General features: G+C 67.7%; 39 protein-coding genes, 3 tRNA genes and 1 riboswitch. Of the genes, 15 read left to right on the top strand and 27 right to left on the bottom strand.

Annotated features, from left to right (window positions below; translation table 11 throughout):
* Nucleotides 1–603: 603 nt before the first annotated feature.
* On the top strand, nt 604–1,614 hold the full coding sequence (locus D472_RS0114400; RefSeq protein WP_017605191.1) for a hypothetical protein: 1,011 nt from the start codon (nt 604–606) through the stop codon (nt 1,612–1,614).
* A 92-nt stretch (nt 1,615–1,706) separates the two neighbouring features.
* Here the strand turns inward: D472_RS0114400 and metE are convergent, their stop codons facing one another.
* A complete protein-coding gene (gene metE / locus D472_RS0114395; RefSeq protein WP_017605190.1) occupies nt 1,707–3,995 on the bottom strand; it encodes a 5-methyltetrahydropteroyltriglutamate--homocysteine S-methyltransferase in 2,289 nt (762 codons plus the stop codon).
* A gap of 141 nt (nt 3,996–4,136) precedes the next feature.
* Nucleotides 4,137–4,359, bottom strand: a riboswitch (cobalamin riboswitch).
* 222 nt (nt 4,360–4,581) lie between these two features.
* On the opposite strand from metE, the gene D472_RS0114390 reads away from it, so the two are divergent.
* Together D472_RS0114390 and D472_RS0114385 are read left to right on the top strand one after the other, a co-directional pair.
* Nucleotides 4,582–6,117 (top strand): polysaccharide deacetylase family protein, encoded by a 1,536-nt coding sequence (locus D472_RS0114390; RefSeq protein WP_033303843.1) that lies wholly within the window; start codon nt 4,582–4,584, stop codon nt 6,115–6,117.
* Between the two features lie 193 nt (nt 6,118–6,310).
* Nucleotides 6,311–7,750 carry a polysaccharide deacetylase family protein gene (locus D472_RS0114385; protein ID WP_017605188.1) on the top strand — a complete coding sequence of 480 codons (1,440 nt, stop codon included), beginning with the start codon at nt 6,311–6,313 and terminating at the stop codon, nt 7,748–7,750.
* 96 nt (nt 7,751–7,846) lie between these two features.
* Here D472_RS0114385 and D472_RS0114380 read toward each other — a convergent pair whose 3' ends face one another.
* The 4 genes from D472_RS0114380 to D472_RS0114365 form a co-directional block, all read right to left on the bottom strand.
* A complete protein-coding gene (locus D472_RS0114380) occupies nt 7,847–9,034 on the bottom strand; it encodes a quinone-dependent dihydroorotate dehydrogenase (RefSeq protein ID WP_017605187.1) in 1,188 nt (395 codons plus the stop codon).
* Nucleotides 9,031–9,954, bottom strand: coding sequence for a proteasome assembly chaperone family protein (locus tag D472_RS0114375; protein ID WP_026117693.1), 924 nt, complete (start codon nt 9,952–9,954; stop codon nt 9,031–9,033). Before D472_RS0114375 ends, D472_RS0114380 begins: the two co-directional genes overlap by 4 nt.
* Nucleotides 9,955–10,162: 208 nt before the next feature.
* Nucleotides 10,163–10,525 (bottom strand): type 1 glutamine amidotransferase family protein, encoded by a 363-nt coding sequence (locus D472_RS0114370; protein ID WP_017605185.1) that lies wholly within the window; start codon nt 10,523–10,525, stop codon nt 10,163–10,165.
* Nucleotides 10,526–10,613: 88 nt separating this feature from the next.
* Nucleotides 10,614–12,362: an ABC-ATPase domain-containing protein gene (locus D472_RS0114365; RefSeq protein WP_017605184.1), complete on the bottom strand. Its 1,749-nt coding sequence runs from the start codon at nt 12,360–12,362 to the stop codon at nt 10,614–10,616.
* A gap of 532 nt (nt 12,363–12,894) precedes the next feature.
* On the opposite strand from D472_RS0114365, the gene D472_RS26785 reads away from it, so the two are divergent.
* The gene (locus D472_RS26785; protein ID WP_017605182.1) at nt 12,895–13,776 is read left to right on the top strand and encodes a glycosyltransferase; all 882 of its coding nucleotides are present in this window, start codon (nt 12,895–12,897) and stop codon (nt 13,774–13,776) included.
* A 345-nt stretch (nt 13,777–14,121) separates the two neighbouring features.
* On the opposite strand, the gene D472_RS0114355 is transcribed toward D472_RS26785, so the two are convergent.
* From D472_RS0114355 to D472_RS0114345, 3 genes are all read right to left on the bottom strand, one after another.
* The gene (locus D472_RS0114355; protein WP_017605181.1) at nt 14,122–14,544 is read right to left on the bottom strand and encodes a hypothetical protein; all 423 of its coding nucleotides are present in this window, start codon (nt 14,542–14,544) and stop codon (nt 14,122–14,124) included.
* 11 nt (nt 14,545–14,555) lie between these two features.
* Nucleotides 14,556–15,332, bottom strand: coding sequence for a PhzF family phenazine biosynthesis protein (locus D472_RS0114350; RefSeq protein ID WP_017605180.1), 777 nt, complete (start codon nt 15,330–15,332; stop codon nt 14,556–14,558).
* A gap of 182 nt (nt 15,333–15,514) precedes the next feature.
* Nucleotides 15,515–15,955 carry an Lrp/AsnC family transcriptional regulator gene (locus D472_RS0114345; protein ID WP_017605179.1) on the bottom strand — a complete coding sequence of 147 codons (441 nt, stop codon included), beginning with the start codon at nt 15,953–15,955 and terminating at the stop codon, nt 15,515–15,517.
* A 133-nt stretch (nt 15,956–16,088) separates the two neighbouring features.
* Between D472_RS0114345 and D472_RS26780 the strand changes: the two genes are divergently transcribed.
* A complete protein-coding gene (locus D472_RS26780; RefSeq protein ID WP_017605178.1) occupies nt 16,089–17,105 on the top strand; it encodes a thiamine pyrophosphate-dependent enzyme in 1,017 nt (338 codons plus the stop codon).
* 463 nt (nt 17,106–17,568) lie between these two features.
* On the opposite strand, the gene D472_RS0114335 is transcribed toward D472_RS26780, so the two are convergent.
* The 3 genes from D472_RS0114335 to D472_RS0114325 form a co-directional block, all read right to left on the bottom strand.
* Entirely contained in the window at nt 17,569–18,450 is an 882-nt protein-coding gene (locus D472_RS0114335; RefSeq protein ID WP_017605177.1) for a hypothetical protein, read from the bottom strand.
* 632 nt (nt 18,451–19,082) lie between these two features.
* The gene (kynU, locus tag D472_RS0114330; RefSeq protein WP_017605176.1) at nt 19,083–20,321 is read right to left on the bottom strand and encodes a kynureninase; all 1,239 of its coding nucleotides are present in this window, start codon (nt 20,319–20,321) and stop codon (nt 19,083–19,085) included.
* A 65-nt stretch (nt 20,322–20,386) separates the two neighbouring features.
* Nucleotides 20,387–21,301 (bottom strand): tryptophan 2,3-dioxygenase, encoded by a 915-nt coding sequence (locus tag D472_RS0114325; protein ID WP_017605175.1) that lies wholly within the window; start codon nt 21,299–21,301, stop codon nt 20,387–20,389.
* A gap of 215 nt (nt 21,302–21,516) precedes the next feature.
* Here D472_RS0114325 and D472_RS0114320 point away from each other — a divergent pair, with 215 nt between their 5' ends.
* Together D472_RS0114320 and D472_RS0114315 are read left to right on the top strand one after the other, a co-directional pair.
* Nucleotides 21,517–21,984, top strand: coding sequence for an Lrp/AsnC family transcriptional regulator (locus D472_RS0114320; RefSeq protein WP_017605174.1), 468 nt, complete (start codon nt 21,517–21,519; stop codon nt 21,982–21,984).
* Nucleotides 21,981–22,247, top strand: coding sequence for a DUF4031 domain-containing protein (locus tag D472_RS0114315; RefSeq protein ID WP_017605173.1), 267 nt, complete (start codon nt 21,981–21,983; stop codon nt 22,245–22,247). The genes D472_RS0114320 and D472_RS0114315 overlap by 4 nt, the downstream gene beginning before the upstream one ends.
* Here the strand turns inward: D472_RS0114315 and D472_RS0114310 are convergent.
* Nucleotides 22,198–22,917 (bottom strand): HD domain-containing protein, encoded by a 720-nt coding sequence (locus tag D472_RS0114310; RefSeq protein WP_017605172.1) that lies wholly within the window; start codon nt 22,915–22,917, stop codon nt 22,198–22,200. The genes D472_RS0114315 and D472_RS0114310 overlap by 50 nt on opposite strands.
* Before the next feature lie 436 nt (nt 22,918–23,353).
* On the opposite strand from D472_RS0114310, the gene D472_RS0114305 reads away from it, so the two are divergent.
* Nucleotides 23,354–24,610: an MFS transporter gene (locus D472_RS0114305; RefSeq protein WP_017605171.1), complete on the top strand. Its 1,257-nt coding sequence runs from the start codon at nt 23,354–23,356 to the stop codon at nt 24,608–24,610.
* 8 nt (nt 24,611–24,618) lie between these two features.
* Here D472_RS0114305 and D472_RS0114300 read toward each other — a convergent pair whose 3' ends face one another.
* Nucleotides 24,619–25,389 carry a DeoR/GlpR family DNA-binding transcription regulator gene (locus tag D472_RS0114300; protein ID WP_017605170.1) on the bottom strand — a complete coding sequence of 257 codons (771 nt, stop codon included), beginning with the start codon at nt 25,387–25,389 and terminating at the stop codon, nt 24,619–24,621.
* Nucleotides 25,390–25,620: 231 nt separating this feature from the next.
* Here D472_RS0114300 and D472_RS0114295 point away from each other — a divergent pair, with 231 nt between their 5' ends.
* Nucleotides 25,621–26,388 (top strand): glycerophosphodiester phosphodiesterase, encoded by a 768-nt coding sequence (locus D472_RS0114295; RefSeq protein WP_017605169.1) that lies wholly within the window; start codon nt 25,621–25,623, stop codon nt 26,386–26,388.
* A 26-nt stretch (nt 26,389–26,414) separates the two neighbouring features.
* Here the strand turns inward: D472_RS0114295 and D472_RS0114290 are convergent, their stop codons facing one another.
* Both D472_RS0114290 and D472_RS0114285 read right to left on the bottom strand, forming a co-directional pair.
* Complete coding sequence (locus tag D472_RS0114290; protein WP_017605168.1) at nt 26,415–28,280, bottom strand: GDSL-type esterase/lipase family protein; 1,866 nt, start codon at nt 28,278–28,280, stop codon at nt 26,415–26,417.
* A gap of 402 nt (nt 28,281–28,682) precedes the next feature.
* Nucleotides 28,683–28,756: transfer RNA gene (locus tag D472_RS0114285), tRNA-Ile, on the bottom strand.
* Nucleotides 28,757–29,021: 265 nt separating this feature from the next.
* Between D472_RS0114285 and D472_RS0114280 the strand changes: the two genes are divergently transcribed.
* On the top strand, nt 29,022–30,014 hold the full coding sequence (locus D472_RS0114280) for a malate dehydrogenase (protein ID WP_017605167.1): 993 nt from the start codon (nt 29,022–29,024) through the stop codon (nt 30,012–30,014).
* Nucleotides 30,015–30,159: 145 nt separating this feature from the next.
* Entirely contained in the window at nt 30,160–32,655 is a 2,496-nt protein-coding gene (locus D472_RS0114275) for a DEAD/DEAH box helicase (RefSeq protein WP_017605166.1), read from the top strand.
* Here the strand turns inward: D472_RS0114275 and D472_RS25565 are convergent.
* Complete coding sequence (locus D472_RS25565) at nt 32,633–33,142, bottom strand: cytidine/deoxycytidylate deaminase family protein (protein ID WP_017605165.1); 510 nt, start codon at nt 33,140–33,142, stop codon at nt 32,633–32,635. The two genes, D472_RS0114275 and D472_RS25565, sit on opposite strands and share 23 nt — an antisense overlap.
* Nucleotides 33,139–33,840 carry a RibD family protein gene (locus tag D472_RS0114265; protein ID WP_026117689.1) on the bottom strand — a complete coding sequence of 234 codons (702 nt, stop codon included), beginning with the start codon at nt 33,838–33,840 and terminating at the stop codon, nt 33,139–33,141. The genes D472_RS25565 and D472_RS0114265 overlap by 4 nt, the downstream gene beginning before the upstream one ends.
* Before the next feature lie 551 nt (nt 33,841–34,391).
* Here D472_RS0114265 and D472_RS0114260 point away from each other — a divergent pair.
* Nucleotides 34,392–35,279 (top strand): SAM-dependent methyltransferase, encoded by an 888-nt coding sequence (locus D472_RS0114260; protein WP_017605163.1) that lies wholly within the window; start codon nt 34,392–34,394, stop codon nt 35,277–35,279.
* Between the two features lie 122 nt (nt 35,280–35,401).
* Here D472_RS0114260 and D472_RS0114255 read toward each other — a convergent pair.
* A tRNA-Asn gene (locus D472_RS0114255) sits at nt 35,402–35,473 on the bottom strand.
* A 207-nt stretch (nt 35,474–35,680) separates the two neighbouring features.
* The gene (locus D472_RS0114250) at nt 35,681–36,649 is read right to left on the bottom strand and encodes an NAD(P)-dependent alcohol dehydrogenase (RefSeq protein WP_017605162.1); all 969 of its coding nucleotides are present in this window, start codon (nt 36,647–36,649) and stop codon (nt 35,681–35,683) included.
* Between the two features lie 106 nt (nt 36,650–36,755).
* On the opposite strand from D472_RS0114250, the gene D472_RS0114245 reads away from it, so the two are divergent.
* Nucleotides 36,756–37,430, top strand: a complete 675-nt coding sequence (locus D472_RS0114245; protein WP_017605161.1) for a TetR/AcrR family transcriptional regulator — start codon at nt 36,756–36,758, stop codon at nt 37,428–37,430.
* Nucleotides 37,431–37,610: 180 nt separating this feature from the next.
* Here D472_RS0114245 and D472_RS0114240 read toward each other — a convergent pair.
* Nucleotides 37,611–37,685: transfer RNA gene (locus D472_RS0114240), tRNA-Asn, on the bottom strand.
* Between the two features lie 159 nt (nt 37,686–37,844).
* Between D472_RS0114240 and D472_RS0114235 the strand changes: the two genes are divergently transcribed.
* Entirely contained in the window at nt 37,845–38,174 is a 330-nt protein-coding gene (locus D472_RS0114235; RefSeq protein ID WP_017605160.1) for a hypothetical protein, read from the top strand.
* Nucleotides 38,175–38,176: 2 nt separating this feature from the next.
* Nucleotides 38,177–38,716, top strand: a complete 540-nt coding sequence (locus tag D472_RS0114230) for a hypothetical protein (protein WP_017605159.1) — start codon at nt 38,177–38,179, stop codon at nt 38,714–38,716.
* 777 nt (nt 38,717–39,493) lie between these two features.
* On the opposite strand, the gene D472_RS0114220 is transcribed toward D472_RS0114230, so the two are convergent.
* The 7 genes from D472_RS0114220 to D472_RS0114190 all read right to left on the bottom strand — a co-directional run.
* Complete coding sequence (locus tag D472_RS0114220; RefSeq protein ID WP_017605157.1) at nt 39,494–42,403, bottom strand: FAD-binding and (Fe-S)-binding domain-containing protein; 2,910 nt, start codon at nt 42,401–42,403, stop codon at nt 39,494–39,496.
* 63 nt (nt 42,404–42,466) lie between these two features.
* A complete protein-coding gene (locus D472_RS0114215; RefSeq protein ID WP_017605156.1) occupies nt 42,467–43,855 on the bottom strand; it encodes a glycoside hydrolase family 18 protein in 1,389 nt (462 codons plus the stop codon).
* A 62-nt stretch (nt 43,856–43,917) separates the two neighbouring features.
* A complete protein-coding gene (rpoD, locus tag D472_RS0114210) occupies nt 43,918–45,003 on the bottom strand; it encodes an RNA polymerase sigma factor RpoD (RefSeq protein WP_017605155.1) in 1,086 nt (361 codons plus the stop codon).
* A gap of 104 nt (nt 45,004–45,107) precedes the next feature.
* Nucleotides 45,108–46,985 (bottom strand): DNA primase, encoded by a 1,878-nt coding sequence (dnaG, locus tag D472_RS0114205; RefSeq protein ID WP_017605154.1) that lies wholly within the window; start codon nt 46,983–46,985, stop codon nt 45,108–45,110.
* A 51-nt stretch (nt 46,986–47,036) separates the two neighbouring features.
* Complete coding sequence (locus tag D472_RS0114200) at nt 47,037–48,287, bottom strand: deoxyguanosinetriphosphate triphosphohydrolase (protein ID WP_017605153.1); 1,251 nt, start codon at nt 48,285–48,287, stop codon at nt 47,037–47,039.
* Between the two features lie 13 nt (nt 48,288–48,300).
* The gene (locus D472_RS0114195) at nt 48,301–49,437 is read right to left on the bottom strand and encodes a YdcF family protein (protein WP_017605152.1); all 1,137 of its coding nucleotides are present in this window, start codon (nt 49,435–49,437) and stop codon (nt 48,301–48,303) included.
* A 308-nt stretch (nt 49,438–49,745) separates the two neighbouring features.
* On the bottom strand, nt 49,746–51,200 hold a 1,455-nt coding region (locus D472_RS0114190), incomplete at its 5' end, for a putative PEP-binding protein (protein ID WP_017605151.1).

Genomic DNA, 51,200 nt, shown 5'->3' with positions numbered 1-51,200 from the left:
TCAGGAAGAATTCGCCCAGGTTGAAAAAGACGCTCCGCCACTATAGGACCCGACCACGATACGGATCGCAAATCTCACCTTCTGCGCCCGGCACGGGTCGGGCCCTTCCCCCTCGGGCCTCCCATCGGGACCAAAGACCGAAAAGACATCCGAGCCACTATCGAAGAAACGACCCGAAAATCCATACGGGCGAATCACGATCGAGTCACTTCAAGGGTGATACAGGGCTCTTCCAACACGAAACGATGACGATTCACCCCACTACTACAGACTCGCCCTGTCTCGATCCCAAGGCTCGCGGCTAGGATGCTTGACGTCCCGACCTTGACCGATGGGGCCTCGGCCTCCTCGGCGGCGAAGAGACGGTCGGGAGCACCCCGCTCCCATCGGGGCGTCCTCTCACGAAACGGGGAACTCCCGCTCCCCGCCGCCCGCACTCGCCCGCGGACGCGGTGGCGATCCCGGGCCCTCCTCCCCACGGTCCTTCACATGGCACTCACCCGACGATGCTCCGGGAGTCGCCACGAGGAACTCGTGAGAACCCATCGGAACGCACACGCGTCCCAAAGAACACGGTCAGCACATCACCGGGCGAGGGGAGCCATGAGCGAACACGGACCTTACAACCAGCCACCACAGAACCCTTACGGTGGCGGGGACGGCACCGGCGGCCAGCCGCCCTACGGGCCTGGCACCGGCGGCCAGCCCGGTTACGGCCAGGGCCCCTACCCGGGCAACCCCGGGCAGCAGGAGCACGGCATGTACTCGGGAGGCCAGCCGCCCTATGGCGGTCCGGGCGGCCCCGGCGGGCCCGGTATGCCGGGCGGCTACCCTCCACCCCAGCCGCCTCAGAACGGTGGGGGCGGCAAGGCCGGCCTGTGGGTGGTCATCGGTGGTGGCGCGATCATCGTGGTCCTCGTGATCGCCGTGATCATCATGCTGGTCACCCGAGGCAACAGTGGCGAAGAGATCGCCACCGGCCCCGACGAGACCACGCAGGCCACCGAGGAGACCGACGAGCCCGCGGAGGAGACCGACGAGCCGCAGTCCGGGGGCGGCGACGGCCCCTCCGGTGAGCCGCCCTACGCACTGCCCATCGAGCCCTGCGAAGCCTTCACCGAGCAGGTCACCGACGACTTCCTCCTGGATTCCAACCCCAACAAGAACGTCTCCGACTCCCGGGCGAGCTGTTCCACCATCGGTGATCCGCCCGAGGGCAACGACAGCGACGCCTACGGCTCACTGCGTCTGAACTACTCGGTGCCCTACAGCGGCAGTGACTCCATCGAGGGCGCAACGAACGACTTCGAGTACAACCTCGAGTACTACACCGGTGCCAAGAGCGAGGACTACTACCCGCCGGACAGCATCGAGGTGAACGAGGCCGTCGACGGCCTGGGCGATCAGGCCCAGCTGATCGTCACCGAGTACAACTACCTCGACGACCTCGTTCCCGTGGCCATCATCCTGGTCCGCGTGGGGAACATGAACATCGAGCTCACCTACCAGATCAACACCCTTGGTGAGCCCGACGACCTCGTCATGGACGAGGACATCGAGGCCAAGCTCACCGCCGCCGCCGAGGACGCCGTCGCGGTCATCGGCAACGAGTAGAACACCCCGTTCCGCACCCCGTCGGGGCGCGGAACACGAAGGGGGCCACGGCTTTTCGAGCCGTGGCCCCCTTCCCGGTGTTGGGGCCCCGATCAGTGGCCGGAGAGATCGGCGCGCACCCGACGGGCCGCCTCGACCATGTTGCGCAACGCCTGCTCGACCTCCGCGTAACCGCGCGTCTTCAGGCCACAGTCGGGGTTGACCCACAGTTTTGCGGGGTCCACGTGCGAGACCGCGTGCCGGAGCGATGCCTCGATCTCCTCGACCGAGGGAACCCGTGGCGAGTGGATGTCGTACACGCCCGGCCCGATCCCCCTCCCGTAGCCTCTCCCGCCCAACTCCTCCACCAACTCCATGCGCGAACGCGCCGCCTCGACGCTGGTGACGTCGGCGTCCAACGCCTCGATCCCACCGATGATCTCGTTGAACTCCGAGTAGCACATGTGCGTGTGGATGGTCGTGGTCGGTGCGACTCCGGAGGTGGCCAGACGGAAGGAGGCCACCGCCCATTCCAGGTACCGCGGACGCTGTGCCGCGCGCAACGGCAGCGATTCCCGCAAGGCCGCCTCGTCGACCTGGATGTGACGGATGCCCGCCCGCTCCAGGTCGGCGACCTCGTCACGCAAAGCCAGACCCACCTGACGGGCGGTCTCGCCCAAGGGCTGGTCGGTTCGCACGAACGACCAGGCGAGCATGGTGACCGGGCCGGTCAGCATGCCCTTGACGGGCTTGTCCGTGCGCGACTGGGCGTAGGTGATCCACTCGACCGTCATCGGCTCGGGGCGCGAGACGTCACCGAACAGGATCGGCGGACGAACACAGCGTGACCCGTAGGACTGGACCCATCCGTTCTCGGTGGTCGCGTAGCCCTTCAACCGCTCGGCGAAGTACTGGACCATGTCGTTGCGCTCGGGCTCACCGTGCACCAGCACGTCCAGACCGATCTCCTCCTGAAGCGCGATGACGCGGTCGATCTCCGCGCGCATCAAGGCCTCGTACTCCTCGGTGGGCAACTCTCCTCGACGATGCGCGGCACGTGCCCGACGAAGCTCCGAGGTCTGTGGGAAGGAACCGATGGTGGTCGTGGTGAGCCGACCCGACAGGGGTACGTTCCGGTCTTGGGGCCGCTGGTAGGCGTCCGTGCCCAAGGCGTCCAGACGGGCGCGCACACGGGCATCGGTGAAGGACACGTCCTTGGGTCCGGAGATCCCCTGAAGCTCGGTGTCGGCGCCCTCGGAGAGCACTCGGCCGAGCAGGGCCACCTCCCGGGTCTTCTGTTCCGCGAAGGCCAGCGTGGCACGCAGTTCCGGCGCCAGGGAGGTCTCCACCTCCAGGTCGATGGGAACGTGCAGCAAAGAGCAGGAGGTACCGACCCTGAGCTCCTCGGTCAGCGCCAGGAGGGTGCCCGACTCGGCGACGGCGGCCGGCGGGTCGGTGCGCCAGACGTTACGGCCGTCCACCACACCCGCGACCAGACCGGTGGAGCCCAGACCGGAGATCGCGACGAGGTCACGGGTGCCTTCGGAGTCGGTGACCAGGTCCAGGCCCACGGCCTCCACCCGTGAGTCCTTGAGCACGCGCAGCGCGTCCGGCCCGATGGACCCGAAGTAGGTGGACACCAGCAGGCTCGGGCGGTCGGTCGCCTCGCCCAGGCGCCGGTAGGCGCGCTCCAGGTGACCCACGGCCGCTCGGCCTTCGTCGGTCGTCAGAATGGGCTCGTCCAACTGGACCTCCGTGGCGCCCACGGCCCTCAGGTCGCCCAAGAGTTCGACGTAGGCGTCGAGAAGGTCATCGAGGAGCCCGATGGGCTCCCATCCCTCGGGGGCCTGCGTCGCGGCCTTGGCGAGCAGCAGGAAGGTCAGTGGCCCGACCAGGACCGGCCTGGTGTGATAACCGGCTTCGGTGGCCTCGCGGAACTCCCTGACGGGCTTGTCACCGACCAGCCGGGGACGGCTGCTCGGAGAGAGTTCGGGCACCAGGTAGTGGTAATTGGTGTCGAACCACTTGGTCATCTCCAGGGGCGGGGCACCCTGCTCACCTCGGGCGAGCGCGAAGTAGCGGCGCAGTCGCTCGTCCGCTCCATCGGCCGGCTCCGGGGAGTCGAAGCGCTCGGGCACGAGGTCGAACAGGACCGCCGTGTCCAGGACCTGGTCGTAGTAGGAGAAGGTGTTGGACGGAATCTCGTCCACACCGGCCCGGCGCAGTCGGGCGTAGACGTCCTCGCGCAGCCCGAAGGCGATGGCTTCGAGTTCTTGCGCGGTGATCGCGTCCTTCCAGTAGGACTCGATGGCGCGCTTGAGCTCGCGATCGGGTCCGATACGCGGGTAACCGTGCACCGTGGAACGCACGGACGGCCCGGTGGCCGCGGGGTTCGTTGTCATGAAGCTTCTCTCCCTCGTCGAAAGCCGGGCACCGGCCACGAGGATCGAGAGGAGGAACGCGGACACACCGAAGTACGCGCCGAGCGCGCGTGCCCTGCGACCTCGGCCCTCCCTCGGGGCGCGGGACCACCGGCGGCGCGGTCGCGCCACCGGGTGGAGGCAGGTCTTCGGACTCGTGGGCGCTTTCGACTCACACGTCGATTCTCCTACCGGCCGCCGCTTCCCGGTATCCGGCCCTTTCGGGCGGATCACCAGTGCCTATGGCGACGTTCGTTCCCACTCACCGCTGCGGGGCAGTCCCGGATTCCCACCGGGTTCCCTCTTTCGGCGCGCCCCGGCCCTCACCGAAACGGACCCGAAGGTTCGAGGATGGGGTGCGCACCTTCCACGCCTGCGAGTATAGGGAGCACCCCGCCGCCCCTGCACCGGTGTCCCCCTCGACCCGAGCACGAGAACCCCTTCATCGTGTCCGGCATCACACCCGATACCAGCGTTGCGTGAGAAGGCACCCCCTGCCCTCCTACGCACGTTCGTCTGACGATGGACGTGGAGAGCCCCCAAGGTGAAACAACAGAACACTCCGACCATGGCTCCCGAGCGCCCCATCCTCACGATCACGATCGCGATGGTGGTGCTCCTGGGACTGGTGTTGTCAACGACACGACCACCCGGTGTCACCGAGGAGGGCATCACCGAACATGTCGCGGCAGAAGATGCCGACCAAGACCGGCCCCCCGCGGACTCAGAGGATGGTCTGACCTTGGTGGATCCGGGCGTGGTCACCGGAATCGAGGAGGCCTCCCTGACCCACCAGGGCATCGGAGAGGTCTCCATCACCTACCCGGTCATTCCCAACGCCGAGCCCTTGACCGACTTCTTGGACCGCACCCTGGCCGACCAGGTGTCCGCCTTCGAAGCCGCCAATCCCGGCGCACGTTCGTTCGAGGGGACCTGGCGTCTGAGCGCCGCCCGGGACGGAATCGTGGGCGTGCGCTTCACCACCGTCGAGACCGACTCCGAGGAGACCCGCGAAGGCCAGGTCACCTACTGGTACGAGACCGACAACGGTGCGGTGCACGGCTCCAACGCGCTGCTGGCCGGCCAGGCAGAGCTCGCCGCGCTCAACGAACTGGTGCGGCAGAAGGCCCCGGATACCGTCTCGGGCGACTCCCTTCACCCGATCAGCGCTCTGTACGACTCCCTGGGTTTCACCCCCGAGGGCGATCTGGTGGTGGAGTTCGGCTCCGGGCGGGTCGCCCCTACTTCGGCAGGGCGTATCCACGTCGTGGTCGAGCGGGACACGGCCGAAGAGCTGTTGTCGGAGTTCGGGCTGCGTGCGCGCGAAGCCGCGACCACCGGTGTCGTCGAGTTCACGGTGGACACCGCTCCCGAGGTCGAGGAGGACGGTTCGAGGCCGCGTGCGCCCGGTGTGCTCTCCCCTCTCGACGACGGCGTGGACTGTTCCGATCCCCGGACGCGCTGCGTGGCGCTGACCTACGACGACGGTCCCGGCGGACGCACCCCCGAACTATTGGACGTGCTCGCCGAACACGACGCCAAGGCGACCTTCTTCGTGACGGGGCTTCCGATCATGGAACACCCGTGGACGGTGCGACGCGCCTATGCCGAGGGACACGAGATCGCCAACCACACCCTGGACCACCCGGACCTGGCAGCGATCGGCGAGGGTGCGGCCAGAAGCAACCTGGAGGCCACCCAGGCGCTGGTGTACCGCGAGACCGGTTACACCATGGACTTGATGCGTCCGCCCTACGGATCCACCAACGACACGGTCGCTCGGATCACCGAGGAGCTCGGGCTGGCCCAGATCATTTGGAGCGTCGACACCAACGATTGGCGGGACCGAGAGGTGGACGTGGTCGCCGAACGGGCCTTGGACGGTGACGCCGACGGGGCGATCATCCTCATGCACGACATCCATGACAGCACCATCGACGCCTCCCGCATCATCATCCGAGAGCTGGCCGAACGCGGATACACCATGGTCACGGTGTCGCAGCTGCTCGGCCCCACAGAGCCGGGTCGCACCTACGTCGACGGCGCCCCCGAGGAGGAAGGGCCCCAGCAGGACTCCGATGAGGAGGTCGATCCCCAGGTGTGAGGGGATCGGTGTCCACATGTGGTCACCGCCCCGGGAGCACGACCCCTCTCCCCTATGTTGCTGCCATCAGAAGCGGAGAACACCCGCGAAGGGGAGAGGGAGTCGGTTTTTGTCGTCGAACCCGAACACATCGGAACGCACCCTCGCCCGGTGTCAAGGGCGTCTCGGGGGACGGCCCTGGTCGGGAGCGACGGTGGTGGTCCTGGCCCTGTCCCTGGTCGCGTGTGCGGAGGATGTCGCGAGCGAAGGCGACCCCGAAGCGATCACGGTGCTCCAACGGGAGGCCGGGGGCGGCCTGACCGAGTGGATGGCCAGGGCCGAGGATTACCGGGACCACGTCCCGGAGGAGGACGTGGTGATCAGGGTGGCACTGCCCGAGTTCACCGACGCCGAGCCGTTCACCAGGGCCCTCGCCGACCGTGTGGAAGAGGAGGTCCAGGACTTCCGCTCAGGGACCCGGGGTCCGGTGAGCCTGGGCGTGGAATGGGAACTGGTGGCCGCCGGCGGTGTGCTGGGGGTACGTCTGGTGCGCACCGAAGAGGACATGCACGGGCTACGCGAGGCTTACGCCACGTACTGGTACGACTCGACAACGGGCGGATTCGCCTACTCCACCGAACTACTCGCGGGCCAGGAGGAACTGGACGAACTCAACCAGATCGCCCGCCAGGTCCTCGCCGATGACGAGGAGGTCTCCACCGAGTCCCTGCACCCGGTGTTACGTACCTATGACTCCCTCGGTTTCAATGACGACGGCGACCTGGTGGTGGAGTTCGACCCCGGGCACCTGTCCCCCGTGGTCGAGGGACACGTGCCCTCGACCGAGTACGGACGCAAAGTCGTGGTGGTCGAACACGCCACGGCCGCACCGTTGTTGTCGGACCTTGGCGAGCGTGCCAGAGACGCTTCCCTGGTGGACGAGCCCGACCTGACTCCGTCGCCCGCCGAGGGCGACGACGTGCACGGCGGGTCGCCCCCCGGGGTGTTCGTCCCCCACGTCCCGGACGTGGACTGCTATGACGGTCGGACCCGGTGTGTGGCGCTGACCTTCGACGACGGACCGGTGGAGGCCACCGATCACCTGTTGGACATCTTGGCCGAAGCAGAGGTCACCGCCTCGTTCTTCCTCAATGGCGACCCGGTCCTGACCCGGCCCGGAACACTGCGCCGGGCCTACGCCGAGGGCCACGAGGTGGCCAGCCACGGTGACCTGCACGACCCCATGGACCAGATGACGGCCCAGGAACTGCCCCCACAGGTGGCGGCGGTGAGCGCGATGATCCGACGCCAGACCGGGCACACCGTCGAGTTGTTCCGGCCGCCCTTCGGCGCCACCGACGAGGACGTGCTCACCGCGATCGCCGACCAGGAGATGGTCGAGACCATGTGGACGGTGGACAGCCAGGACTGGCGGGACCTGGAACGCGACGAGATCGTGGAGAACGTGGTCGGCCGGGTCGAACCGGGTTCGGTGGTACTGATGCACGATCCCCAGGCACCCACCATCGCCGCCGTCCCCGAGATCATCGAGAGGTTGAGGGAGATGGACTACGAGTTCGTGACCGCCACCCAGGCGATCGGCCACCCCGACCCCGGGTACAGCTTTCCCCAGGACTGGGACGGTGACCGGTAGCGGCGCCGTTTCCGGGCATGCGAGCACCAACGTGGCCGGTGGAGGTCGCCCACCGGCCACGTTGGTGTCCTTCGTGCGGTCGTGTTCGGTCGAGGGTCAGCCGGCCGAGGTCTCACCCACCGGGGCATCCTCGACCACCTTCAGGGCAGGAGCGGGGGCGTCGACGCCCACCGCCTCCTGGATCGACCGGTAGCCGGCGGCGCGCACCAGGCGAGCCAGCCCACGGTGGATGCGCCACGGCCAGAGCGGACCACCATAGATCAGGCCGGTGTAGGCCTGCACCAGGGTTGCTCCGGCACGAATGCGCGCCCAGGCGTCCTCGGGGGTCTCGATGCCCCCGACCGCGACCAGGGTGACACGATCCCCGACCCTGGCCCGCAGCCGACGCAGTACCTCCAGGGAGCGCGCCTTGAGCGGGGCCCCGGACAGACCCCCTGCCCCGATCTCCTCGACACGTTCGGTCGGGGTGTCCAAGCCCTCACGGGAGATGGTGGTGTTGGTGGCGATGATCCCGTCGAGTCCCTCGGCCAGAGCCAGTTCGGCGACGGCGTCGACGTCCTCGTCGGCCAGGTCCGGGGCGATCTTCACCAGCAACGGCAGTTCGGGCCGGCCGGCCTCGGCCAGCGCCGCACGGACCGCGGTCACCAGCGGACGCAACCGTTCGACGCCTTGGAGGTTGCGCAGACCCGGAGTGTTGGGTGAACTGACGTTGACGACCATGTAGTCGGCGTAGCGGGCCAGTCGTAGCGCGCTGAGCGCGTAGTCGGCGGGCGCCTGCGCCTCGGGGGTCACCTTGGTCTTGCCGATGTTGATCCCGATCACGGGACGGCGCAGGCCGGCGCGCCCCGCCTGGCGTGCCAGGCGTTCCTGTTCGAGGTGCAGGCGTTCGGCGACCAAGGCCGAGCCCTCGTTGTTGAAGCCCATACGGTTGACGATGGCGCGATCGGCGATCAGCCTGAACAGGCGTGGTGCGGGATTACCGTGTTGGGGGTGGGCGGTGACGGTACCCACCTCCACGTAACCGAACCCGAGCGCGGCCAGCCCTCGAGGGCTCTCGGCGTTCTTGTCGAAACCAGCGGCCATGCCCAGCGGACCGGGAAAGTCACGCCCCAGCGCGTGCACGGTCAACTCGGGCCCACGTGGTCCCAAGACCCTGGTCATGGCCTCGGCGACACCGGGGACGGCGGTGACTCCGCGCAGCGCTGCGAAGCTCAGCTGATGGACCTTCTCCGCGTCCATGTGACGCAGGACCGAGCTGAAGAGGATCTGGTAGAACACGCTCATCCGTTTCCGTCGCCCTCGCGCTCTGCGAGGAAGCGTTCGAGTTCCGCGCCGAGTTCGTCAGCGGTGGGCAGGCCTGCCTCGTCCTCGGTGAGCGGGGCGGGCGTGCCCTCACCTTCGGTGCGCGAGGACATGATGTCGTCGTATTGGCGCTCCAGGTTGGCGACCACACGCTGGATCTCCTCGGAGGCCTCGACCTGTTCGGCGATCTCCAGGTCGGTGGCCCCGGCCGTCTCCTCCATGCCGGCGGTAGGCACGGCCAGGCCCGTGGCACCGGTGATGTAACCGATGGCGGCGATGGCCGCGCGCGGGTACTGGGACTGGGCCAGGTAGCTGGGCACGTGCACGGCGTAGCCGATGAAGTCGTGACCCTTCTCCCCCATCCGATACTCCAACAACGAGACCGCGCTGCCGGGCACCTCCACCCGACCGATCCAGGGGGTGTGGCCCGCGACCAGTTCGGGACGGGTGGAATGGGGGGTGACCGTCACGGGACGGGTGTGCGGCACTGCCATGGGGACGCCGTTGACGCTGATGGCCAGGGAGACGGAGAAGCGTTCGACCAGCTCTTGGACGGCGGCGACGAACAATTCCCACTCCCGGTCCGGCTCAGGGCCGTGCAGGACGAGGAAGGGGGTGTTCTCGGCGTCGCGCATTCGGTAGAGGGCGAGCTTGGGCGCCTTGTAGTCGATCCAGGTGTTTTCGAGGAAAGTCATCGGCGGGCGGCGATCACGGTAGTTCACCAGGCGATCGGTGTCGAAGGTCGCGACCTCCTCCGCGGTGAACTGATCGAAGAGCCACTCGGCCGTTTGTCCTCCCGCTTGTCCGGCGTCGACGAAGCCGTCCAGACAGACCAGCATCACCGGTCCGGCGATGTCGTCGAAACCTGGGTGGAGTTCGTACAGATCTGCGGGGTCACGCACCGGGTTCACGTCTCCAAAGGGGTCGGGATCGCAGGGCGGCTCGTCGGCGAAGTCCACCCGAAGGTCGCGTCGTCGCGCTCTAGGGGCACCGTTCGGGGCCACTGTGCCTGCTCTTGCCACAATACCGACCCACTCCGACCACCGGCCGGTGTGAACCCCTGTGGGTGAGCACGACCACACCCCACTTCCTCTCCCGGCTCGGGGCCGGTCACCGCCGGCCCGGTCGGTCGCGGTGAGCGGCACGGTGGCGGGAGGGTGGCGCCCCGTAACGTTCGAGGAAGACCTGGCGAAGGGGCTCGGCGGATACGAGACCGCGCTGGGCCGCCACTTCGGGGAGGGCCGACGCGGTGGGCTCCAGCAGGTCCGCTGCGGCGAGCACAGTGAACCCGGTGCCCACCGGCACCACCCGCCGGCTCTCCCTGGACAGACGTCGAACGTGCGCGACCGGACCCGGACCGTCGGCGGCCCGAGGGTGGCCATGGCCGCCCGATACCGCCAGGGCGTCCAACGGCCCGCGGACCTTCTCCAACGCCGTTCGGGACCCCAGGGTCAGCCCGGAGGAACAACGCACCGACCTTTCGCCCAGGCCGAGTGGTGCATGGTCTACGACACCGCGGTCGGCGGTGCCATCCTGTTCACTCTCGTGTGGCCCAGGCCCTTCAGCGTTGCTCGGTCACCCGCAGGGCCCTCAGTCGGTTGAGGGCCGCGGCGATCTCGTGACGACGCGGCAGCGCGTAGTCCCCGCCGAACTCCTGGCCCAGCAACATCACGCCTCGCTCGTTCAAGGCCCTCTCCAATGAGTCCAAGGCTTCGGCCAAGGTCCGGGACCCGTTCAGGTGACCGCCCTGGGCCAGGACCCTCAGGGCCAGCCCCGCCCCGATGATCTGGCCCGGATCGACGAACTGCTCCACCGAACGCACGTCGATGTCGCTCTGGCCGAACACCAGAACGTCCATGTCGCGACGCTTGAGTTTGGCCCGGCCCCGATCGGTGCGAGCATCCACCGACCGGGGATCCACGACCCGGGCCTTGGGCATCGCGAACTCGGCGTCGGTACGCTCCCGGGCCAGCGCACGAGCGCGTTCGGTGACGTCGTGCGGGTGGTAGGCGTCCAGCATGATCACGTGATCGGCGACATCGAAGTAGTCACCGCTGCCACCCATGACCAGCACGGTGGAGACACCGTGCTCGCGGTGCAGTGGTCGCACCAGGTCCACGAATGGCACCAGTGGTTCCCGGTCACCGTGCACCAGGGCCTGCATTCGTTCGTCGCGGATCATCAGGTTGGTCGCGGTGGAGTCCTCGTCCACCAGCAGGGTGCGCGATCCGACTTCCACGGCCTCGCAGATGTTGGCCGCCTGGGAGGTGGAACCGGAAGCGTTCTCGGTGCGAAAGTCGCTGGTGTCCGCCCCGGTGGGCAGGTTGCGCACGAACGGGCCGACGTCGACCCGCTCCACCCCGCGACCCTCCTCCGCGCGGATCTTCACCGCGTCCTCACGGGTGACCACCAGTTCGCGTCCATCCTCGGGCACATGGTCGTACACTCCGCGTTCCAGCGCGTGCAGCAGGGTGGACTTGCCATGGAAACCACCACCCACGATCAAGGTGATGCCCTCGGGTACCCCCATACCGGTCACGGTGCCCCGGTGCGGCAGGTCCACGCTCACCCGTAGGCTCTCCGGGGAAACGAAGGGGACCACCCCCTCGCCCCGCAATGGTTCGTCGCTCACCCCACTGCGTCGCGGGAGTACGGCCCCATCGGCCACGAAGGCGACCAGTCCGTGTTCGGGCAGCGCCCCGCGCAGGGCTACGGTATCGACCACGCTGTCGGCGAAGGCCTCAGCGCCCTTCTGGTCGATTTCGTCCCAGTCCAGGTCGTCGACCAACTCCGGGACCCTGCGGCACAGTTCGCGTTCGGCGGTGCGGCCATCGATCCGACGCCCGTGGCCGGGCAACTCCAGACCGATGCGCAGGTCCAGGGCTCCGTCCGCGCCCACTTGGCAGGACGAACGCGCGATGACCTCTTGGCCACCGGTGTCGATCCGCAGCAGTGAGCCCTTGAGACGACGCCGGGCCAGCCGGCCCAGGAAGTCGGCGGTGGCCCGACGACGTACCGGGTCGGTGTACGCACTGCTCGGGATTCCGGCGTCCGGCCGAAAGATCCGGATTCGCGACGGAGGGGCGAAGGGATCGGACTGCACCCGCTGCACCGTCAGGGTGAAGTCCCCGAAGTCCCAGTCACCCTGGAGGGACTTGTAGCGCCCGTAGGAGGCACCGTCCATCTTCAGCAGTTCTTGGGACAGACGCGCGTCGTCGCGCACCCCGCGGATGGGTTCGGGTTCGGGCCTGCGGCCACCGCCTCCGCGACCTCCCCGGCCCCGGTGACCGTTCCCCTGCCGTCCCGTCATCGGTTTCCCCCCGGCATCGTCTATTGCGCTGCCCCGCCAGGGTAGGACTTTCTCGAAGTTCCCGCTTCGGGCCTGTGGACGATCGCGTGTCCGGCCCCTCTCCGCACCTTCCGCGCCACCCACTACGTTGTCCGGCAAACCCCTCTCAGACAAGGAGTCCCGTCATGGGTACGGTCCTGTTCGCCCCGGAGACCTTCAACCTCGCCGAGACCACACGGGCGATCGAAGTGGCCCGGTGCCTGCGGGGCCGGCACTCATGTGTCTTCGCCGGCTACTCCGAACGCTACGCCGACCTCGTCCGGGACGCGGGGTTCGACTACCACGCCCTGGCCCCGCCGCTCACCGACGCCCAGGCCGACCAAGTGATCCGCTTCGACCAGGGGCGCGCCCTGAGCCATCCCTTCACCACCGAACTATTGCGTGCCAGGGTGGCGAGCGAACGCGCGCTCAACGCCCGNCCGCCCGGCTGCGCCCCGCCGCGACCGTCATCGGCAGCACCCTCAGTCAGTTCGTCTCGGCCCGCGCCGACGGTGTGCCCCTCGTCTACGTCAAACCGTTCGCCTACTCCTGGCCGCACCTGCGCCAGGCCTCCTCCCTCCCCCTCCTCGCCGGCCAGGGACGTTTCACCCGCACCTTCAACACCACCGCCGCGCACCTGCTACGCGAAACCGCTCGATACGCCACCCTCAAGCCCCGCGCGTTGGTGCGGGTCGCGGCGGAGAACGGTGTGCGGCCGGCCCGGCGCACGATCGACGCCATGGACGGGGACCTCAACCTGGTCGCGTCGATTCGTCTTCGCCCCTACCTGTTACCGCCGCACTACCGGTGGGTTGGGCCCATCTACGCGCGTTTGGGCCACGAGCTTCCCGCCGAGGTACCCACCCTGGTCGAGAAGGCCCGCAAGAGACGCAGGCCGGTGGTGTACTTCGCCATGGGCAGCTCCGCGAACCGGGAAATCGTGCTCGGTGTCCTCCACGAACTCTCCCGATTGCCCGTCACCGTCCTGGCCCCGGTCAGTCGCTATCTGGGCCCGCAGGACCACGCCGGACTCGGCGAGCACGTCCACGTGTTCGAGCTACTTCCCGCACACCTGCTCGGCGACCTCATCGACGCCTCGGTCATCCACGGGGGTGAGGGCACCGTGCAGACCGCCGCGATCTCCGGCAGACCCTTCGTGGGGATCGGACTCCAAGTGGAGCAACGGTGGAACGTCGACGAATGCGTGCGGTTCGGCAACGCGGTGGGGCTCACCCCTGGCCAGGCCCACGGTGAACCCCTACGCCGCGCCTTCGAGGCGGTACTGCATGATCCCGCCCTACGCGCCCGGGCCCGTGAACTGCGAAGACTCCTGTCCGGTATCGATGGCGCCCAGAACGCGGCCGACCACGTCCACGCGCTGATCACAAGCGCCTGACCCGCCCGAAACCACTCCGATGGGAGCCACTGGGAGTCGGTGCGCCCGGTAAGGGGGTCCGCACGCACCGACTCCCGGGACCATCCCGGTGGGTACCCCGGCCCCACCGAGGCGGTCCACACCCCGCGTGAAAGGGTGCGGGTGCGTACGAAGCCCGAGGGGGACACCGGCCTTCGGCCACACCGGACCGGACCTGGGGAGAGGGGCGACCCCCGGCACGGTCGTCGCGGAATCCCTCAGGAGGAAATGAGGGGCGCCGCCGCCCCCATTCCTACCTGATCCGAAGACTCCGCGAGGGAGGAATCGAGATTTCGCACGAGCAGGGTCCCGAGCGACCGTGAATGCTCATCCGATGGCCGCCCGGAACGCCCGGTCGTGGTCATCGACGGGTGAATCCTCCGGCGCGGCGAGGAACACCGCCACGGCTTGGCCACCGTCCCGTCGAAGTTCCTCCGCCAACTCGACCCAATGGTGGTAATTGGGGTGCTCCATCTCCGTGCAGACGGCGGCCGGGGCCAGGTTCGCGATGGCCGCGTCCAGTTGTTCGGGCGTGAGTTCGTAGGTGGCGGTGCCACCGGTGTGTCCGCAGGCGCGGCCCAGGGCGATGGCGGGCAGAAGGCGCTCACCCACGTTGGTCAGGGTGAAGGTGGTCACCCCGTCACGGTGCACACCGACGGCGTAGGCGACGGGCCGCTCCCATCCGGGGTGCCCTTCCTCCATCCTGGTGAGTCCGGCGACGATCTCTTCCCTGGTCTTCCACTGTTCCATGGGGACTTCCTTCACACTCGTAGGTCGCCGGTGGCGACGGAGACGGCGTGCCCGCCGATGATGATCCGGTCACCACGTACACGCAGCAGGAGGTCACCACCCCTCGCGGACGCCTGGTGGGCGGTGAGTTCGGTACGGCCCAGACGCTCCGCCCAAAAGGGTGCCAGCACCGTGTGCGCACTGCCGGTCACCGGGTCCTCGGGAACGCCCACGCCGGGAGCGAAGAAGCGAGAGACCATGTCGTACTCCGCGCCGGGGGCGGTGACGATGACGCCGCGCGCCGGGATGGCGCGCAGGGCGTACAGGTTCGGGTCGAGGGTGCGCACGATGGTTTCATCGGCCACCTCGACGAGCAGGTCGTCGGTGCCACCGCGCCCTACCCACAGGGGTTCGACGCCGAGGGCCTCGGCCAGTCCTTCGGGGGCGTCGACCTCCGCCGCGGGACGGGCCGGAAAGTCCAGCCACAACCGCCCGTCCTCGGCGGTCACGGTGAGCGGTCCACTGCGACTACTGAAGCGGTAGGGGCCCTGGACACCGAGTTCGGCGAGCACGTGCGCGGTGGCCAAGGTGGCGTGCCCGCACAGGTCGACCTCGATCTCGGGGGTGAACCAGCGCAACTCACGGGTGCCGTCTGGAAGCGGCCGGGTGAAGGCGGTCTCGGCGAGGTTGAACTCGGCCGCCACACGCTGAGCCCATTCCTGATCATAAGGCTCGTCCAGCACGAGTACGGCGGCGGGATTGCCCGCGAAGGGACGTTCGGTGAAGGCGTCGACCACTCGGTATTCCATGCGCCAAGACTAGGTCGTGTTTTTTGCGTCATCCCAGGCTCGCGTCCACCAGGCCGCCCCTCGCCGGGGCTGTGCGCTCGCCAAGCACGTCCAGGCCGAACTTCGCGCATCGCCTCGCGAGGGATCGCCCGGCCGTCCGCTCACCGAGCCGGAGGCCTTCTGAAAGAACACTCTCCGGGCCACTAGCGCAGAGGCGGCTCGTCCAGAATGAACATGGTCTGGGTGCTCCTGACCTCGGGCAGGCGTTGGAGGCGTTCGAGGACGAAGGTGCGCAGCGCTGCGGCGTCGGTGACCCGGACCAGGAGCAGCAGGTCGACGTCGCCGGAGACCAGTGCCGCGTGGTCGACCTCGGGAATGTCGCGCAGGTATTCGCGGAACCTCTCCCAGGAGTGCTGTTCGATGCTGACGGACACGTACGCCGAAAGAGCGGTGCCGTACTTCTCGGGGTCGATGACCGCGGTGAAACCCCTGATCACACCATTGTCTCGCAGACGTTCGAGGCGAGAGTAGGCGTTGGCCCGAGAGATGTGCGCGCGTTCGGCGACGGCGCGGATCGACATGCGACCATCGGCGCGGAGAAGGGCGATGATCCGACGGTCGGTGTCATCCAGCTGGGCGGCCATGTGTCTTACCTCATACCGTCCGTGTGGTGGGCGGACCAGATGATTGGTGCCGATGGGAGTCTTACCGGACAGTTCGTCCAGCATCGGCCTGCAGGCATCGACAATATGGGGTGATTCGGCTCATATTCAAGACATGAAGCACACCGATGAGCGAACTCGTCCGGTTCCTCCTCCGCCCTCCCAGGATCCGGTGCGCCTGGTGGATCGGCACGGTCACCGTCACGAACACTCCTCGTTCGGCACTCCCGACCACGCCGTGCTCGCCGAGCTCCAGCGGGCCATGGTCATCGGTCGTCGCTTCAACCGACAGGCCGGCACCTTGGCCCGCCAGGGACGTCTCGCGATCTATCCGTCATCGACGGGTCAGGAGGCCACCCAGGTCGGCGGGGTGCTGGCCCTGTCCGAACAGGACTGGCTCTTTCCCGGTTACCGGGACAGCGTCGCCATGATCACGCACGGGGTCGACCCGGCCCAGACCTTGTCCCTCTTCCGTGGGGACTGGCGTTGTGGGTACGACCCGCACCGCTACCGCTGCGCGCCACAGGGCACCCCGCTGGCCACCAACGCCTCGCACGCCGTTGGACTCACCTACGCCGCTCGGAACAAGGGGCGCGACGTGGCCGCTCTCGTCCTCATGAGTGAGGGTTCCACCGGCGAGGGTGAGACCCAAGAGGCCTACGACTTCGCCGCCGTGTGGAACACTCCCGTGGTCTTCCTGGTACAGAACAACCACTGGGCCATCAGCACCCCGCGCCACGCCCGAGGCATGACGTCTCCCCTGACGCACAGGGCGGCGGGGCACGGGATGCGCAACCACCGGGTGGACGGCAACGACGCCGCCGCGGTCTACACCGTGGTCGCCCACACCCTGGCCGAGGCCCGCGCCGGTGGCGGACCTGCGATCGTGGAGGCGTTCACCTACCGGATCGACCCGCAACTCGACTCCGGCTCCTCAGAGCATCACCGGGACTCGGACGAGGTGGGGTACTGGACCGAGCGCGACCCGCTGGTGCGGCTGGAGGTTCTACTGCGCAACGAGCAGATCGTCGACGACGGTCTGCTGGAGGTCTATGAACGGGACGCGGAAAGGGTCGTCGCCCTCATACGCGAGCGACTGAACGAGAAACGACTCGATCCCGCGTCCGTTTGACCCACACGTTCCTCGAGCGCCCCCGCGTGAGGAGCGACGACACACGGACCACCGTGTCGAACACAGGGGAGGCCCCGGACTCCGCGGGTGGCAACGGCGCCGCCGAAAGTGTCGCGGACTCGGGCGGACTCCCTTGTGCGTGACACGGGAACGGGCGCCCGGCCCCACGTGCCGCGGCGTCCACCGGGCGGGTGGGCCGCCACGGTCAACGGCGACCGACGGCCCACCCACATCCCTCGAAACCATGGCCGATGGTGAACCGGCCCGGGCGGATCCGAAAGTGCATGGCACCCCTTGCGCTGGGGTGTTGCGACCACCACTGGAACCCAAGGCGTGACCGCGACCCTTCCTCCACTCTCCGGTGCGTCGTTCCGGAGAGCCCTGCCTCCTGGCCAGGGGACGCCTGGCCGCTCGGACGCTCCGGATCACCAAGAGCCCGAACCGGTCCGGGGAAGGACCGTGCTCACTCGCCCTTGTCGCGCAGACGGTCGAACAGCGAGGCGATACCGTGGCGACCGGTGCTCTGAGCCATCAGGCCCTTGCCGTTCTCGTCAAAGGCTCCGGCGTGCGCACCGGAGGGGCGGCGGTTCCAAGCGAAGAACAGCGCGATGAGGATGGCGGGGATGAGCGCCAGGGTGAGCAGGCCTGCGGCTGACGGCATCCCCTCGGCGTTCATCAGTTCGAAGCCCGACAGCTCGTTGGTGGCGGTCTCAGCGGTGACGCCGGCCTGTTCGCCGCCGTCGTCGTCGGAGCCAGAAGAAGCCGCGGCCTGCTGCTCGGCCTCCTCCTTTTGGGCGTCCTTCTCGGCCTGTTCCTTCTCGGCCTGTTCCTTCTCGGCCTGTTCCTTCTCGGCCTTCTCCTTTTCTTCCTTTTCCTTCTTCACCTCGGGCAGGTGCTCTTCGGGAATTTCCCCGACGGCGTTCTCGCACTTGTTGCCGGGCTGCTGGAAGGGGTGCGGGGCACCCTCGGTGCCGTTACCGTCGCCCCATTCGGTGATGAAGTACTCGACCTCGGCGTGACCGTTGCCACCACTGACGACATAGGTCTCGTCGTTCCAGGACTCGCCCATCATGTCGGCGAAGGTCTTGCCGTCGATGTCGAGAAGGACGTCGCAGTCATGGGAGGGCACACCAGGACCACGGTCACCGATGAAGAAGTCGTACTGCTCGCCCTCGTGAACGATGTAGCCCTCGGTGCCCAGCGGCCAGCTGGGGCTGGAGAAGAGCCCCTTCTGCATGGGCTCGCCACCTGCGGGCATACCCGTGTCACCGTTGATGCCGGAACCGTCGTCCCAGAAGTAGGTAGCGGTGACTTCGCCGTACTGGATGGGAGTGTCGTTGCTCATGAAGTATCAGCCAGGTTGGAGACAGGGCCGAGGAGGCCGCCCAGGACGCGTCAGGGCACACGGGTGCACAGGTCTGCACTCCGAGATGACGTCGGATCATGGGGTGTCCCGCGTCGCCGACTGCGACAGGCGGGTGGGAACGGGGGCCGGATCGACTCCGTCGGACAGCCGGCGCATGGATTCGCGCGGCTCGTTCCCGAGATCAAGAAGGGCCTTGTTTTCCCTTCCGGCCGTGGCCGGTCAAGGGCTCGGCACCGGCTCGTTAATAACGAATCACGAACCGGTCACGAAGGACACTAACCCAGGCTTTGGCAAAGCACCGACGGATTCCAGGTAAAATGACGGTGCGCATTCAAGAAATTACCGCTTGAAGCGGTCCACGAATCGCCCCCAAGACCCAAAAACACCCCAGGGAAAAGGGTTTGCGGGCCTGCCCAAGGACGATGGGCAGGCCCGCGAGTGGCTCTCGTCACACGCCGGAGCACAGGCCATGGGATGAGCTGGAACCGGAACGAAAGGCCACTTACACGCCCGCAGACCGTAAAAAGCAGATCCTTCGGGCGTGGGTTCAGTAGGTCGTACACGTGGTCGAGGCCACACGCATCCGACACCGGGAGAGGGTCATCCTCGGATCAGGTCACCTGTGACCTGCGGTTGAAGCGTGCGGCGCGCCACTCACTCGACTCCACGACCTCCACCAACGCGGTCGCGGCGTCGAAGACGTCCACGTACCGCAGGTACAACGGAGTGAACCCGAAGCGCATCACGTCGGGGGCCCGGAAGTCACCGATCACCCCGCGCTCGATCAACGCCTGAACGATCGGGTATCCGGCACCTTCCTCCGGCTCGAGCAGAGCCACCTGGCTGCCCCGACGGTCGTGTTCGGCCGGGGTGATCGAGGCCAGCCCCACCGAAGCGGCGCGGTCCAAGAACAGGTCGGTCATGATCAGGCTCTTGGCTCGAACCTGTGCCATGTCGGCCTTGGCCCATACGTCCAAGCCCGCTTCCAGAGCCGCGTCGGCGACCAAGGGCTGCGAACCGCTCAGGAAACGGGAGACCCCGGGGGCCGGTTCGTAGTCGGGGGCGAAGTCGAACGGCCGCGCGTGTCCGTGCCACCCGCTCAACGGCTGGTCGGAGGCCGTGTGGTGGCGTCGGGCCGCGTATAGGAACGCGGGGGCACCCGGACCGCCGTTGAGGTACTTATAGGTGCATCCCACCGCGAAGTCCACGTCCAGGGCGGAGAGGTCGATGGGCACCGCGCCGACACTGTGGCACAGGTCCCAGATCACCAGGGTGCCGTGTGCGTGTGCCAGCCGGGTGATCCCGGCCATGTCCCGCAGGACGCCGCTGCGATAGTCCACGTGACTGAGCAACAGGACCGCGACGTCTCCGCGTGCGAGTTCGACGGCCAGCCCGGGACCGTCCGGGTCGACTCGACGCTGGGTCGCCCCCGCCAGCGCGACGGCGCCCTCGGTGACGTAGAGGTCCGTGGAGAAGTTGCCCGCTTCGCCCAGCACCACCGAACGGTCGGACAGCCGCAGCGCCGTGACCACGCACTTGAACAGGTTGGCGGAGGTACCGTCACCGACGATCACCTCGTCGGGGTCGGCGCCCACCAGCGGTGCGACCTTGGCACCCAAGGTGCGCGGTTTGTCCCACCAGCCGGCGTCGTTCCAGCTACGAATGAGGTCTTGGCCCCACTCGCGTTCGATCATGTCGGCCACCCGACCGGGAGTGGAGCGCGGCAGTGCGCCGAGTGAGTTGCCGTCCAGGTAGATCACGCCCTCGGGAAGGACGAACTCCTCACGAAGAGCGGCGAGGGGATCGGCCGCGTCCAGTGCGGCGCACTCCTCGCGGGTGGTGGGTGTCATCGGGGTCTCGTCCTCTTTCGCCTACGGCCCGTGGGCCGGAATGGTTCTCTTCGGGGAACGCCGGATCAGACCGTACTGCGCAGGGACCACAACTCAGGGAAGACGTCCTGCTCGGCGTTGCGGGCCAACCACCTGAGGCCGTTGGAGCCACCGCTACCGGGTTTGGCCCCCATGGCACGCTTGACCGCGACCAGGTGCAACTGCCGCCATCGCGTGACTCCCTCGGCGACGTCCACCAAGGCCTCCGCCAACAGGAACAGGTCGTTGCCGGGCCGGTCGTCCGCGTAGACCTCCAGCCAGGCACGCTCCACCTGTTCGGAGGCCTCGTAGTCGGCCGTCCAGTCCCGATCCGCCACGGTGTCGGGCACGGACAGTCCTCGCCGGTGGAGTAGACGCAGTGCGGCGTCGTACAGACTGGGGCGCTCCAGGAGTTCGGTGAGTTCGGTGACCACGTCGCTCATGGCCTTGTGCGGGCGGATCATCGCGGCGGACTTGTGCCCCAAGATGAACTCCAGCTTGCGGTAACCGTAGGACTGGAAGCCCGAGGCCTCACCGAAGGAGTCGCGAAACCGGTTGAACTGGGTGGGGGTCATGTCGGCGAGCAACCCCCAAGAGTCGTTGAGCACGTCCTGGGCCTTGCGGGCACCACGCAACCAGACCAAGGCGCTGGGCACGTCATCGGCCTCCAAGGCGTCGCGGGCGGCCTCCCAGCGTTCCTGCACCAGGGTGAAGAGCAACTCCATCACCTGGGTGGTGATGATGAAGGCGGATTCGGCGGGTTCGTCGGTTCGTGGCTTCTTCAGGTCGAGCAGGGTGTCGATCCCCGCGTAGTCGACGTAGGGGGTGTTGCGGTCGAAGTTCAGGGTGGGCTCGCCTTGATCGCTCTCGGCCTTGCGGACCCGGGCCGCCGCGGCGTTCTCCTGTGCCTCGCTCTCGGCGGGCGCGTAGGGGCACTGCTGGACGGACGTGGTGGAGAGCATCGTTACTACCCCTCGTGTACTGCACTGTGTACTGCGTGGTGTCGGTGGTCCCACGCGGCACGGCGCCATGGAGGTCCCCTGTGCACGGCGCCGTGAGCGTGAGATCACATGTTCGGACATATCGCCAAGAGAAGGAATGGCCACCGGCCCTCCAGAGCCCTCCTTGGCCTTACATTCATTACTGAAAACCTCTCTCGCCCTTGGGAGCACAAAGTATGACCCCACGCTCTCCCACTCCGTTGGACGGCGTTGACCAGCGAATCCTCCACGAACTCCAACAGGACGGGCGCCTGTCCTTCAACGAACTTTCCCGCCGGATCAACCTGTCGGCTCCGGCCGTGGCCGACCGAGTCCGCCGCCTCACCGACCGTGGCGTCATCACCGGTTACCACGCCCACGTCGATCCCGCCGCCGCGGGTCTTCCGGTGACCGCCCTGGTACGCATGGAATGTTTCGGGGCCCACTGCCTGCTACGCGACCAGACGTCCCTGGGGCTGCCCGAAATCCTCCAGGTGCACCGGGTCACCGGTGACGCCTGCTGCGTTCTGCTCATCGCGGTGCGCTCCATGGAGCACTTCGAAGAGGTCATCGACCAACTGGCCGACCACGGGCGCCCCTCCAGCACCATGGTCCTGTCCAGCCCCGTGCCTTGGCGCGCGGTGACCCCACCGGAGACACCGTGAGCATCCTCATCGACACCCCGCTCTGGCCGGGTCCGCACGGCCTGCTCTTCGCACACCTGGTCAGCGACGATTCCTTCGAGGAGTTGCACGCCTTCGCCCAAGACCTGGGGATACCCGGCCGGGCCTTCGAACGCGACCACTACGACGTCCCCGAACACCTGCACGCCCATGCGGTCGCCCTGGGGGCCGAACACGTCAGTGGGCGCGAGTTGGTCACCCGACTTCGGGCCTCGGGACTGCGGCGCCCCAAACACCTGGGGTGAGCCGTTCCACCTCGGCGCGCATGTTGGCCCTGGCCCGGGTCTCCCACTGTCGCCGGCCCGATCCGGTATGGAACAGATGGGGACGTTCCAGCGCCGCCTGGAGGAATTGGAGCCGCCCTTGCCGGAACACCCGGTCCGGGACGTGCCGATACTCGGCCCGGACCGCGCTCGTGTAGGCCAGGTACTCCTCGGGCCCGGCACCCAGGATCGACAGGTCGGCGTCGCAGAGCACCGCCCCGTTGCCATCACCCGGACCGGGGCGGTGGCTCTCGGTCAAGAGGACCAGGCGCGTCACCTCCCCGATCAGCTCGGCTTCGGCACCGATCGACTCCAGCAGCCGCCGGGCCAGACGGGCGCTCTGGGCCTCGTCCTCCCCCGACCGACCCTCGTAGACGGCGTCGTGGAACCACACCGCGTAACGCACGGCGTCGACGTCCTGGGCCGACTCCCGCAGGACGTCGACGGCGCTCAGGGTCTTCCACAGATGTGGGAGCGCGTGATAGCGACGGTGCGGCTCGCTCCACCGCTTCAGCAGTTGTGCACCGACCGCCCCGGCCTCGGCCCCATCACCCACGAGTCGGTGCCAGGCCACCATGAGCAGGGCCACCTCTTCCCGTTCTTTCCCAGGACGCGAGTGCCCCGAGTCCGCCCGGTCCTCGAAAACCGCCATGTGGTCGGTCCCCCTCCCCCACCGAAGCAGAACCCACGCCGCGGGTCCTCAGTCGGCGGACTGGTCCACCAGGCCGGCCTCATGGGCGAGGGCGGCCTGCACCTGCGTTCTTCACACCGAGCCGGTCGAGGATGGAGCTCACGTAGCTCTTGACGGCCCTCGATCAGAAAGGGCCTTCGAGCGATGTCGGCGTTGGACGATCCCGCCCCCACCAGGGCCGGCCAGCGGTATCCAGCGCGGACGTCTGAGCGGGAGGAGACGGTTCCCGAGGGAACCGCACATCGGCCGGTACGATCCGATACCCACGAAAGTCGAAGGTGACACCTGCCTGCGTAAGGAGCACACCCGCCGGACCACCCGACGTCGTTGAACATGAACCTTTCACCCCGAGTGGGCCTATCATGGGATGGTTTGTGGCCGAGCAGAACGAGGGCGGATGTCACCACTGCAGACCCTGCGGCGAATGAACCGGATCGCCGGTTGGCCGTTGCTCCTCGCCACCTTCCTGGCCCGTCTACCGATCTCGATGACCTTGATCGGTCTCCTCACCCTCGTCACCGGTGTGACCGGCAGCGTCGCCGCCGCGGGGCTGGTCTCGGGAGCGTTCGCGCTCGGTGAGGCCGTGGGCGGCCCCATCATCGCCCGCTTCGCCGACCGGCACGGCCAACGGACCCCCGTCCTGGTCACCGCGCTCCTGGATGCCGTCCTGATCGCGCTGCTCGTCGCCGCGATCACGGCCGATGCCCCTCTCTTGGTCCTGGTCGCCCTCTCCGCGACCGGTGGACTGTGCATGCCCCAGATCGGCCCCATGGCCCGCACCCGATGGGTGGTGCTGATCCGCAAGGGGCCCGAGCGTGGCCTGGAGCGCGAACGCTCGGTGTCCGCCGCGATGTCCGTGGAGGGCGTGCTCGACGAAGCCTCCTTCGTCCTGGGCCCCGCCCTGGTCGGGGTCCTCACCCTCACCCTCTCCGCCACCGCGAGCGTGATCGGCGCCGCCGTTCTGCTCGGGGTGTTCGGCACCGTGTTCGCGCTGCACCCCACCGCACCACCCGGTAGCGCACCGGTGAGCGGGGCCAACGGCCGCCTCACCCACCCGGCGCTGCTGGTCCTTACCATCCCGATGTTCTGCCAAGGCCTGTTCTTCGGCGGTATGTCCACCGGGGTGACCGCTTTCGCCGACGCCGCCGGGCACAGCGACCTCTCGGGGCTGATGTACGCGGTGATGGGTTCCAGCAGCGCGGTGGCCGGACTCATGATGGCCTCCCTACCGGTGGGATTCACCCTGACGGCCCGGGCGCGGGTGGCGGCGGGCGGGTTGGCCCTGCTCACCCTGCCCCTGTACCTGGATCACGGGCCCGCCACACTCGCGATGACGATCTTCGTCCTGGGCATCGCGATCGGACCGCACATCGTGAGTCTGTTCGGTCTGATCGAGCGGGCCGCGCCACCCAGCCGGCTATCGCAGTCGATGGCCCTCGTGCTGAGCAGCCTGATCCTGGGGCAGGCCCTGGGGTCCATGATCTCGGGTTCCCTGGCCGACACCTACGGGCAGCAAGGCGCGTTCGCCCTGGCCACCACGGGCGGAGTCGTCTCCCTCGTGGTGACCACCCTGGTGATGCGGTCCCGTTGGTACACACGCGCCGATGCGGAAACACCGGCGGGGCGAGGCCTGGAACCCGCGTCGAAGCCCTAGCGGTTCCCTTACCGACTGGGGACGACCTTGAGGCGGACGTCGCGTTCGGCGAGATCGTCCATCGCCGAACGCGGCAGGCGGTCGTCGGTGATGATGAGGTCGAACTCCTCCAAGCGGGCCACTCGGAAGGTGCCGAACTTCCCGTACTTGGTGCTGTCCACCACCAGGACGCTCTTGGAGGCGATGCGCAGCAGCTCCTGCTTGGCGATCACCTTGGCCTCCGATGGGGTGGTGGAACCGCGCTCGGCGTCCCAGGAACTGCTCGCGATGAACGCGAGGTCCACGTTGACCTGACGCAGGAAGTCGGCGGTGAAGCGGCCGACCGAGGAATGGTCCGAGTGCGAGACCACGCCGCCGGTGTGGATCAGCTCGATGCCCGGGTACTCCATCAGGTGGCCGACGACGTTGAAGTCGCTGGTGATGACGGTCAGCCCCACCTTGTCGGTGAGCAACGGCACCATCTGCAACGTGGTGGTGCCCGCGTCGAGGTAGATGGTGAAGTTCTCTCGGACCAGGTCCGCGGCCGCACGCGCGATGGCACGCTTGGCCGGCACCTCCAGCTGAGCCTTGGCCAAGTAGGAGGGTTCGCTCTTGAGCCGGGCCGCCAACCGCACACCGCCGGTGACCGACAGGACCTTGCCGTCGTTCTCCAGCGCCTGGATGTCACGACGGACCGTCATGTGGGACACGGACAGCATCGACGTGAGCTCGTTGATACTCAGCACATGACGCTCCTGAAGGAGCTTGAGGATGTGCTCTCGCCGTTGGTCCGGAATCATCGTTCGCCTCACACTCGGGGGCCTGCCTGACGGGTGCCGTGCCATCACGTCACCCGATAACAAAGTTTCCCAGTTCGCCACGCTCGGGACGGTACCCAAGCGACGTGAGACCGCTCGCATCGGGATCGGTTCCGGCCCACGGTCGCGAACCGAGCACGAACGGTCGGGTCCAGGCCGGCGTTTTTCCTGTTTGCGCCACGTGGAGCCCCGCTTTTTGCCACTCTTGGGTACATGACGCTGTCCATCGCACTTCGCGGAGACACCGCACGCTTCCCAGGGAACACCCTCCCGGCCCTTCGCTCAGCCTTGCGCGCCGGGGTCGACCTGGTCAAGGTCGATGTCCACCTGACCTCGGACGAGTATCCCGTCCTGGTGGACGAACGTGCCGTGACCGTTCCGGGTTCCCCACCACGCCGGATCGGTGAACTGACCCTGGCGGAGCTCGCCGCCTCCCGTGAGGACGTGGAGCGGCGCGTACCGACCCTGATGGAGGTCCTGGCCGAGTTCCGCGGTCGGGACGCCTCGGCGCTGATGATCGAAGCGGTCACGCCCCGAGCGGCCCTGGCCGCGGACACGCTTCTACGCGAATACGGTTTCGGGGATCAGGCGCTGTTCACCGGCCCCGTGGAGACGCTCCGGGCCCTGCGCGAACAGAGCCCGAGGGCCGAGTTGATGTTGGCCTGGGACCGGGCGGGACCGCTTCCGGAAGAACTGGTCCAAGGGCTGCGGCCGGCGTTCGTGGGGACACACCACACTCTGGTGACCCGGGACATGGTCGGCGAAACGCATCGTCTGGGGTGTCGGATGGTCACTTGGACGGTGAACGAATTCCCGGACATGACACGACTCATCGGCATGGGTGTGGACGCGCTCGCCACCGAACGCGTCGACGAACTCCTGGCGTTGACCAACGGCCACCTCCAGGTCCCGCCTCGACCCACCGAAACCGATTCCGGGGCCCTGAAGCAGATCGCTCCCAAGACCATCGCCCCGGGGTAGAGGGGCCAAGGCGGGGAGGGCCCGTCTCACACCCCGAGTAGTTCGTGCAGGTCCACCGACTCGGCGATGGCCCGTAGTCCTTCGTCCCCCGGGTGCAGGTGATCCCCGGAATCGTATTCGGGGTTCAACCGTGTGCGGTCCTGCGGGTCCCGCAGCACCGCGTCGAAGTCCCACACCCCGGTGAACACCGAGGCGGGGTCGTTCGCCTGCGCCCTGAGGTGGGAGTTCACCCGCTGACGTTGCTCCTCCAATAGTGGAGTGCAACGCGTCTCCCCGGCGCACGGCGCCAACGTCGCCACGAACACCCGTATGTCGTGCTCCCGTGCCATCCGCGCCAACCGGGTCAGACCGGCGACCACGTGTTCCGAGGAAGCACCCCACCTGAGGTCGTTGATGCCCGCGAACAGCACCATGGTCTCCACACCGTTCTGCGCGAACACGTCCCGCCGGACCCGGTGCAGCATGCTCACACCGTTGGCGTAGGTGGAGACCCCCTCCCCCGGGTAACCGTCCACCGTCACCTGGTTGCCGGCCACCCCCAGATTCAGCACGCCGGGGTTGACCAGGTCCCGGCTCTGATCCAAGCGTGCGCTCAGTACGTCCGGCCAACGCCGGTACGCGTCCCGGGTCGAACGTACGCCGTCGGTGATGGAGTCCCCGAGGACCACTATCGCCCCGGGAGCATCCATCACCTCCACACCGGTGAGAAAGGGCCACTGGTCCACCACACCGGTGAACGGCTCGCCCGTACGGTCCAGTGTCCGGTCCCCGCTACCTGGTGCACTGGTGAAGTTGGTGTCCACCGCCGCGTAGTGGATCGACGCCGCCCGCACCCGCTCGGGCAGGTGGAAACTGACCAGGGCCTCGGTCTGGGGCGGCAGCAACAGGTCCACCGGATCACTGACCAAACCGCCCCCGGCCGGAATGACCCCACCGGGCGCCCCACCGAAGGTCAACGGGACAGCGGCCCCGTACGTGGCGGGACCGCTGTCGCGCAGGGCGATCGACGCCGCCCCGATGGTGACCGGTCGAGCCGCGAAGGTATTGTCCAGCCGCACCCGTACCTTGTGTCCCCCGGTGGTGGAACGCACCGTCAGACGCAACGTCTGGTCCTGCCAGGGCCCCACCCGTGCGTAACCGGAGGTGGCGCGCGCCCACGTCCCGGTCCACTGTTGGGCGGCGGAGCGGCCGCCCACGGAGAACACGCGCAGACTCGCCTCCGGATCGGAGACCACCGGCAGGACCACGTGGTCGACTTCGCGTCCCGGGTCCAAGGGAACCGAACGCGCGTACAGGCGTACCGAGCCGATGGCGTCCCGGCCGAATCCGGTGGCCGAGTTGGCGTAGGGCAGGGTGAGTACCGCATCACCCGCCGGACCGGCCGCCCAGTCTGGGACGCCGAACTCGAACTCGTGCTCGCCGCCGTCGGTGTAGACGACACCACCCGTGCCTCGGACGTCGGAGCCACTGCCGTCGGTACGGGTAGCGGTGAGCAAAAAGGTCAAGGAGTCCAGCCGTTCCGGCGATCCCTCCAATTTCAGACGTTGGCCGTCGGCGAGTACGTGATCGAAGCGGCCTTCTCCGTAGACGGGCAGGCGCAGTGGAGTGCCCAGGAGGGTGATCTCGCCCCCAGGAAGCCAGCCCGCGGCCACGAGCGTGCGTTCCGAGAGGCTGTTACCGGCTCCGTCGAGTCCGCCCCCGTCCGCCATGCCGTCCTGGGAGACCCCGGTCCGATCCATCAGCTCGTTCAAGGGCAACGCCACCACCTCCCGTGCCTTGGGTTCGGAAGGGATGGGCACCTCGCCCTCCGGGTCGAGGGTGCTCACCAGCAACGTGGCCACGACGATCGCGGCGATCACCCATCGGACACGGTGGCCGGCCCGAGCCGGCACACGTGAGCCCCTTCGGGTCGGTCCGCCCCCGTTCACCTCACGCCTTCCCGGATACGTCGAGTCCATCGCCCGGATCGACGAATCAGGCCGAGCGATGGTCACTGAGGCCCGGGCATGGAGACCCCGGACCGGCGGCCAGTTTAGGGGGAGACGCCCGAGGCCGGGACGCCCTTGGTGCGCGGGCACGGTTCGCCTTGTGAACCCGCCGTTTCCGGGTGACGCTCCGCCCTCACTCCTGAACAGCCCTAAAAGGACAAATAAGAGACCTATTCGGACAAAAGTCACGAAAAGCGAGAGAGTCGACCCACGCCACTCCACCAAGAATGGGGAGAGGGGGTGCGCCGACGGGCGAACAGCACCGTCGGCGCCGCGTGACAAAGGAATCCGTACACGCGAGAGAGGTAGGCCGGGCAGGACTCGAACCCGCGACCCAGGGATTATGAGTCCCCTGCTCTAACCAGCTGAGCTACCGGCCCTCCGCCGTCAACAAACGTCATCCTAACAGGGTGCGTCCGTCGTTTCCGCGCCCAGAATCCGTTATCCCGCAGGGATTGCCCGTCTCCACTTCAGGACACTTCCACCTGCCTGACCCAACCTTGGACACAGGCCTCGTCCACCATCGGTCTAGGGTGTGAAAGTGCGGCGCGCGCCTGGCCGTACCCCCTGGGCCCGGTACCGGAGCCGCCTCGAACCCGTTGGTAACATCGCGGGTCGCACATCGTCGTCAGGAGAGTTCACCTCATGTCCAAAGCACCCGTCAACGTCACCGTCACCGGCGCCGCCGGCCAGATCGGCTACGCCCTGCTGTTCCGGATCGCCTCGGGCCAGCTGCTCGGCGCCGATACCCCGGTGAAGCTGCGCCTGTTGGAGATCCCGCAGGCCGTCAAGGCCGCCGAGGGTACGGCGATGGAGCTCGACGACTGCGCCTTCCCGCTGCTCGAGGGCATCGACATCTTCGACGACGCCAAGAAGGCCTTCCAGGGCGCCAACGTCGGTCTGCTGGTCGGCGCCCGCCCGCGTGGCAAGGGCATGGAGCGCGGTGACCTGCTCGAGGCCAACGGCGGCATCTTCAAACCCCAGGGTGAGGCGATCAACGCCGGTGCCGCCGACGACATTCGCGTCCTGGTGGTCGGCAACCCCGCCAACACCAACGCCCTCATCGCGCAGAACCACGCCCCGGACGTCCCGGCCGAGCGCTTCACCGCGATGACCCGTCTCGACCACAACCGCGCGCTCACCCAGCTCGCCAAGAAGCTCAACGTGTCGATCAACGACATCAAGAAGCTCACCATCTGGGGCAACCACTCCGCCACCCAGTACCCGGACCTGTTCAACGCCGAGGTCAACGGCGCCAACGCCGCACGGGCCGTTGGTGACCAGTCCTGGCTGGAGAACGACTTCATCCCGACCGTCGCCAAGCGCGGCGCCGCGATCATCGAGGCCCGTGGCGCCTCCTCGGCCGCGTCCGCCGCCAACGCCGCCATCGACCACGTCTACGACTGGGTCAACGGCACCCCCGAGGGCGACTGGACCTCGGCCGCCATCCCCTCCGACGGTTCTTACGGCGTACCCGAGGGCCTCATCTCCTCCTTCCCCGTCGTCTCCAAGAACGGCGAGTGGGAGATCGTCCAGGGTCTGGAGGTCGACGAGTTCTCCCGCGCCCGCATCGACGCCTCCGTCCAAGAACTCGTCGAGGAGCGCGACACCGTCCGCAAGCTCGGCCTGGTCAAGTAGGACCCGAGCACTCACACGGGCACGCTTGCCTTTCCGAGGGGGCGTGCCCGCGTTCGTTCCGAGCCCTGGTGAGGGGGCGAACAGTTCGTTCCGTCCCGAAAGGGGTCCAGAAGCGGGCAGTATAGAGACCGTGAGTCTCATTGATGTGCTTCCGGCCGAACCTGAACCCGACTCCCTCTTCGAGGCGTTCGCTTTGTGGTCCCAGGAGCGGGGTCTCACCCTCTATCCGCACCAGGAGGAGGCCCTCATCGAGGTCGTCTCCGGGTCCAACGTCATCCTCAACACCCCCACCGGCTCTGGCAAGAGCATGGTCGCCACCGGCGCTCTCTTCGCCGCCCTGGCCCGGGACGAGTGCGCGTTCTACACCGCTCCCATCAAAGCACTGGTCTCGGAGAAGTTCTTCGATCTGTGCAAGATCTTCGGTACCGAGAACGTCGGCATGATGACCGGCGACGCCTCCGTCAACGCGGACGCGCCGATCGTGTGTTGCACGGCCGAGGTCCTCGCCCAGATCGCCTTGGCCGAGGGCGCCGACGCCGACATCAACACCGTCATCATGGACGAGTTCCACTTCTACGCCGAACCCGACCGGGGCTGGGCGTGGCAGGTGCCGCTGCTGGAGATGCCCCAGGCACAGTTCCTGCTGATGTCGGCCACCCTGGGCGACGTCAGCCGCTTCGAGGAGGACCTGGAGAAGCGAACGGGAAGGTCGACCGCGGTGGTCTCCTCCGCCGAGCGCCCGGTCCCCCTGTACTACGACTACCGGGTCACCCCACTACACGAGACCCTGGAAGAGCTCCTCGGTAGCGGCAACGCTCCCGTGTACATCGTGCACTTCACCCAGGCTCAGGCGGTGGAGCGCGCACAGTCGCTGACCAGCATCAACATGTGCACCAAGGAGGAGAAGGCGAAGATCGCCGAGGAGATCGGCAACTTCCGCTTCACCACCAGGTTCGGCCGTAACCTGTCCCGATACGTGCGGCACGGGATCGGGGTCCACCACGCCGGAATGCTGCCCAAGTACCGACGGCTGGTCGAACGTCTGGCCCAGGCCGGTCTGCTCAAGGTCATCTGCGGCACCGACACCCTCGGAGTGGGCGTGAACGTGCCCATCCGCACCGTACTGTTCACCGCGCTGAGCAAGTACGACGGGGTTCGGGTGCGCAGACTTCGTGCTCGGGAGTTCCATCAGATCGCCGGACGCGCTGGACGAGCGGGCTTCGACACCGTGGGCAACGTGGTCGCCCAGGCGCCCGAGCACGTCATCGAGAACGAGAAGGCGCTGGCCAAGGCCGGTGACGATGCCAAGAAACGCCGCAAGGTGGTGCGCAAGAAGGCGCCCGAGGGGTTCGTGTCCTGGGACGAGGCGACCTTCCGTAAACTCATCGACTCCGAACCCGAGCCGTTGACCTCGCGCTTCCGAGTCAGCAACGCGATGCTATTGAGCGTCATCGCCCGCCCCGGCAACTGCTTCACCGCCATGAAGCACCTGCTCACCGAGAACCACGACGACCGTAAGACCCAGCGTCGGCACATCCACGAGGCGATCGCCATCTATCGGTCGCTGCTGGACGGTGGCATCGTGGAGACCCTGCCCGAACCGGACGAATTGGGCCGCCCCGCCCGGCTCACCGTGGACCTGCAAGCCGACTTCGCGCTCAACCAGCCGCTGTCCACGTTCGCGCTGGCCGCCTTGGACCTGCTGGACGTGGAGTCGCCCACCTATCCGTTGGACGTGCTCAGCGTGGTGGAGTCCACCCTGGACGACCCGCGCCAGATCCTCGGCGCCCAGCTGAACAAGGCCCGTGGCGAAGCCGTTCAGCAGATGAAGATGGACGGCGTCGAATACGAAGAGCGCATGGAGCTGCTGGAGGACGTCGACTACCCCAAACCCTTGGAGGAGCTGCTCGACCACGCCTACGAGGTGTACCGACGCGGCCACCCCTGGGTGGGCGATCACCCGCTCCGTCCCAAGACCGTGGCCCGTGACATGTACGAACGGGCGATGACCTTCACCGAGTACGTGGGTTACTACGAGCTCGCCCGCTCCGAGGGCCTGGTCCTGCGCTATCTGGCCGGTGCCTACAAGGCGCTCAACCAGACCGTGCCCGACGACGCCAAGACCGAGGAACTGCGCGACCTCATCGAATGGCTGGGGGAACTGGTCCGCCAGGTCGACTCCAGCCTGCTGGACGAGTGGGAACAGCTCACCAACCCGGTGGACGAGGTCGAGGGTGAGGGCCAGGTGGAGGTCGAGGAGAAGGTTCGACCGGTCACCGCGAACGCCCGCGCCTTCCGGGTCCTGGTACGCAACGAAATGTTCCGCCGCGTGGAGTTGGCGTCCCGGCATCGCTACGGCGAACTGGGCAAACTGTCCGAGGACGACGAATGGACGGGAGAGGAGTGGGCCGAGGCGTTCGAGGCCTACTACGCCGAGCACGACGAGATCGGGATCGGACCGGACGCCCGGAGCCCCAAGATGCTCCTCATCGAGGAGGAGTCCGAGCTGTGGCGTGTCCGTCAGGTCCTCGCCGACCCATCGGGAGACCACGACTGGGGCATCAGTGCCGAGGTCGACCTGGCGGGTTCCGACGCCGAAGGCCGCGCGGTCGTCCATGTCACCGACGTGAACCGCCTGTAGGCCCCGACGGTGGATCGAGCAGGTGCGCGTTGACCTCACGCACCCGCTCGGCGAGTTCGGGGTACTCCACCACCGTGCGCCCGGCCCGGTTCAGGCGTTCGGCGCCCTCGCAGTCCACGAACAGGGCGGGTTCGCGCCAGGCCAGCACGATCCGCGGGATCGGTGTGCCCAGGATCAGGTCGGTGCACGAACGCGGCCGGGAGGCCCGGTCGCTGCACGGTTCCAGGGAGCTGTAGATCGTCGCCGTGGCCAGGCGGGGGTCATCCGGATCGATACCGCCCAGGGCCACCTCTTCGGCGTGTTCGTGCGGGTCCTCGCGGCGCGAGTAACCCTCACCCAGAACTCGTCCGGCGGCGCAGACCACGACGGCTCCCACCGAGAACGCCGTGTTCGAGGGTGGGCAGGAACGGGACAGTTCCATGGCCCGTTCCAACCAGTGCAGGTCGGCCGGCCCTTCGGCGGGGGCCGGACCGGTCACCTCGCTCATCGTTCCTCCTCGCCGAGGCGGTACCTCAGGACGGCCACGTCACCCAGGGCACGAGCCTCTACCAGACGCATGGGCCTTTGAGGGGTGTGATGATAGGTGCCCGGCATGACGAAGCTCGGGGCCTGGTCGTCCCCCACGAAGAAGGGGGCCACGGCCAGCCGGAGTTCGTCGACCAGCCCCGAAGTGAGGAACAGGGTGTGGACGTGGCCGCCGCCCTCGACCAGCAGTCGGGTGACGCCACGGTCGGCCAGGTCGGTCAGGATCGCCCGGGCCGTGGGTGGATCTCCGGCGTTCACCACGTCCACGGGCGGGTGTGGTTCGGGGATATCGGCCAGCAACCGGTCTGCGGTGGCCACACCCTCGCCCCCGGTATAGACCACCGCACCGGCGTCTCCGGTACCGAAGAAACGCGCCCGTGGGTCGAGGTCACCACTTTGGGTCACCACGACCTTGAGGAGGTTCTCGGTACGTCCCTGTTCACGCCGGCGTTCGCGTAGGACCTGAGAGCGGACCAGGAGGCGAGGGTCGTCGGCCCTCAAAGTGCCCGCCCCGACCAGGATGGCGTCGCATTCGGCGCGCAGTTCGTCGATCTCGGCGAAGTCGGCTTCGTTGGAGAGCCGGAGGCGTTCGGGGTTCGTGTCGTCGATACGTCCATCGACCGACATCGCACAGCTCAAAATGGTATAGGGACGGTCCATGCCCCCAGGCTAGCTGTTGGTGGGAGGCGCGAAGGCGCGTGAGCGGCGCACTCCCTTCTCCGCAGGTTTCCCTCGATGAAGAAAATCCCGAACGAGGAAGGAATACCTTGACCCTCCTCCAGGATCGTCTCGGCATTCGGAATTACTCTCTTCCCATTCTTTCCGCCGGGGTGGTCGACTTCACCCGCTCGCCTTTCCGCCCCGGACCGTTCGGAACCTCCCGCTTCGACGTTCCGTGGAGCCGCCCGAACGACCCTCACCCCCACTACTTCCCTGAACCTCCCTCGGTTCCGGGCTTACGCGCCCGAGGCGGGTTCCCTGCTCACGCTCCGTACCGATGACCCTGGCCCTATTCTTCACATAATGGACATTATTCATATAAGTTCCAGAGGTGCCGAGCTCGACCTCACAGGCGGCGCGCATACCTTCGCAGACGATCCCGATGATCGATTTTCGCCATCTGTCTCCCTGACTCGGTTAACAACCGGCCGGTCTCGGAATACAATCCTGGGAGTCGACCACACTTCCCCACCTCAGACAAGAGGACGGCGATGTCTCGTTTCACTTCCCCCGATTTCCTGAGGCAGGCGGGGGACAATCACGTCAGGGCCAAACCTCCGCCTCCGGTCAACCTGAGCAGCGCCGACATCAGCCGGCTCCACTCCTTCCACCTCAAGGGCAAGGATCACTTCGCGGTAGACCGGGAACTCGCCGCACAGGCCGACAAGATCGCCCCGGGGTTCGCCGACCTCGTTCTGGGTGAGCGGGCCTTCCTGCAGCGCGCGGTTCGCCACATGTCCGTCGATCTGGGTATCACCCAGTTCCTCCAGGTGGGCACCGGCCTTCCCACTCCGGGGGACCCCCACCAGATCGCCCAAGAGACCCACCCCGAGGCCCGCGTCGTGTACGCCACCTCCGACCCCGTCGTCCTGACCCACCACCTCGCACTGACCCGCGACGGAGTCACCACCACCGCCGTGCACGCCGGGCTACAGGACACGAGCCGACTGTTGCACGACCCCGAGAGCCGGCGCCTCCTCGACCTGAACCGACCGATCGGCCTTCTGCTCACCGGTGTCGTCTCACACATCCGCGACTTCACCGGGGCCGCCCGCGACATCGCGACCCTGCGCGAGAACCTCGCCCCCGGCAGTCACATGGTCCTCAGCCACTACTGCCGCCCCGATCCCGGGCGGTACGGCAAGGACGCCCAACGCGCCGAACAACTGGAGCGTCTGTTCGTCAGTCGACTCGGCCACGGCCACTGGCGTTCCCAAGAAGAGATCGCCACCCTCTTCGAGGGGTGGGCTTCGGTTCCGCCAGGCCTGCTCGAGACCCAGAAATGGCGGACCATGCCGGTCGCCCCACCCATGCCCGGCAGCTATCAGATGCCCCACCGCAACCGTCGCCTGATCATCGGCGGTATGGGCCGTATCTGACCACGACACCCCGAACCCGCGTTGGAGCCCCAGGGACCGGCAGCGGGCAGGGGTGTACCGCCTCTCGCGGGGTGCCCCGAACACGACGAAGGCCCGCCGGATTCTCCGACGAGCCTCACCCGCTCCCGCGACTGGATTCGAACCAGTAACCTGCCGGTTAACAGCCGGCTGCTCTGCCGTTGAGCTACGCGGGATCACACCACCGCCGCGATCCCTGTGGGCCGCGGCGACACCTCTAGACTAGCGCCTCCCGATGAGTGCTCGCGACCTTTTCGGGGCACCGGCCATGTGGCGGCCGACTCTCCCAGAGCCGGTGGTGGTTCGGGGGTTCTCAAGCCACCTGGTGTCACCACCTCGGGACGACGTCGCCGCGTGCGGCCGCCGGTGCCCCGGCCGCTCTTTCAGGTGGACGTGTCGACGATGATCTTGCCGCGCACCCCGCCCGATTCCAATGCCCGGTGCGCACCGGCCACCTCGGAGAGCGAGTACACCCGGTCCACCACCGGCCTCAGGTGACCTGCCTCCACCAGAGCGTTCAGTTCCTCGAACAGCTCCCGGCGCGGGTTGCCACTGAAGAACCGCACGCGGCGGGGGCCGAACACGGTCGATCCCACGATGTACCCCAACGACCGCCAGGGTCGGGTCAGGTCGAAGGAGATCGTGACCATCCGCCCGCCCGGAGCCAGCAGACGACGGTAGGCGGGCAGGTCGGTGCCGACGGTGTCCAACACCACGTCGAAGCTCCCCAGGTCCGCCGGGGAGGTGGTGCGGTAGTCGAAGGCCCGATCCGCGCCCAGTTCACGCGCCAACTCCAGGTTCTCCTCGCGGGCCAAAGCGGTGACGTGACCGCCGTAGGCCTTGCCCAACTGCACACCACCCACCCCGACACCTCCGGTCGCGCCCCTCACCAACAACCGCTCACCGGGGCGCAGCCGTGCCTTGTCCCGCAGGGCGGTGATCGCGGTGGTGACCACCGGCAGAGCGGCGGCGTGCACCGGGTCGAGTCCTTCCGGTACGCGGACGAGGCAGTCGACGGGCACCGACACGTATTCGGCCATGCTTCCGAAAGCACGTGGCAGGACGCCCCAGACCCGGTCGCCGACCGCCGGCCCGTACACGTTCGCCTCCGCCTCGACCACGTCCCCGACGAAGTCGAGGCCGACCGCTTTGGGGAACGGCCCAAGGGCCAGCGCGCCCAGCCACCCCAGCGAACCCTCTCGCCCGGACAAGTCGCCGCCGTTGACACTGGAGGCCAGGACACGCACCAGGATTCGGCCCTCACCGCGCTCAGGGATGGGGCGGCGCCCCTCGTAGATCACCTCCGGCGGCCCGTACCGGTCGTACAGCGCCGCGCGCATCGACTCCGTCATCGCTTCTCCGCTCAGCAGGGGCGCCGAACCGGCCTTCGGTCGGCGTCTTGTGAACGGTAGGACGACGAAGGGAGGACATCGCCCATTCATCGGTAATCTGAGAGACATGCCCGCTGATTCGTCTCGGATCCCACCCCCACCGGCGCCGTCCACCGACTTGCGTGCCGACGCCCGCTATAACCGCGAGCGTATTCTGCGGGTCGCCCGCGAGGTGTTCGCCACCCACGGCATCGATGCGCCCGTGTCCACCATCGCCCGGCACGCGGGTGTGGGCACCTCTACCCTCTATCGCCGTTTCCCCACCCGTGACCACCTGATCGCGGAGGTGTTCGCGGGCCAGGCCGCCATCTGCACCGGATCCATCGACCTCGCCTTGGCCGACCCCGATCCTTGGCGGGGTTTCGCCTCGGTCCTGGACCGTGTCACCGCCATGCAGGTCGCCGACCAAGGGTTCAGCGCCGCCTTCCTGCGTTCCTTCCCCGGCACACCCGGTCTGAAGACGCGTCGCTCCCGCGCGGAGAGGGGTATCGCGCTGTTGATCCGCCGGGCCAAAGAGGCCGGTGTTCTGCGACCCGACTTCGATCGCACCGACCTGACCCTGCTCTTCATGGCCGTCGACGGGATCCGTGACCACGGGGTGGAGGACGCCCACGCCGCCGCCCGCCGTCTGGTCGCCCACCTACTGCGGTCCTTCCGGGCCGTTCCGGTTTCCGTCCCGCCCCTACCACCACCCGCGCCCGTCGGCCTGTACCACCCGCAGGACTCTTCGAGGCGCCCCTGATCGCCTCCTGGAAATCCTGGAAACGAGTGCGTCGGGGCGCGCCCGGGTCGGTGCTCACGGCACGGTTCCGAAACGACGACAGGGTCCTTCCCCGAGCGAGGAAGGACCCTGTTTCGTTGAACCCCGTAGAGGTGCTACTAGGGTTTAACCGCTTGGGTAAGGGTTCCAGTAAGACCTCTATGGCTCCCGCGACTGGATTCGAACCAGTAACCTGCCGGTTAACAGCCGGCTGCTCTGCCGTTGAGCTACGCGGGATCGCGCCCCCAGGCCTTCGTCGGCCCGTGGTGACACCAACAGACTAGCGCGCTCGCGGAGTGCTCGTGACAGGTGTCGGGCCGTGTGGCGAGGAGCAGGACAGGGTAACGTCTGGGCACGGACCACTCCGACCGTCACCAAGGCCGTAAAGAGGGACCCATGCGCTACCGGATCACGTTCGTCGCCGGACTCGCCATCGGATACGTGCTGGGCGCCAAGGCGGGCAGAGCCCGCTATGAGCAGCTCGCCCGTACCGCGCGCAAGGTGGCCGACAGTCCTCTCGTACAGGAGGTCGCGGGTGTCGTCGGCGCCCAGGCCGGCAACGCCGGCCGCGCCGTCTACGACAAGGCCGTCGAGAAGATGCCGATCACCTCCGTACGGGACTTCCTGGCCCGCCCCGACCACGACGAGGAGATCGAACTCCTCGAGTGGGAAACCGCCCACTCCAACGGGACCACGCCCGATCCCGATACCGGACGGAACTCCTGATCATGGCGTTGTTCGGGCAGAACATCCCCGACCGGCTCCGTTCTCGGCTGGCGCGGGGCGAACGCGTGCTGGCGCACGCGGCCGTCGCCGCCCCGGCCGGGGGTGCCCCCAACACGGAAGGGGGGCCGCCCGTTCTAGTGGCCACCACCCGTGCCCTGCACCTGCCCGAGGGACGGGCCGTGCCCTGGCAGGACATCGACCAGGCCCGCTGGAGCTCGGACGATTTGAGGTTCATCGAGGAAGGGTACGGCGAGCACACCGTTCGGCTACGCACCGAACTCACCGGTGAGGCCGTCGACTATCGACGGATGGCCGAGACCGTCGCCGAGCGGGTCACCTCCACCATCCTGGTCAACCGCTTCGTCCCCTTCCCCACCCCTGAGTCCTCCCAGGGCTTTCGCCTGGTGGCGCGCCGCGCACCGCTGGGCAGCGAGATCGATTGGCGAGTACACCTGGGCGAGGGCCTGGACCCCCAGGACCCTCGTCTGTCCGACGCCGCCTCCCGAGCCTTGGTCCTGCTCCGAGAACAAATGGGGGTCTAGGTCTGCTGCCTTGGCTCGCTTCCCCTTCTCCGGGCGGGTGGGCTGTGCGGGTGCTGGAGTGGGGCGCGGGAGCAGGCCCACCCCCCTGCTCTTTCTTCGCCCCCGCCCCACCTCGCCCTCACACCCGGACACAACAGCGGTGATCTTGCTTCTGGTGGTCAGGGAAGCGCTTCCCTGACCACCAGAAGCAAGATCAACTGGTTCACCATGGTGGGTGTCGGGACAACCCTCGAGCCCAGGGCGCCCCCCTTGGAGGCGGCCTTGAACATGAGCCGACAGGACCGCCCGTCCTACCCCCGGTGAGGGCCACCCCAAGGGCGGGAAAGCGGCCCCACCGAGGACAAAGGTGAAGGACTACAGCGATGATCTTGCTCCCAGGGGCACGGAAAGCGCTTTCCGCACCCCTGGGGGCAAGATCACGAACGAAACAGACCCGACACAGGCCCGCCGGACCGGTGGGCCTTCCCCCACCCCGCCCAAGAGCCACAACCCCCGCTCCACCTGACGCGTGCCACACCCCCACCCCGCCCAACCAGCACCACCACACCCCACCTTCGGCGCCCCGCCCACCCCACCCGACGCGCTCGGGCGCCACCGACACCCCCACCCCAGGCACCCCGGCCCTACCACCCTCCGCGCTGCCACCCACCCCACCCGAGGAAGCCCCTCGTGTGGACCGAGTCGGTCGGAACCACCCCGGTTCCTCCCGGAGCGCCTCCCACGGCTCTCAACCGGCTTCCCCCAAAGAGCCACTGGCTCCGCTCCAAGCGCAGGACATCAGCCCCGCCTGTTCAATCCTTGGGCGAGGGCCTCGGCCAGGTGCAGGGCTCGGCGTCCCGTTCCCTGTTCGATCTGGGTGCGGCAACTGTAGCCGTCGGCCAAGACCAGGGTGTCGTCCCCGGCTGCCCGCACTCGGGGCAGGAGTTCGCGTTCCCCGATGGCCTGGGAGACCTCGTAGTGCCCCTTGGTGAAACCGAAGTCTCCAGCCAGTCCACAGCAGCCCGAATCAAGGACATCGCCATCGATACCGGCACGAGCGATCAGCTCTTGGTCGGCGTCGAAGCCCATCACCGCGTGCTGGTGGCAGTGCACCTGGGCCAGCGCCGAGGCGTCCACCCGGGGCGGGACCCAGTCCGGGGCGTACTCGTTGAGGAACTCGGCGAAGGTGTGCACGGCCGCCGCGATCCTGGCGCTCTCCTCCCCTGGTAGCAACTCGACCAGATCGTGCCGCAGCGCCGCCGTGCAACTGGGTTCCAGTCCCACCACCGGTAGCCCTTGGGAGACCAACGGTTCCAGAGTGGTGACCGCCCGACGCATCACCGCGCGCGCCACATCCAACTGCCCGGTGGACACCCAGGTGAGACCACAGCACACCTGCCCCTTGGGCAACACCACGGTGAATCCGGCGTCCTCCAGCACCTGGACCGCACTGGTCAGCACCCGAGGGTGGAACAGGTTGCCGAAGGTGTCCGGCCACAGCACCACCTTGGGTCCTCCCTGCCGCCCCTCCCCCCGTTTGAGACGGCGGTGGAACGCACGGGTGAAGGTAGTGGTGGCGAAGGTGGGCAGATCGCGCTCTGCGGCCACTCCCGCGACCTTTTTGGCCAGGGAGGACACCCCTGGGAGCCGCACCATCCGATTGGCCTCGGCCGGGGCGAGGGCGGCGAGGCGCGCCAGGAGCGGCAGCCACCCCATCGAGTAGTGCGCGGCCGGTCGCACCCTTCCCCGGTAGTGCTGGTGCAAGAACTCGGCCTTGTAGGAGGCCATGTCCACGTTGACCGGGCAGTCGCTCAGACAACCCTTGCAGGACAGGCACAGGTCCAGCGACTCACGTACCTCCTCCGAACGCCATCCGTCGGTGATCACCTCACCACTGGCCATCTCGAACAGCAGGTGGGCACGCCCACGCGTGGAGTGTTTCTCCTCTTGGGTGACCTGGTAGCTGGGGCACATCACCCCAGGCCCACTCTGGCGCCGGCACTTGCCCACTCCTGAACAGCGACGCAGCGCCTTGACGAAGTCACCGTCATCCTCTCCATAGGCCAGGGTCGCCTGGGAGATCAGCGGCAGTTCGGGGCGTAGGTCGGTGGCCACCCGGATGTCGGAGTCCAACGGCACGGGGTCGACGATGATCCCAGGGTTCATCAGACCGGCCGGGTCCCAGATCCGTTTGAACTCGCCGAAGGCGTCGATGAGGCCCTGCGGGTACATACGAGCCAGCAGCTCCGAACGTGCCTGGCCATCGCCGTGCTCTCCGGACAGAGAACCGCCGTGGCGGACGACGATCTCCGCGGCCTCCTCCATGAAGGCCCGATAGGCTCGACGTCCCTCCTCATGGGTGAGCTCGAAGTCGATGCGCACGTGCAGGCAACCGTCGCCGAAGTGCCCGTAGACCACGCCGTAACGGTCGTGGCGGGCCATCAGGTCGTCGAAGTCGCGCAGGTAGTCGCCCAGGTTCTCCGGAGGTACCGCGGCGTCCTCCCAGCCGGACCAGGCCTCGATGCCGTCGGGGGTGCGAGAGGTGAGACCGGCCCCCTCCTCACGGATACGCCACAGGGCCTTCTGGTGGGTGGGGTCGGCGACCACTGCGGCGTCCTGGGGACGGCCGACGCCGTCCAGGGCGGCGATCATCGCTTCGGCGGCCTCAGCGGCCTCCTCGTGGTCCTGCCCCGCGATCTCCACCAGCAGCCAGGCCCCGCCCGAAGGCAACGGCACTCGCGAACGCGAACCGTGTCGGTCCAGGGCGGCGACCATGCGGTCGTTGATGCCCTCCACGGTGAGTGGGGAATATCCCAACAGGTCGGGGACGGCGTCCGCGGCGGCCGGGGCGTCCGCGTATCCCAGAACCGCCAGGGCCCGAGCCGCCGGTGTCTGCACCAGGCGCACGGTGGCCCCTAGGACCATCACACAGGTGCCCTCGGTACCGACCAGGGCGGCGGCCACGTCACGCCCCTTCTCCGGAAGCAGGCGATCCAGTGCGTAACCGGAGATCCTACGGCGGAACTCGGGCATGGCGGTGCGCAATTCGGCGCGGTAGGTCTCCGTGAGGCGGGCCAAGGCGGCGTGGATCTCGCCCTCACGGCCCGGGCGCTCGGCCAGGTCCGCGAAACCCTCGGCCGTGTGTTCGGAACCGACCGTCATCCGGGTGCCGTCGGAGAGCAGCACGTCCAGGGAGACGATGTTGTCGGCGGTGGTGCCCCAGGCCACCGAATGGGAGCCACAGGCGTTGTTGCCGACCATGCCGCCGATGGTGCATCGGCTGTGCGTGGAGGGGTCCGGGGCGAAGGTGAGACCGTGTTCGGCGGTCGCGGCGCGCAGGTCGTCGAGGATGACGCCGGGTTGGACGGTGGCGGTGCGCGCTGCGGGATCGATGTCGACGATGGCTCGAAGGTGGCGTGAGGTGTCGATGACCACACCGGTGCCGATGGAGTTTCCGGCGATGGAGGTGCCACCCCCGCGCGGGATGACGGGCACTCCGTGCGTGGCGCAGGCTCGAACGGCGGCGACACAGTCGTCGATGGTCTCGGGGATGACCACGGCGAGCGGGACCCGACGGTAGTTGGAGGCGTCGGAGGTGTAGAGGGCGAGGGTGCCCGCGTCCAAGGCGACGGTCCCTCGGACGGTGCTCTCCAGGTCCTTACGAAGGGCGGTGAGGTCCAAACTTGCGGCGGTGCTGTGGTCGGCCATGCCCACAGCGTGGCGCGGCGGACCTCACCCTGGCAACCACGGCGCGCGGCCCCGGGCACCACTTCATGGGCCGGGTCGGGCGGGTCGGTCGAGGGCCTCGTCCATGGCGCGGACCAGGTCGCCCTCAGGGTCCATGTCCAGGTTCCAGACCATCATCCCGGCGAGGTCGTGTTCGCGTACGTACTCGCCCTTGCGGGCGATCACCTCGGGGTTGTCATAGGTCCACCACTCCCCCTCCGCGTAGATCCAGTAGGCGCCGGCCTCCTCGTCGAAGAATCGGCGTCCGGCCATCTCCTCCAACTGGTCGAAGGAACGGGTGGGACCGTCGTAGTCATCCTCGACGGGACCCTCCACGAGCTGATTTCGGCCGTTCCGTTCGGCGGGCACTCCCCGCCAGCCCCGTCCGAAGGCCGGGATGCCCATCACCAGTTGGTCCGCCCCTGCTCCCAGGTCCAGGTAGCGCCGGATCGCCTTGTCCACACTGTTGGCCTCGGTGTCGTACTCGGGGGCGTACAGGTTGGAATGGTGTGCGGTGCGCTCGCTCCAAGGTCCGGCGAAGTCGTAACCTTGCACGGTGGCGAAGTCGACGTGGTCGAACACCTCGGACTCGTAGGCCTGGCTGTGTGCCTCGCCGCCTGGCAAGGAGACGGACAGAACGTACTCCCGGCCCGTTTCGCGGGAGAGTTCGTCCATCTGGGCACGGAACTCGGCGACCAACAGGGTGAACGCGGCCGGGTCATCGGGGTGTTCGACGTTGTCGGAGTTGCCCTGTCCGCCGGGCCACTCCCAGTCCAGGTCGATCCCATCGAAGACGCCTTCGGCCACGCCCTGGCCGCCTTGGGGTTCGTCGTCCCGAATCGGAAGGTTCCCGCGCAACCACAGGTCCAGGCAGGAGGCGACGAAGGCCCGCCGGGACTTCTCGGTCCTGGCCGCGGTGGAAAAGTGCACCGACCAGTTCCAGCCGCCCAGGGACAGGCTGGCGCCCAGGTCGGGATGGAGCGCGCGTAGCTGACGAAGCTGGTTGAGACTACCCGCCAGCTCTTGTTCGTACTCGTCGGCTTCACCGTTGACACTGGCGTCGGCGTCATAGCGGCGCTGGTAGAGCTCCCAGGGCTGGTCGTGGTTGTCCTCCGGGATGTGGCACAGCCCTTCGGGGCTGATGTCGCCGAAGGCCCACATGAGCCGGGTCAGGTGTTCCGAAGCACCGCTTCGCCGCAGTTCTTCGACGGTGTGCCCTCGGTTGGCCACGTTCCAGTCGGCGAAGTAACCGATGCGTTCGAGTGGCCGACCGTTCAGCGACACGATGGTTCCCACCAAGAGCACGACGGCGGCGAGGGCCGCCCCCAGAACGAGTAGCGGGCGCCGCCCGGAGGACGGCTTGGACGAAGTCGGCGGGGAGGTCACATCCCGACCGTAGGGCAGGAGCACGGACGGGGTGGCCGTTCGTCCCATGTCGGCCAGATGAGGTCGTTCCTCCAGAACGGGGAACCCGGACCGACACCCGAACGTTTCGCTCAGCCGCTGTGCAGGAAGTCCTTCAGTGTGCCGGCCCGGGAGGGGTGCCGGAGCTTGGCGAGGGTCTTGGCCTCGATCTGCCGGATTCGCTCACGGGTCACTCCGAACTCCCGCCCGACCTCCTCCAGGGTGCGTGGCCGCCCGTCGGCCATACCGAAGCGTAGACGGATGATGCGCCGTTCACGCTCACCCAGACCGCTCAGTAGGGCACACAGCTGGTCCTGGAGCAGGGTGAAGGCGGCCGCCTCGACCGGGGCGACGGCGTCGGAGTCCTCGATGAAGTCTCCGAAGTCGGACTCCTCCTCACCGATGGGGGCTTGGAGCGAGACGGGTTCGCGGGCGATGCGCTGGATCTCCAGGACACGTTCGCCTCCGAAGCCGGCCGCCGAGGAGATCTCGGTGATGCTGGGTTCACGGCCCAACTGCTGGTGAAGCTGGTGTTGGACCCGTACGACCTTGTTGATGACCTCGACCATGTGCACCGGGACACGGATGGTGCGGGCCTGGTCCGCGATCGCGCGGGTGATCGCCTGTCGGATCCACCAGGTGGCGTAGGTGGAGAACTTGAAGCCCTTGGCGTAGTCGAACTTCTCCACCGCGCGGATCAGACCCAGGTTGCCCTCCTGGATCAGGTCCAGGAACAACAACCCACGCCCCATGTAGCGCTTGGCGATCGACACCACCAGACGCAGGTTGGCCTCGATGAGCCTGCGTTTGGCGCGTTGCCCTTCCTCGACCAGTTCGTCGAGCTCATCGGTGTCGCATACCCCTTCCTCGGGGCGTCTGCGCGCGGCGTACAGGCCCACCTCTACGGCCTTGGCCAGGTCCACCTCCTCTCGCGCGCTGAGCAGGGGCACCCGACCGATCTCTCGAAGGTAGAGCCGCACCAGGTCGGAGCCGGATCGGTGCCCGTGATCGATCAGGGCCCGTCCTTCCTCCGGTTCGGCCACGTCCACCCCGAGCCGGGACAGCTCGGTGAGGGTGCGATCGAGGGAGTCGGGGGGTGCGTCGAGGCGTTCCAGGACCGACACGACCTCCCCACGACTCACCGTTCCCCGCCCGGAGTCGGGAAGATGTCGGACCACCTGACCAATGGGCGGTCTTTCCTGGGTCACTATCGTGGGAGCCACCACTACATTGTGCCCACACAACTAGCAGAATAGGGAGAACTATTATTGTCACCCCTGTGCTACATGCCCTCGATGCCCGACTCCTGAAGAGCACGCTTTTGCCGGCTGAGCTGCATGAGTTCGACGAAAACCCGGTTGTAGTCCTCCGGGTTGGCAGCCTGGTCGATTCGGTGGAGCTCGGATTTGATGTTTGCTTCTCGTCGATTGATGGAATGAGTCTTGATTGTGCTCAGCAATTCTCGGGTGTAATGCTCGTCGAGTTCTCCATAGAACTCGATCTCCTCTACACCCAGACGGGTGACGAAATCGCGCTGGAGGTCGTTGGGGGCCGCCTCCCGCAGGTTCATCGGCCAATGCTGGGGATCACTCACCGCCGACACTCCACCCTGGTCCCGAATGATCCGTAGTACCGCCTGATGCTGGGGGACCGTGAAGTCCTCCTCTCCCAGGGCGTCGAACCCCACGGCCAGGTACGGATGCTGGATCGCGAGTTTGAGTGCCTGACGTTCGCGCTGCACCGATGGGTCTCGCAGATCGTAGGGGGCTTCCTGGGCGTCCGGAGTCGGCACCGGGGTCGACGCCGCCTCGCGCCCACGTCCGCGACCACGGCCCATGTGCTGACGGACACGACGGAGCACGAAGGCCTCGTCCATCAACCCCAACCAGCGGTCCAGGTTCTTTCCATAGGTCAGGCGCACGCCTTCGTCGCGGATGCCGGCGACCACCGGCGCGGCCGCGTCCAAGGCGGCGATGCGGCCCTCGGCGTTGGTCAGGTCATAACCCTCGACGATGTTACGGATCATGAACTCGTACAGCGGGCTGGCGCCATCGACCAGGTCCACCACGGCTTGGGGTCCATGTTCCAGGCGCAGGTCGCAGGGGTCGAGCCCATCGGCCTGAACCGCCACGAACGTCTCGGAGGTGAAGCCGTGTTCCTCGGCGAAGGCCCGGACGGCGGCCTTCTGCCCGGCCTTGTCACCGTCGAAGGTGAACACGACCCGTCCACCCTGATTGGAGCGGCCCAGCAGCATCCGGCGCAGGATCTTGAGGTGGTCCTCGCCGAAGGAGGTGCCGCAGGTGGCGACCGCGGTGGTCACCCCGGCCTCGTGGCAGGCCATGACGTCGGTGTAACCCTCGACGATGACCGCTTCGCTCTTGCGTGAGATCTCCCGTTTGGCCAAGTCCAGTCCGTACAGCAAGCGGCTCTTGTGGAAGATGGGGCTTTCGGGGGAGTTGAGGTACTTGGGGCCGTCCTCGGAGGGGTCGAGCTTGCGCGCACCGAAGCCGACGACCTCACCGGTGACCTCGCGCACCGGCCACAACAGCCGGTTGCGGAAACGGTCATAGGCACCGCGCCGCCCCTGAGCGGCCAGCCCGCCCTCGATGAGTTCGGCGTCGGTGAAACCCATCCTGCGCAGGTGGGTGGTGAGGTTCTCCCAGCCGGCCGGCGCGAAGCCCAACCCGAACTGCTCGGCGTGCACGCGGTTGAACCCGCGTTCGCCCAGGAACCGCCGGGCGGTCACGGCCTCGGGTGACAGAAGCTGTTCGGCGTAGAACTCGGCGGCGGCCCTGTGCGCGTTGAGCAACCGCTGGCGCTTGCCCTCGTCGCGCCGGGCGGTGCTGCGTCCGCCCTCTTCGTAGCGCAAGGTGACGCCGCTCTGCCCTGCCAGGGACTCCACGGCCTCCACGAAGCTGAGGCTGTCGATCCTTTGCACGAACGAGATGACGTCACCGCCCTCGCCGCAACCGAAGCAATACCAGAGGTTCTTGGCCGGAGTGACGTTGAAGGAGGGGGACTTCTCGTCGTGGAAGGGGCACAGACCCTTGAGGGAACCACCTCCGGCGTTGCGCAGTTGGAGATACTCACCGATGACGTCGGCGATGGGCGTGCGCTCACGTACCAGAGCGATGTCTTCGTCTTTGATCCGTCCTGCCACGCTTTCGAGGGTAGTTCGCTCCAGGGACGCTCCGGCCAGGGCCCGGGTCGTTCAGCCCAAAAGCCGGGTGTGCAGCGCGGTGGCGGAGGTGTCGGTGAGGGAGGCCACCTGGTCGATGATCACGCGCAGCGCCGCGGCGTCGTCGGGGGCGGCCGTGTAGGAAGCGCGGAACTGCGCCTCAAGGGCTCCGGGTGCGCCGTGCCAGAGGACGTCGACCAGCTCGGTGAGCATGTTCCGTTCCTCCGCCTGGTAGACCCGCGCCTCCTCCCGGGACATCACGAAGTGCGCGGCCACCGCTTTGAGCAGGGCACACTCCTGGCGGGTACGGCGGGGCACGACGAGTTCGGCACCGTAACGGGTGAGGGGTTCGGGTCCGTAGCGGTGGCGGGTGGCCTGCTCGGCTGCCAGACAGAACCGTCCGATGAGTTCGCTGGTGAGGTTCTTGAGCGCCGCCAGGGAGGCCAGGTCACCGGTGAACTCGCCGGGCCAGACGGGTTCGGCGAGCAGGCCGACGTAGGCCTCCTCCAGTTCGACGGGGTCCGCGTCGCAGTAGTGGGCGGCGGCGATACGGCAGATCTGGGTGCGTTCGTGCGGGTCGCGCAGGGCCGCCATGCTCACGAGGCCGGCGTACAGGGCGTCCTCGACGTCGTGCACGGAGTAGGCGACGTCGTCGGCCCAGTCCATGACCTGGGACTCGAAGCAGGTGCGGCCGGTGGGCGCCCCCTTGCGCAGCCAGGTGAAGACCTCGGTGTCGTCGGAGTAGCAGTTGAACTTGTGGGTGTGGACGCCCTCACCGCGTCGCCACGGGTATTTGACGGTGGCGTCGAGGGTGGCTCGGGTGAGGTTGAGTCCGGCGCCGCGCCCTTCGGGGGTGATGACCTTGCCCTCCAAGCGCACCAGCAGCCGCAGGCTCTGGGCGTTGCCCTCGAATCCGCCACAGGCCGCGGCGGCCTCGTCCAAGGCACGTTCGCCGTTGTGTCCGAAGGGCGGGTGACCCAGGTCGTGGGACAAACACGCGGCCTCGACCAGGTCGGGATCGCAGCCGAGTTCCCGGCCGAGTTCGCGACCGATCTGGGCGCACTCCAAGGAGTGGGTCAGGCGGGTACGGGGAAAGTCACTGACGCCGGGCTGGACGACCTGTGTCTTGGCGGACAGGCGACGCAGGGCGGAACTGTGCAGGACGCGTGCCCGGTCACGTTCGAAGGGCCCGCGTCTACGGCTCTTGCGGGACTCGCCGACGAAGCGTTCGGTGTCGTCCACCGTGTAGCCGTGGACACCTGGTTCGCCCGGGGTGGTCGTCATGTTCTGACCCTACTCAGGCCGCGTTGACCTTGATGTCGCTGCTGTCGTTGAAGATCCAGTAGTACCAGAGGGAAGCGGTCTCCCTGGTGATGTACCAGAGTTGGGTGCGGCGTTCGATGACGGCCGGTCCGGAGCGCGCCGGTGAGGTGCCGGCCTCGATGCCGTGGTCACCGGCCATCACCTTGGTACGCAGGCTGTGCCAGGGGTCGGAGACGAGGATGGCGGTCTCCCACTGGTTGCTCTCGTAGACCTCGGCCACGGCCTGGAAACTCTGAAGGGTGTCGCTGCCCTCCTCGACGGCGACGACGTGCTCGGCGGGGATACCGACCTCCACCAGCCAATTCCGTCCGGCCGCGGCCTCGGTGTAGTTGTCGTCGGGTTGTTTACCGCCGACGGTGATGATCACCGGGGCGACACCATCCAGGTACAGGACCTGGGCCTGACGCGGTGGAGCCTCGAAGACGGGCGAGGGCACGCCGTTGTACTGGCTGGCCCCTAGCACGATGATCGCGTCGGAGGGAGTTCGGTCGTCCTGGCGGGCGGTGTACCAGACCCAGCCCCAAGTGGCGGGCGGGATGGCCAGGGCGATGAGTACGACGAAGGTGATGAGGCGGCGCAGCCGGAAAGGGCGGCGCTCGCGACGCCTGGGCCGCCGGGGTGGCGGGGCCTCGTCGAAGTCCTCGCCGTGTCCGCCGCCACGCCCGCCTCCGTAACCGCCGCGGCGAGGCCCGGTACGAGGTTCGGGGGCTCCGAAGGAGTCCTCGGCGAAGGGTTCGTCGGCGGGCGGCCAGGGGGCGCGGGGATCCTCCTCGACCGAGGTGAAAGGCACAGGGCGAGTCGGTCGGGAGCGGGGCCTGGGACGTTCACGGACGAACTTGCGGGTGAACGCGCTCTGCCCCTCACCTGACTCCGCGGGCGCCGCCAGGCCCTGATCGGCCGCACCGAACTCACGGGTGGTCCCGGCCTCGACGTCACGAGACAAGGCCCTGGTCGCGGTGGGGTCGAAGGTGAACTCCCGGGTGACGTCGGCACCGGTGGCGGCCTGACCGAGGTCGTCTCGGCGAAAGACCCGGGTGGCCTCGTCATCGGCCGACGACGCGTCGGATCCGTTCCACGCTTCGTCGTCGCGACCGTTGCTGGCCGTTCGCACCGGCTCACCTCCGCACAGTTGTCTCCGCCAGTTCCGCCCACTGAGACGTCCCTCGTCCACCGATGGTTCGCGGCCCTCCCCCGTTCAGGGCGGGGAAGGCGGAGAGTGGTGGCCGATACGGTCCCACGGATCCGCCCACGGGACATCGGAGGGAGCTCGCGACGGAGACCGAAATGTATCACGAAAAGATAACGAAGGATGGTTCGGTCGTGCTGACCGTGCCGCCCTGAGTCTAATGCCCGATCCGCTCGAAAAAGCCCGTGGCGGTCCCCTACCGGCGACCCCCACGGGCTGCGTGTCACCCCACGTCAGTGGGGTCTGCCGGCGGCGCGACCGGCCTCCAGCCGGGCCACCGGCACCCGGAAGGGCGAGCAGGACACGTAGTCCAGACCGACCTCGTGGAAGAAGTGCACCGAGGCGGGGTCGCCACCGTGCTCGCCGCACACGCCGAGCTTGATGCCCGGGCGGGCGGCACGGCCCTCTTCGGCGGCGATACGGATCAGGCGGCCCACCCCCTCCACGTCCAAGGACTCGAAGGGGGAGACACCGAACACCCCCTTCTCCAGGTAGGCGGAGAAGAAGGAGGCCTCCACGTCGTCGCGGGAGAAGCCCCACACGGTCTGGGTGAGGTCGTTGGTTCCGAAGGAGAAGAACTCGGCGTTCTCGGCGATCTGACCGGCGGTGAGCGCGGCTCGGGGCAACTCGATCATGGTGCCGACGGGGAAGTCCAGTTCCACGCCGTTCTCCTCACCGACCTCGCGCAGCACACGTTGAGCGTCCTCCCGGATGATCTCCAGCTCTTGGACGGTGCCCACCAGCGGGATCATGATCTCGGGCCGAGGGCGTCCACCTTCCCGAATCCGGTCGACGGCGGCCTGGGCGATGGCGCGGACCTGCATGGTGAACAGGCCGGGGACGACCAGGCCAAGGCGTACCCCGCGCAGACCCAGCATGGGGTTCTGCTCGTGCAGCTTGTGCACCGCTTGCAGGACGCGCAGGTCGTTCTCGTGGCTCTCGCCGCGAGCTTCGGCCACGGCCACCCGCACCGACAACTCGGTGATGTCTGGCAGGAACTCGTGCAGCGGCGGGTCCAACAGGCGCACCGTGACGGGCAGGCCGTCCATGGCGTCGAGGATGCCGTTGAAGTCCTCACGCTGTTGGGGCAGCAGGGCGTCCAGGGACTCCTGCCGTTCCTCGGCGGTGTCTGCGAGGATGAGACGTTCCACCAGTTGGCGGCGATCTCCCAGGAACATGTGCTCGGTGCGGCACAGGCCGATGCCCTGGGCTCCCATGCGGCGGGCGCGGGCGGCGTCCTCGGGGGTGTCGGCGTTGGCCCGCACGTACATGCGGCGAGCCGCGTCCACGTAGTGCATCATCCGGTCGACGGAGCGCACGAGGTCGTCTGCCTGGTCGGACGCGGGGTCGATCTCACCCTCGAAGTAGCGGACCACCGGAGAGTCCACGACGGGCACCGCACCGAGGTAGACCTGGCCACTGGCGCCGTCGATGGAGATGACGTCACCCTCCTCGATCACCTCTCCGCCGGGTGCGGTCATGCGCCGGTTCTTGGTGTCGATGTCCAACTCTTCGGCACCGCAGACGCAGGTCTTGCCCATCCCTCGGGCGACGACCGCGGCGTGGGAGGTCTTGCCACCACGGCTGGTGAGGATGCCCTCGGCCGCGATCATGCCCTCGAGGTCGTCGGGGTTGGTCTCACGACGACAGAGGATGACCTTCTCCCCGCTACGGGACCACTTGACGGC

This window comes from Nocardiopsis alkaliphila YIM 80379 (assembly GCF_000341005.1).
Lineage (GTDB): Bacteria > Actinomycetota > Actinomycetes > Streptosporangiales > Streptosporangiaceae > Nocardiopsis > Nocardiopsis alkaliphila.
The sequence above is the reverse complement of the archived record's forward strand: the minus strand, read 5'-3'. Positions and strand labels throughout refer to the sequence as shown.

Bases quoted from the DNA above. Each gene is read 5' to 3' on its own strand.
- D472_RS0114400 (WP_017605191.1), top strand. From the start codon at position 604: ATGAGCGAACACGGACCTTACAACCAGCCACCACAGAACCCTTACGGT.
- metE (WP_017605190.1), bottom strand. From the start codon at position 3,995: ATGACAACGAACCCCGCGGCCACCGGGCCGTCCGTGCGTTCCACGGTG.
- D472_RS0114390 (WP_033303843.1), top strand. From the start codon at position 4,582: ATGGCTCCCGAGCGCCCCATCCTCACGATCACGATCGCGATGGTGGTG.
- D472_RS0114380 (WP_017605187.1), bottom strand. From the start codon at position 9,034: ATGAGCGTGTTCTACCAGATCCTCTTCAGCTCGGTCCTGCGTCACATG.
- D472_RS0114365 (WP_017605184.1), bottom strand. From the start codon at position 12,362: ATGACGGGACGGCAGGGGAACGGTCACCGGGGCCGGGGAGGTCGCGGA.
- D472_RS0114355 (WP_017605181.1), bottom strand. From the start codon at position 14,544: ATGGAACAGTGGAAGACCAGGGAAGAGATCGTCGCCGGACTCACCAGG.
- D472_RS0114350 (WP_017605180.1), bottom strand. From the start codon at position 15,332: ATGGAATACCGAGTGGTCGACGCCTTCACCGAACGTCCCTTCGCGGGC.
- D472_RS0114345 (WP_017605179.1), bottom strand. From the start codon at position 15,955: ATGGCCGCCCAGCTGGATGACACCGACCGTCGGATCATCGCCCTTCTC.
- D472_RS26780 (WP_017605178.1), top strand. From the start codon at position 16,089: ATGAAGCACACCGATGAGCGAACTCGTCCGGTTCCTCCTCCGCCCTCC.
- D472_RS0114335 (WP_017605177.1), bottom strand. From the start codon at position 18,450: ATGAGCAACGACACTCCCATCCAGTACGGCGAAGTCACCGCTACCTAC.
- kynU (WP_017605176.1), bottom strand. From the start codon at position 20,321: ATGACACCCACCACCCGCGAGGAGTGCGCCGCACTGGACGCGGCCGAT.
- D472_RS0114325 (WP_017605175.1), bottom strand. From the start codon at position 21,301: ATGCTCTCCACCACGTCCGTCCAGCAGTGCCCCTACGCGCCCGCCGAG.
- D472_RS0114320 (WP_017605174.1), top strand. From the start codon at position 21,517: ATGACCCCACGCTCTCCCACTCCGTTGGACGGCGTTGACCAGCGAATC.
- D472_RS0114310 (WP_017605172.1), bottom strand. From the start codon at position 22,917: ATGGCGGTTTTCGAGGACCGGGCGGACTCGGGGCACTCGCGTCCTGGG.
- D472_RS0114305 (WP_017605171.1), top strand. From the start codon at position 23,354: ATGTCACCACTGCAGACCCTGCGGCGAATGAACCGGATCGCCGGTTGG.
- D472_RS0114300 (WP_017605170.1), bottom strand. From the start codon at position 25,389: ATGATTCCGGACCAACGGCGAGAGCACATCCTCAAGCTCCTTCAGGAG.
- D472_RS0114295 (WP_017605169.1), top strand. From the start codon at position 25,621: ATGACGCTGTCCATCGCACTTCGCGGAGACACCGCACGCTTCCCAGGG.
- D472_RS0114280 (WP_017605167.1), top strand. From the start codon at position 29,022: ATGTCCAAAGCACCCGTCAACGTCACCGTCACCGGCGCCGCCGGCCAG.
- D472_RS25565 (WP_017605165.1), bottom strand. From the start codon at position 33,142: ATGAGCGAGGTGACCGGTCCGGCCCCCGCCGAAGGGCCGGCCGACCTG.
- D472_RS0114265 (WP_026117689.1), bottom strand. From the start codon at position 33,840: ATGGACCGTCCCTATACCATTTTGAGCTGTGCGATGTCGGTCGATGGA.
- D472_RS0114260 (WP_017605163.1), top strand. From the start codon at position 34,392: ATGTCTCGTTTCACTTCCCCCGATTTCCTGAGGCAGGCGGGGGACAAT.
- D472_RS0114250 (WP_017605162.1), bottom strand. From the start codon at position 36,649: ATGACGGAGTCGATGCGCGCGGCGCTGTACGACCGGTACGGGCCGCCG.
- D472_RS0114245 (WP_017605161.1), top strand. From the start codon at position 36,756: ATGCCCGCTGATTCGTCTCGGATCCCACCCCCACCGGCGCCGTCCACC.
- D472_RS0114235 (WP_017605160.1), top strand. From the start codon at position 37,845: ATGCGCTACCGGATCACGTTCGTCGCCGGACTCGCCATCGGATACGTG.
- D472_RS0114230 (WP_017605159.1), top strand. From the start codon at position 38,177: ATGGCGTTGTTCGGGCAGAACATCCCCGACCGGCTCCGTTCTCGGCTG.
- D472_RS0114220 (WP_017605157.1), bottom strand. From the start codon at position 42,403: ATGGCCGACCACAGCACCGCCGCAAGTTTGGACCTCACCGCCCTTCGT.
- D472_RS0114215 (WP_017605156.1), bottom strand. From the start codon at position 43,855: ATGGGACGAACGGCCACCCCGTCCGTGCTCCTGCCCTACGGTCGGGAT.
- D472_RS0114200 (WP_017605153.1), bottom strand. From the start codon at position 48,287: ATGACGACCACCCCGGGCGAACCAGGTGTCCACGGCTACACGGTGGAC.